The 56,946-nt window shown below is 57.5% G+C and carries 47 protein-coding genes, 1 tRNA gene, 2 rRNA genes and 3 pseudogenes (2 of these 53 running past the window's edge); 29 read left to right on the top strand and 24 right to left on the bottom strand.

Features of this window, described 5'->3' with window-relative positions:
- The 3 genes from GbCGDNIH8_RS09365 to GbCGDNIH8_RS09355 form a co-directional block, all read left to right on the top strand.
- Positions 1–1,891: ribosomal RNA gene (locus GbCGDNIH8_RS09365) — 23S ribosomal RNA — on the top strand (it extends 847 nt beyond the left edge of the window).
- 103 nt (positions 1,892–1,994) lie between these two features.
- Positions 1,995–2,109 (top strand): 5S ribosomal RNA (rrf, locus tag GbCGDNIH8_RS09360).
- 28 nt (positions 2,110–2,137) lie between these two features.
- Positions 2,138–2,214 (top strand) — tRNA-Met (locus GbCGDNIH8_RS09355).
- Here the strand turns inward: GbCGDNIH8_RS09355 and GbCGDNIH8_RS13215 are convergent.
- The 4 genes from GbCGDNIH8_RS13215 to GbCGDNIH8_RS09345 are packed head-to-tail and all read right to left on the bottom strand — an operon-like array spanning position 2,171 to position 3,910.
- Positions 2,171–2,839, bottom strand: a complete 669-nt coding sequence (locus GbCGDNIH8_RS13215) for a zinc ribbon domain-containing protein (protein WP_253736165.1) — start codon at positions 2,837–2,839, stop codon at positions 2,171–2,173. The genes GbCGDNIH8_RS09355 and GbCGDNIH8_RS13215 overlap by 44 nt on opposite strands.
- A complete protein-coding gene (locus GbCGDNIH8_RS13210; protein WP_253736005.1) occupies positions 2,784–3,215 on the bottom strand; it encodes a recombinase family protein in 432 nt (143 codons plus the stop codon). The genes GbCGDNIH8_RS13215 and GbCGDNIH8_RS13210 overlap by 56 nt, the downstream gene beginning before the upstream one ends.
- Positions 3,208–3,699 carry a recombinase family protein gene (locus GbCGDNIH8_RS13205; RefSeq protein WP_253736004.1) on the bottom strand — a complete coding sequence of 164 codons (492 nt, stop codon included), beginning with the start codon at positions 3,697–3,699 and terminating at the stop codon, positions 3,208–3,210. The genes GbCGDNIH8_RS13210 and GbCGDNIH8_RS13205 overlap by 8 nt, the downstream gene beginning before the upstream one ends.
- Positions 3,700–3,718: 19 nt before the next feature.
- Positions 3,719–3,910 carry a hypothetical protein gene (locus tag GbCGDNIH8_RS09345; protein WP_216634447.1) on the bottom strand — a complete coding sequence of 64 codons (192 nt, stop codon included), beginning with the start codon at positions 3,908–3,910 and terminating at the stop codon, positions 3,719–3,721.
- A gap of 292 nt (positions 3,911–4,202) precedes the next feature.
- Here GbCGDNIH8_RS09345 and GbCGDNIH8_RS09340 point away from each other — a divergent pair, with 292 nt between their 5' ends.
- The 8 genes from GbCGDNIH8_RS09340 to GbCGDNIH8_RS09315 all read left to right on the top strand — a co-directional run bounded on the left by GbCGDNIH8_RS09340 (position 4,203) and on the right by GbCGDNIH8_RS09315 (position 8,617).
- Positions 4,203–4,508 carry a hypothetical protein gene (locus tag GbCGDNIH8_RS09340; RefSeq protein WP_072572966.1) on the top strand — a complete coding sequence of 102 codons (306 nt, stop codon included), beginning with the start codon at positions 4,203–4,205 and terminating at the stop codon, positions 4,506–4,508.
- On the top strand, positions 4,505–4,948 hold the full coding sequence (locus GbCGDNIH8_RS09335; protein ID WP_072572965.1) for a PIN domain-containing protein: 444 nt from the start codon (positions 4,505–4,507) through the stop codon (positions 4,946–4,948). The genes GbCGDNIH8_RS09340 and GbCGDNIH8_RS09335 overlap by 4 nt, the downstream gene beginning before the upstream one ends.
- Before the next feature lie 200 nt (positions 4,949–5,148).
- Positions 5,149–5,808 carry a hypothetical protein gene (locus GbCGDNIH8_RS13140; protein WP_216634446.1) on the top strand — a complete coding sequence of 220 codons (660 nt, stop codon included), beginning with the start codon at positions 5,149–5,151 and terminating at the stop codon, positions 5,806–5,808.
- Positions 5,784–6,338, top strand: a complete 555-nt coding sequence (locus GbCGDNIH8_RS13135; protein ID WP_216634445.1) for a hypothetical protein — start codon at positions 5,784–5,786, stop codon at positions 6,336–6,338. Before GbCGDNIH8_RS13140 ends, GbCGDNIH8_RS13135 begins: the two co-directional genes overlap by 25 nt.
- The gene (locus GbCGDNIH8_RS13130; RefSeq protein ID WP_216634444.1) at positions 6,339–6,584 is read left to right on the top strand and encodes a hypothetical protein; all 246 of its coding nucleotides are present in this window, start codon (positions 6,339–6,341) and stop codon (positions 6,582–6,584) included.
- Positions 6,584–7,648, top strand: coding sequence for a helicase HerA domain-containing protein (locus GbCGDNIH8_RS09325; RefSeq protein ID WP_216634443.1), 1,065 nt, complete (start codon positions 6,584–6,586; stop codon positions 7,646–7,648). The genes GbCGDNIH8_RS13130 and GbCGDNIH8_RS09325 overlap by 1 nt, the downstream gene beginning before the upstream one ends.
- A gap of 144 nt (positions 7,649–7,792) precedes the next feature.
- Positions 7,793–8,035: a hypothetical protein gene (locus GbCGDNIH8_RS09320; RefSeq protein WP_253736003.1), complete on the top strand. Its 243-nt coding sequence runs from the start codon at positions 7,793–7,795 to the stop codon at positions 8,033–8,035.
- Positions 8,036–8,275: 240 nt separating this feature from the next.
- Positions 8,276–8,617, top strand: coding sequence for a hypothetical protein (locus GbCGDNIH8_RS09315; protein WP_081370206.1), 342 nt, complete (start codon positions 8,276–8,278; stop codon positions 8,615–8,617).
- Positions 8,618–9,107: 490 nt separating this feature from the next.
- On the opposite strand, the gene GbCGDNIH8_RS09310 is transcribed toward GbCGDNIH8_RS09315, so the two are convergent.
- On the bottom strand, positions 9,108–9,425 hold the full coding sequence (locus tag GbCGDNIH8_RS09310; protein ID WP_072572964.1) for an antibiotic biosynthesis monooxygenase family protein: 318 nt from the start codon (positions 9,423–9,425) through the stop codon (positions 9,108–9,110).
- Positions 9,426–9,432: 7 nt separating this feature from the next.
- Here GbCGDNIH8_RS09310 and GbCGDNIH8_RS13200 point away from each other — a divergent pair.
- Positions 9,433–9,948, top strand: a pseudogene (locus GbCGDNIH8_RS13200) (IS21 family transposase); the annotation flags it as partial.
- 434 nt (positions 9,949–10,382) lie between these two features.
- Here GbCGDNIH8_RS13200 and GbCGDNIH8_RS09295 read toward each other — a convergent pair.
- The gene (locus tag GbCGDNIH8_RS09295; protein ID WP_072572963.1) at positions 10,383–10,820 is read right to left on the bottom strand and encodes a MarR family winged helix-turn-helix transcriptional regulator; all 438 of its coding nucleotides are present in this window, start codon (positions 10,818–10,820) and stop codon (positions 10,383–10,385) included.
- Positions 10,817–11,590 (bottom strand): SDR family oxidoreductase, encoded by a 774-nt coding sequence (locus GbCGDNIH8_RS09290; RefSeq protein WP_072572962.1) that lies wholly within the window; start codon positions 11,588–11,590, stop codon positions 10,817–10,819. The genes GbCGDNIH8_RS09295 and GbCGDNIH8_RS09290 overlap by 4 nt, the downstream gene beginning before the upstream one ends.
- A gap of 517 nt (positions 11,591–12,107) precedes the next feature.
- Between GbCGDNIH8_RS09290 and GbCGDNIH8_RS09285 the strand changes: the two genes are divergently transcribed.
- Positions 12,108–13,172: a HAMP domain-containing protein gene (locus GbCGDNIH8_RS09285; RefSeq protein WP_072572961.1), complete on the top strand. Its 1,065-nt coding sequence runs from the start codon at positions 12,108–12,110 to the stop codon at positions 13,170–13,172.
- A 34-nt stretch (positions 13,173–13,206) separates the two neighbouring features.
- Positions 13,207–14,217, top strand: a complete 1,011-nt coding sequence (locus GbCGDNIH8_RS09280) for a methyl-accepting chemotaxis protein (protein ID WP_081368939.1) — start codon at positions 13,207–13,209, stop codon at positions 14,215–14,217.
- A gap of 293 nt (positions 14,218–14,510) precedes the next feature.
- Here the strand turns inward: GbCGDNIH8_RS09280 and GbCGDNIH8_RS09275 are convergent, their stop codons facing one another.
- The gene (locus GbCGDNIH8_RS09275) at positions 14,511–15,389 is read right to left on the bottom strand and encodes a LysR family transcriptional regulator (protein ID WP_072572960.1); all 879 of its coding nucleotides are present in this window, start codon (positions 15,387–15,389) and stop codon (positions 14,511–14,513) included.
- Between the two features lie 94 nt (positions 15,390–15,483).
- On the opposite strand from GbCGDNIH8_RS09275, the gene ripC reads away from it, so the two are divergent.
- The 5 genes from ripC (at position 15,484) to GbCGDNIH8_RS09250 (ending at position 19,993) form a co-directional block, all read left to right on the top strand.
- Positions 15,484–16,338 carry an itaconate degradation C-C-lyase RipC gene (gene ripC, locus GbCGDNIH8_RS09270; RefSeq protein WP_072572959.1) on the top strand — a complete coding sequence of 285 codons (855 nt, stop codon included), beginning with the start codon at positions 15,484–15,486 and terminating at the stop codon, positions 16,336–16,338.
- Positions 16,331–16,858 carry a (R)-specific enoyl-CoA hydratase RipB/Ich gene (gene ripB, locus GbCGDNIH8_RS09265; protein WP_072572958.1) on the top strand — a complete coding sequence of 176 codons (528 nt, stop codon included), beginning with the start codon at positions 16,331–16,333 and terminating at the stop codon, positions 16,856–16,858. The genes ripC and ripB overlap by 8 nt, the downstream gene beginning before the upstream one ends.
- 14 nt (positions 16,859–16,872) lie before the next feature.
- On the top strand, positions 16,873–18,195 hold the full coding sequence (locus GbCGDNIH8_RS09260) for an acetyl-CoA hydrolase/transferase family protein (protein ID WP_072573776.1): 1,323 nt from the start codon (positions 16,873–16,875) through the stop codon (positions 18,193–18,195).
- Positions 18,196–18,258: 63 nt separating this feature from the next.
- Positions 18,259–18,663: a VOC family protein gene (locus GbCGDNIH8_RS09255; protein WP_072572957.1), complete on the top strand. Its 405-nt coding sequence runs from the start codon at positions 18,259–18,261 to the stop codon at positions 18,661–18,663.
- Positions 18,664–18,907: 244 nt separating this feature from the next.
- Positions 18,908–19,993, top strand: a complete 1,086-nt coding sequence (locus tag GbCGDNIH8_RS09250; RefSeq protein ID WP_172822997.1) for a CoA transferase — start codon at positions 18,908–18,910, stop codon at positions 19,991–19,993.
- 52 nt (positions 19,994–20,045) lie between these two features.
- Here GbCGDNIH8_RS09250 and GbCGDNIH8_RS09245 read toward each other — a convergent pair whose 3' ends face one another.
- A complete protein-coding gene (locus GbCGDNIH8_RS09245) occupies positions 20,046–20,369 on the bottom strand; it encodes a LysR family transcription regulator (protein ID WP_253805626.1) in 324 nt (107 codons plus the stop codon).
- 512 nt (positions 20,370–20,881) lie between these two features.
- Here GbCGDNIH8_RS09245 and GbCGDNIH8_RS09240 point away from each other — a divergent pair.
- Positions 20,882–21,094: pseudogene (locus tag GbCGDNIH8_RS09240) on the top strand (DUF932 domain-containing protein); the annotation flags it as partial.
- A gap of 40 nt (positions 21,095–21,134) precedes the next feature.
- Here the strand turns inward: GbCGDNIH8_RS09240 and GbCGDNIH8_RS09235 are convergent.
- Positions 21,135–21,635: a hypothetical protein gene (locus GbCGDNIH8_RS09235; protein WP_216634442.1), complete on the bottom strand. Its 501-nt coding sequence runs from the start codon at positions 21,633–21,635 to the stop codon at positions 21,135–21,137.
- A 172-nt stretch (positions 21,636–21,807) separates the two neighbouring features.
- Between GbCGDNIH8_RS09235 and GbCGDNIH8_RS12950 the strand changes: the two are divergent.
- A pseudogene (locus GbCGDNIH8_RS12950) lies at positions 21,808–21,951 on the top strand (DUF3363 domain-containing protein); the annotation flags it as partial.
- A gap of 349 nt (positions 21,952–22,300) precedes the next feature.
- Here the strand turns inward: GbCGDNIH8_RS12950 and GbCGDNIH8_RS09230 are convergent.
- Positions 22,301–23,329 (bottom strand): transporter substrate-binding domain-containing protein, encoded by a 1,029-nt coding sequence (locus GbCGDNIH8_RS09230; RefSeq protein WP_072572954.1) that lies wholly within the window; start codon positions 23,327–23,329, stop codon positions 22,301–22,303.
- 122 nt (positions 23,330–23,451) lie between these two features.
- Positions 23,452–23,856 (bottom strand): lytic transglycosylase domain-containing protein, encoded by a 405-nt coding sequence (locus GbCGDNIH8_RS09225; protein ID WP_081368938.1) that lies wholly within the window; start codon positions 23,854–23,856, stop codon positions 23,452–23,454.
- A 53-nt stretch (positions 23,857–23,909) separates the two neighbouring features.
- On the opposite strand from GbCGDNIH8_RS09225, the gene gspG reads away from it, so the two are divergent.
- Positions 23,910–24,422, top strand: coding sequence for a type II secretion system major pseudopilin GspG (gene gspG, locus GbCGDNIH8_RS09220; RefSeq protein WP_172822940.1), 513 nt, complete (start codon positions 23,910–23,912; stop codon positions 24,420–24,422).
- Between the two features lie 30 nt (positions 24,423–24,452).
- Here gspG and GbCGDNIH8_RS09215 read toward each other — a convergent pair whose 3' ends face one another.
- From GbCGDNIH8_RS09215 to GbCGDNIH8_RS09160, 12 genes are all read right to left on the bottom strand, one after another.
- Entirely contained in the window at positions 24,453–25,316 is an 864-nt protein-coding gene (locus GbCGDNIH8_RS09215; protein WP_072572952.1) for a type II secretion system protein GspK, read from the bottom strand.
- A gap of 32 nt (positions 25,317–25,348) precedes the next feature.
- The gene (gene gspD, locus GbCGDNIH8_RS09210) at positions 25,349–27,619 is read right to left on the bottom strand and encodes a type II secretion system secretin GspD (RefSeq protein ID WP_172822939.1); all 2,271 of its coding nucleotides are present in this window, start codon (positions 27,617–27,619) and stop codon (positions 25,349–25,351) included.
- Positions 27,620–28,226: 607 nt separating this feature from the next.
- On the bottom strand, positions 28,227–29,891 hold the full coding sequence (locus GbCGDNIH8_RS09205; protein WP_157692613.1) for a phosphatidylinositol-specific phospholipase C domain-containing protein: 1,665 nt from the start codon (positions 29,889–29,891) through the stop codon (positions 28,227–28,229).
- Between the two features lie 172 nt (positions 29,892–30,063).
- A complete protein-coding gene (locus GbCGDNIH8_RS12945) occupies positions 30,064–30,411 on the bottom strand; it encodes a hypothetical protein (RefSeq protein WP_157692612.1) in 348 nt (115 codons plus the stop codon).
- Positions 30,412–30,659: 248 nt separating this feature from the next.
- On the bottom strand, positions 30,660–31,298 hold the full coding sequence (gene gspM, locus GbCGDNIH8_RS09195; RefSeq protein WP_072572948.1) for a type II secretion system protein GspM: 639 nt from the start codon (positions 31,296–31,298) through the stop codon (positions 30,660–30,662).
- Complete coding sequence (locus tag GbCGDNIH8_RS09190; protein WP_072572947.1) at positions 31,295–32,455, bottom strand: PilN domain-containing protein; 1,161 nt, start codon at positions 32,453–32,455, stop codon at positions 31,295–31,297. Before GbCGDNIH8_RS09190 ends, gspM begins: the two co-directional genes overlap by 4 nt.
- Positions 32,452–33,069: a prepilin-type N-terminal cleavage/methylation domain-containing protein gene (locus tag GbCGDNIH8_RS09185; protein ID WP_072572946.1), complete on the bottom strand. Its 618-nt coding sequence runs from the start codon at positions 33,067–33,069 to the stop codon at positions 32,452–32,454. The genes GbCGDNIH8_RS09190 and GbCGDNIH8_RS09185 overlap by 4 nt, the downstream gene beginning before the upstream one ends.
- Positions 33,066–33,503 carry a type IV pilus modification PilV family protein gene (locus GbCGDNIH8_RS09180; protein ID WP_072572945.1) on the bottom strand — a complete coding sequence of 146 codons (438 nt, stop codon included), beginning with the start codon at positions 33,501–33,503 and terminating at the stop codon, positions 33,066–33,068. Before GbCGDNIH8_RS09180 ends, GbCGDNIH8_RS09185 begins: the two co-directional genes overlap by 4 nt.
- Positions 33,490–33,957 (bottom strand): pilus assembly FimT family protein, encoded by a 468-nt coding sequence (locus tag GbCGDNIH8_RS09175; protein ID WP_072572944.1) that lies wholly within the window; start codon positions 33,955–33,957, stop codon positions 33,490–33,492. The genes GbCGDNIH8_RS09180 and GbCGDNIH8_RS09175 overlap by 14 nt, the downstream gene beginning before the upstream one ends.
- Positions 33,954–35,207, bottom strand: a complete 1,254-nt coding sequence (locus GbCGDNIH8_RS09170) for a type II secretion system F family protein (RefSeq protein WP_072572943.1) — start codon at positions 35,205–35,207, stop codon at positions 33,954–33,956. Before GbCGDNIH8_RS09170 ends, GbCGDNIH8_RS09175 begins: the two co-directional genes overlap by 4 nt.
- Complete coding sequence (locus GbCGDNIH8_RS09165; protein ID WP_081368936.1) at positions 35,204–36,976, bottom strand: GspE/PulE family protein; 1,773 nt, start codon at positions 36,974–36,976, stop codon at positions 35,204–35,206. Before GbCGDNIH8_RS09165 ends, GbCGDNIH8_RS09170 begins: the two co-directional genes overlap by 4 nt.
- 110 nt (positions 36,977–37,086) lie before the next feature.
- A complete protein-coding gene (locus GbCGDNIH8_RS09160; RefSeq protein ID WP_072572942.1) occupies positions 37,087–38,787 on the bottom strand; it encodes an ArnT family glycosyltransferase in 1,701 nt (566 codons plus the stop codon).
- A 124-nt stretch (positions 38,788–38,911) separates the two neighbouring features.
- On the opposite strand from GbCGDNIH8_RS09160, the gene GbCGDNIH8_RS09155 reads away from it, so the two are divergent.
- From GbCGDNIH8_RS09155 to GbCGDNIH8_RS09125, 7 genes are all read left to right on the top strand, one after another.
- Positions 38,912–40,231 carry an RsmB/NOP family class I SAM-dependent RNA methyltransferase gene (locus GbCGDNIH8_RS09155; protein WP_072573772.1) on the top strand — a complete coding sequence of 440 codons (1,320 nt, stop codon included), beginning with the start codon at positions 38,912–38,914 and terminating at the stop codon, positions 40,229–40,231.
- A gap of 135 nt (positions 40,232–40,366) precedes the next feature.
- Positions 40,367–42,091, top strand: coding sequence for a heparinase II/III family protein (locus GbCGDNIH8_RS09150; protein WP_072572941.1), 1,725 nt, complete (start codon positions 40,367–40,369; stop codon positions 42,089–42,091).
- Positions 42,092–42,101: 10 nt separating this feature from the next.
- On the top strand, positions 42,102–43,217 hold the full coding sequence (locus tag GbCGDNIH8_RS09145; RefSeq protein WP_072572940.1) for a glycosyltransferase family 4 protein: 1,116 nt from the start codon (positions 42,102–42,104) through the stop codon (positions 43,215–43,217).
- 281 nt (positions 43,218–43,498) lie between these two features.
- Positions 43,499–45,859: an ATP-dependent Clp protease ATP-binding subunit ClpA gene (gene clpA, locus GbCGDNIH8_RS09140; RefSeq protein WP_072573771.1), complete on the top strand. Its 2,361-nt coding sequence runs from the start codon at positions 43,499–43,501 to the stop codon at positions 45,857–45,859.
- Between the two features lie 239 nt (positions 45,860–46,098).
- A complete protein-coding gene (locus tag GbCGDNIH8_RS09135; protein WP_081368934.1) occupies positions 46,099–46,782 on the top strand; it encodes an invasion associated locus B family protein in 684 nt (227 codons plus the stop codon).
- A gap of 47 nt (positions 46,783–46,829) precedes the next feature.
- Positions 46,830–48,566, top strand: coding sequence for a ShlB/FhaC/HecB family hemolysin secretion/activation protein (locus GbCGDNIH8_RS09130; RefSeq protein ID WP_072572938.1), 1,737 nt, complete (start codon positions 46,830–46,832; stop codon positions 48,564–48,566).
- A gap of 143 nt (positions 48,567–48,709) precedes the next feature.
- A protein-coding gene (locus tag GbCGDNIH8_RS09125; protein ID WP_172822937.1) for a two-partner secretion domain-containing protein crosses the window boundary here: on the top strand, positions 48,710–56,946 show its 5' portion. Its footprint extends 4,867 nt past the window's final position; 8,237 of the gene's 13,104 nt are visible here — the first part of the coding sequence; it begins with the start codon at positions 48,710–48,712; the stop codon falls past the right edge of the window.

The raw sequence follows: 56,946 nt of genomic DNA, 5'->3' as shown, positions 1-56,946 counted from the left end.
TGGATGGGCTAGGGGGCTCCAAAGGCTTACCAAACCTAACCAAACTCCGAATACCGGGAAGTATAGCGCGGCAGACAGTCCATGGGTGCTAAGGTCCGTGGACGAGAGGGAAACAGCCCAGACCGCCAGCTAAGGTCCCCAAGTTGTGGCTAAGTGGGAAAGGATGTGGGAATTCCAAAACAACCAGGAGGTTGGCTTAGAAGCAGCCATCCTTTAAAGAAAGCGTAATAGCTCACTGGTCTAATAGAAATCCTGCGCCGAAAATGTAACGGGGCTCAAGCCACACACCGAAGCTGCGGGTGTAGAGTGATCTACGCGGTAGCGGAGCGTTCCGTAGGCCTGTGAAGGGAGATGGGGTGACCCCTCCTGGAGGTATCGGAAGTGCGAATGCTGACATGAGTAGCGACAAACAGTGCGAGAAACACTGTCGCCGAAAGTCCAAGGGTTCCTGCGCAAGGTTAATCCACGCAGGGTGAGCCGGCCCCTAAGGCGAGGGCGAAAGCCGTAGTCGATGGGAATCAGGTGAATATTCCTGAGCCTGCTGGAAGTGACGAATGTGAAGCGTTGTGGGGACTTACTGGATTGCCCCTGCAGCCGGATCGTTCCAGGAAATAGCTCCAGCGAATAGACCGTACCCGAAACCGACACAGGTGGACTGGTAGAGCATACCAAGGCGCTTGAGAGAACGATGTCGAAGGAACTAGGCAAATTGCTTGCGTAACTTCGGGATAAGCAAGACCCATGTCCGGGCAACCGGGTGTGGGTGGCACAGACCAGGGGGTAGCGACTGTTTAGTAAAAACACAGGGCTCTGCGAAGTCGAGAGACGACGTATAGGGTCTGACGCCTGCCCGGTGCCGGAAGGTTAAGAGGAGGTGTGCAAGCACCGAATTGAAGCCCCGGTAAACGGCGGCCGTAACTATAACGGTCCTAAGGTAGCGAAATTCCTTGTCGGGTAAGTTCCGACCTGCACGAATGGCGTAACGACTTCCCCACTGTCTCCGGCATCGGCTCAGCGAAATTGAATTCCCCGTGAAGATGCGGGGTACCCGCGGTCAGACGGAAAGACCCTATGAACCTTTACTGCAGCTTTGCAGTGGCACCAGGAAAATGCTGTGTAGGATAGGTGGGAGGCTTTGAAGCATGGGCGCTAGCTTGTGTGGAGCCAACCTTGAAATACCACCCTGCGTTTTTCTGGTGTCTAACCGAGACCGGTAAGCCCGGTCCGGGACCCTGCATGGCGGGCAGTTTGACTGGGGCGGTCGCCTCCCAAATGGTAACGGAGGCGCGCGATGGTGGGCTCAAGCCGGTCGGACATCGGCTGTTGAGTGCAATGGCATAAGCCCGCCTGACTGCGAGAGCGACAGTTCGAGCAGAGACGAAAGTCGGCCATAGTGATCCGGTGGTCCCGCGTGGAAGGGCCATCGCTCAACGGATAAAAGGTACTCTAGGGATAACAGGCTGATCTCCCCCAAGAGTCCACATCGACGGGGAGGTTTGGCACCTCGATGTCGGCTCATCACATCCTGGGGCTGGAGCAGGTCCCAAGGGTTCGGCTGTTCGCCGATTAAAGTGGTACGTGAGCTGGGTTTAGAACGTCGTGAGACAGTTCGGTCCCTATCTGCCGTGGGTGTTGGAGACTTGAGAGGATCTGTCCCTAGTACGAGAGGACCGGGATGGACGCACCTCTGGTGCACCGGTTGTCGCGCCAGCGGCACAGCCGGGTAGCTATGTGCGGACGGGATAACCGCTGAAAGCATCTAAGCGGGAAACCCACCTCAAAACCAGGTCTCCCTGAGGGCCGTGAAAGACCATCACGTCGATAGGCCAGGTGTATACGTGCGGTAACGCACTCAGCTAACTGGTCCTAATAGCCCGATAGGCTCAAGAACTTCCATCATGCACAGAAGTCATCCACACATGACACACAGCACATCATAAAAAAAAACACCAGAACATCCCATCACAACACACCCCAAAAGGTGGGTTGGACGACCTGGTGGCTATGGCGGGGAAACTACACCCGATCCCATCCCGAACTCGGACGTGAAATGCCCCAGCGCCCATGGTACTGCATCTCAAGATGCGGGAGAGTAGGTCGCCGCCAGGTCTTCCAACCCACCTTTTGCTATTACCACCGCGGGGTGGAGCAGCCCGGTAGCTCGTCAGGCTCATAACCTGAAGGCCGCAGGTTCAAATCCTGCCCCCGCAACCATCTTTACTTGCGACCCCGTAGCCTTAAAGGCTGCGGGGTTTTGCGTTTGTGCGGCAATCGTCAGAATGCCAGCCAGATCGCCTTGGACATCAATTTCCATCTTGCCCTCCGTCGGCGTCAGAATGATCTGGTCCACCAGCGAGCGCAGGATGTCTGCTGCCTCGACCCGCTTCTCTTCCTCTTCGTCCTGCAAGGCTTCATAGAGTTGCTGCACCCGCTTGCGGTATTGCAGCGCCATTGAGGGGGGCAGAAGGGGAGGCGATTCCTCAGCTTCGGCCAGGAACAAGGCCAGTTTCTTCTTGCGCTGTTCCAAAAGGACCATCTTGGCGTTGATCGCGTCGGCCGCGCCACCCTTGAGGATCAGGTTGAGCAGCGTGTCGAGTTCGCGGTCGATCTTCGCAATCTCGGCCTCGGCCGAAGCGATGCCCGCGTGGCCTTCCATGCGCAGCAGGTTCATCTCCTGCGTGAACACCTCGCAGAAGCGGGCGAACATCTCCGGATCGACGAGCTTGGTGCGCAAGGCGTTCAGCACACGCGATTCCAGTTCCTCGCGACGGATATTGGTCCGGTTATCGCAGGTGCCTTTGTTCCCTGCCGTCGAGCAGCCGATCAGGGTCGCCGAGATCGCCGAATAGCCGCCGCAGCAGCAGGCGCATTTGGTCAGCCCGGAGAACAGGTACTTCGGGCGGCGGCGGTGGTTCATCTTGCGGACGTCGGCGATGCCGCTCTCGTCCCGCTCTCGTCCCGCTCTCGGTCCGCATCTCGCTCGGCCGCGCCTTCACGGCGTTCCAGAGGTCGTCGTCGAGGATGCGCAACTCGGGTGCGTCCTGAATGACCCATTCCGTTTCCGGGTTGGGCCGGGCTTGCCGCTTGCAGGTATCCGGATCTTTGACGAAGCGCTGACGGTTCCAGACGATCTTGCCGACATACATCTCGTTGTTGAGGATGCCGTTCCCACGCTTCGGGTTGCCGTTGATCGTGCTGAAACCCCAGTCACCCACCGGACGGGGCGGGGATGTCGTCCCGGTTCAGAGCGAAGGCGATGGTCTTAGCCGACTTGCCCGCCTCGACCCGGCCGCGTTGTCCACGACGGGTCTTGTCGGCCAGGTCCTTCAGAAACAGCGCGTTCATCGTGCCCTTGAGCCCGACATGGAGGTGCGAGACTTCACCCTCGGAGAGGGTGAACATCTTCACGTCCGAATAGGACATACGCTTGAAGAGGCCCGCTATGTCCTTCTGATCGCGCGAAAGCCGATCCATGGCTTCCGCAAGGATCAGGTCGAAACGACCGCGCGTGGCGTCGGAAATCAGGGCTTGGATGCCGGGGCGCAGCAGAGACGAACCAGAGATCGCGTGATCGGAATACTCCTCGACGATCTGCCAGCCCTGCTTCTCCGCATGAAGGCGGCACATGTGGAACTGGTCGGCGATCGAGGCGTCGCGTTGACTATCGAACGAGTAGCGGGCGTAGATCGCGACCTTCAATGCACCCCTCCTTTCGGCATCAGGAGGTGCGCTTCCCCCGTCGCTTCGTCATCTTGACTTCTTCCGCGTAACATTCCCGTGCCGCCTGCCGCGCAAGAAAGTCGACCAGACGCAAAAGCCGCGGGTCGGGATCGCCTCTTGGAGTAAAGGTCAGTTCCGGCTCGTCGATGAGCAGGGATTCGAGCAGCGCTTCGCGCTCGTTCCTTGTCATCTTCGCCGACGCTTGGATTGATCGTGATGTCATACATCCAAGCATTCACCCAAATATCAGTGTAAGAAATTGATATAACACGCGTATATTGGGCGGCAGAAAGCCTGTTCTTGGCGGCTTCGGTGAAGTCTGGCGTATTCCCTCGTGCCGCAGCATATGGAAAATACTGGCGCAAATGCGCAGTATTCTTCTGCATTACCTCACTGCGGTGGGCGGCCCAAGGCATCGCTGACATCCCTTGTTTGCAAGGTCAATATCGGCTATATGTCAGGATATAGCACGGAGGCCCGTCATGAGCAATGCGGCACAGAAGAGAGCGATCGAAAATTACCGGGCACGCTTGACGCAGCGTGGCTTCAAGCGTTTCGAGGTCTTAGCACTGGAATCCGACCGCGAGCTAATCCGGTCGCTTGCTCGCCAACTGTCGGAGGAGGGGCCGGAAGCGGAAAAGGCGCGGGCTGCGGTCAAGGCGGCCCTTGTTGCAGGTGAGCCGCCAAAACCCGGTGGCATCCTGTCTGCCCTTCGCCGTTCTCCCCTTGTTGGCGCGGATCTCGATCTGTCGCGTCCACGCGATGAAGGGCGCCGGGTCGATCTGTGACGCGTTATCTTCTCGACACCAACATCATTAGCAACATCGTCAAACCGCAGCCATCCGAAACCCTTCTGGATTGGATGACCGCGCAGCAGGACGAGGATCTTTTCGTCACTACGTTGACCATCGCTGAGATCCGACGTGGCATTCTGGAAAAGCCGCGTGGGAAAAAGCGCGATGCGCTCGATGCCTGGTTTTCGGGACCGGAAGGGCCACAGGAGCTGTTTGCCGGTCGCATTCTTTCGTTCGATGAAAAAGCTGCCCTCATCTGGGCGCGATTGATGGCGGAAGGGAAGGCGGCAGGTCGTCCACGAAGCGGACTCGATATGATTATCGCCGCAATCGCGGGAGCACACGACTGCGTAGTCGTCACAGATAACGAAAAGGATTTCAGGGGGCTTCAAATCGTCAACCCCTTGCGTCGCGAAGCAGAGGGGGGAGATTGATGACAGCAGGAACGCTTTTGCCAACAGAATATCAGCTTATTGGTCTTACAGAGGGCGGCGGCGTTGGTGATCTGTTGGCTGGTCTCGACAAAAAGCAGGGATGAATTCGGCTTCAGGCCCTGATCTCGGAATGGCTGCGTATAGAAAACGTCGTGGTGCTAACCGGGGCGGGAACCTCAGTCTCCGCCGGCGGGAAGACCATGGCGAACCTTGAGGTCGCTGTATTTGATACCATCGAGGCCTTTGCTGAGCTGCCCGCGTCGATTACCCCTATTATCAAGGCGCGACGGAAAGCAGTTGCACAGGCGAAGATCGACAAGACGGAGCCTCTGGGCTTCGAGGGGGGGCTGTCGTTTATCGCCAATGCCCTCGTCTTAGGGCAATCCAAGGACGCTCCGTTTTCCGGTGTCATCTGGCCGGGTATGTCAGCACCAAGCCTCAAAGACCTTCAATGGTTCGTCGATCGGTTGCGCATGGCGATCTTCGCTGAATGCGCGTTGTCCTTGCCGGACACCGGGCTTGCGACATCGGCGACCGCGGTCGCCCCTCAGTTGGCTTTCCTTTCAAAGTTGGTCGCGCGCGACAGCAATCTCGGGCGAACTCATCTCTTCACCCTGAATTACGACACGCTCTTCGAGCAGGCGCTGAATTGCTTGGAGTACAATATTTCGATGGATTCACGGGTCGCGCGGCTGCGCGCTTCGATCCGTCCGTCTATGGGCTCGACATCTATTATCCGGGCGAGGTCGCTGAAGGTTGTGTCCGCCGATTCGACAAGTTCCTGCATTTCTACAAGTTGCATGGCGCGATCCACTGGTTCGAGCACGGCGATGAAATGCGCGCCCGTCATCCCGACCTGACGCCTTTCCAGTCCTATGCAGCGAAGAGTCCGGCGGACAAGGCGGCATTCGTGCCACTGGCTGACAAAACGCCTTCGGTAGGCATCCTGCCCACCGCCAACAAGTTCGCGCAGACGCTGACCATGCCCTACGCGCATCTGTTCCGGTCGTTCCAGGTCCGACTCGGCATTCCCCAAACCTTCTTGCTCGTCCTCGGTTATGGGTTCGGGGATGAGCATGTCAGCCGGATCATCGAGAATTCCTTGATGAACCCTTCGCTGGTGATGCTGGTAATCGAACCCAATCCAGAAAGTCCGGTCATTGAACGCATCCGACGCTACAAGGATCTCGGCAAACGCGCCTTCGTTCTCTGCCCCACGACAGATGCTTTCGCTGCCGCACCTTTCACACTTGCGACGTTCGACGACTTTGCGACCTCGGTGATGCCCGACGTGCAATGGCTCGACGACTTCCTGCGGCTACGGCGTTTCGAGAAACAGATTGCCTCCTCTGAAACGCCAACCGATCCAAACGCCGGCGTGGGGGCTTAGATGGATAATCCCCGGTTTGTCGGCCATATCGTCTCGGTCCAGGGTTTTCGGGTCAAGGTGGAGTTGCTCCCCGAAACCCGTTCGGCGTTACGTGCCACTCTGGATGGCGTTCAGGTCGCGATCGCGATCAATGCTTACCTGACCTTCTCGCTCGGGGCGGGGGAGACCGTCATCGGATCATCACCGATCTGGAGGCCCGCGAGACCTTCGATCCGAACAGCGTCGATGATCTCAGTCTCGAACTGATGAAGCCGCGCCGCGTCGCCAGCGTACAATTGCTGGGCACCATCGAGCATGCGGATGATGAACCCTCCTTCAGCCCAGGCATTTCCGTTCTGCCGACGCTCGATACGCCGGCCGAGATCGGCTTACCCGACATATTACGGGCGGTCTTCGAGATTACTCCCCGCCGCAATAAGCCGGAAGACTACGACGATAAGGACTTCGACTGTGATCTGAGAATAGGCTTTCCGACTGGTCAGGCCCGCAACGTCGTGCGCGCTTCCTACAATGACCTGTTTTCGCGGCCTTTAGCTATCGTAGGCAACACTGGGTCCGGCAAGTCATTCTCCGTATCGAGCCTGATACAGAAAGCCATGAAGGCCCTCGGTGGCGCGGCCGAGGAGCCCCATGTCTTCATCCTCGATATCAACGGGGAGTACGGCAAAGCCTTTCCGACAGTTGCAACAGCCGCGCGTTTGCCGGACCGAATCTATCTGAACGGCAGGGAGTTCGGTCTCCCTCTCTGGTTCATGAATGCCGAAGAGATCTGTGCCTGGCTCAGTGCGGCGGAGCAGACACAAGAGCCTGTGCTGAAGGATTGGTGGGCGATCGCCAAGGGCGGCGATGCCGCCGCAGCTGTCAGTATGAACGCGCTCCAAAACGCCATGAGTGCACTCGATCAATTTCTCAGCGAACTGACCAAGATCAAGAAAAAGGCAGCAGGTTCGCATTGTGATGCCGTGACAGGCCATCTAGCAGATACCGACATCGATATTGCAGCCTTCAAGGCGTCGTTCGAGAACCATCGGCTCGTCAACGACTTCAACACCGAGGTCATGAACAACCAAGCTGCAATTGCGGCAGAGGCGGAAAAGCTCAAGGACGCCATCAGAGGTAAGATTGTGGGTGGAAACGAGTTTGACGATGCAAGTCACCTGATAATGGGGACTGGGCCGGGAATGACCTGCTTTCCGATACCTGGCACGTCTATAACCCTAGATTTCGGTGGTTCGGTGGAAGGGAACACACGAGCCCGTGCGGAAGCATGGGAAAGCGTAAAGCGTTTTCTTGCCGATCTGTCGCAGTGATCTGAACTCAAGGACGCTCCGTAAAACCGGAGGGAACTTGGGGCTCAGGTCAACGTCTATTTCGACCCTGATCTTCTGAAGAAGGTCGAGGCGTTCTCGCTCCGCCGCAATGTCTCCAAATCCGCCGTCATCGAAGCTGCAGTGGTGTCCTTCCTGTCAGCCGATGCCTCGGAGCGGCTGGAGGCGGTGTTCGCCCGTCGCATGGACAAGATCGGCAGCCAGATCGAAGGGATGGACGAAGACCTCGCCATCGTGCCGAACGCTCTCGCTGTTCGTCGAGTACTGGCTGACGATCACGCTGCCGCTCCCGGAAAATACGCACGCCTCGGCCCGGTACGGTTCAAGCCCATATCGAACCGAAGATCCAAGTTGAAACAGTCTCGGTAAAATTCGGCCCGCGTTTTCGCGTTAGATGCTCTGAGATTGGCGACGATTCTCGTGACGGCGCAAGTTTGAAACCTTTCATCAGCATAGATCCCATGACCTATGATTTACATTTGACGGAGGCCATAGCATTTTTATCCCTCAGCCCAATCCCCTGCGAAAACATCCCTGTCCGTTCCAGCCTTCGCTATGAGCCCTCTTGCGTATAATCATTAGCTACGCAATGCATACAGGATGAAAAAATTGGACGATACAAAATACAACCACGGAATCGAGATCCTGATCGCTGCCTTCTATGAAGCGTTTGATAACCGTGGTGGGCGGACCGTCCAAGTCGATAAGCTACGCGACATGTTTTTGCCGGAAGCTATCGTGACTCGTTCCACTGGAATTGAAGTCGACACAATGACCGTGGACAGTTTCATTACGCCTCGGATGCGAATGTTGTCAGATGGAACCCTTACCGATTTCCATGAATGGGAGTCAGGCGCGCGGACATTTTTACTGCGAGACATCGCCTGCTGCTTTTCGACATATGAAAAGTGTGGCTTCCACAAAGTTACTCCCTATGATGGCAGAAACTGATCCAATTGGTCCGAACTCACCGAGGCTGGCGGATCGCGTCCATCGCCTGGGAGGACGACCAGTGACCAGGGCATCGCCAAAAAGCCAAACCCGCCGATTGCAACCGTTTCTTCTCTATGGTCGCACGGCGTTCCATAGTTGTTGAATCGCCCAAATTTCCGGCTCTCTTAATCGTCCCCGTCTGGGGTCCGTCTGATGTCTCCCCGGCGGACACGGGGATAAAAGGGCGGTTTCGCATCACAGTTCGGAAGGCTTGGCGCGCGGTCCTGCCATCATCCGGTTCCTGGAAAACGCCGCCGTCGTCGAGGTAACGCTAAACCCGGACGGCCGCAAACTCGCAACGGGGAACCGGTTCGTGAAAGAGATTTCGTGAAGGCGGAGAATGAATTAGGCATCGGGCCTCGGTCATGGCGACCACGCAGTCGCCAATCGATCGTCAATTTCATGCGAACGCGCCGCTCGCCCTCCAAAATGGACGAGCGGCATAGTCTTATCGCTCCAAAGTGAAGGCGACTTCGTAGAGGCCTGGATGAGCCTCGCCATATCGCTTGTTTCCTTCGATCAACCCTCTGCCTTGCAGATGCTTGAAGACACGGCGTGCAGCCGCGGCATCAGCGCTCTGGGCATAGTTGACAACGCGCGTGCCATCGAGACTCCGATGGAGGCTTGCGGACAGCCATCCATCGACTTCTCGCGCGACTTGAGCGGCGCTAGCTAGATAGTCGATCAACTGCTGTTGTTCACCATGCGGAACCGTGAACACATTGATCTGCGTAACGATGTTCGTATTCGAATGGATAATCGGCATAAACTTGCTCCTTCAGAGGTTACAGGTCGCCGACCGCTGGCATCTGATGGAAAACGCCAGCCACGCCTTTCTTGACGCCGTTCGCAAGTCAATGCGGCAGGTCCGCATTGCAATCGGCACGGCAACTGTAAATCCAAAGCTTCTGACAGCCGCCGAGCGACTGCAATATAAGGGATATCTGCGGCGTGAAGAGGCAAACGCCGTCATCCGTGGTCTCGTCAGCGAAGGCGTATCCATCAAGGAGATCGTGCGCAGAACCGGGCACAGCCGAAAGCTGGTTCGCAGTGTCGTCCGTGGTCAGCGGACCGACATCTTTCGGATCCGGCAAACTTCCCTGGAACCGCATCTCCCTTGGCTTGAAGCGCAATGGGAAGCCGGATTGCGGAACGGCGCCGAACTTTGGCGGCAGCTTCGGTTGGCTGGCTTCGGCGGCGGTCTCCGTGTTGTCACCGAATGGGCAACGCGGCGAAGGCGTGCCGAAAAGGCCGAGAACGGACTCGGACATGCGCCGGCCGCGCAAAGCTGGATCTGCTCGAAGCACGTATTGTCGGAGCGCCCTGATATCATCGAGATTGCGTCAGACCCCCGTTTGGATGCCGATAACCCTTTCTACGGGGCCCTTATTCCATGCGTAATCACACTGGGCAGAGGCGGAAAGCAGCCAACTCGTCCACGACACAGGCGGCAAGACCAAGGTGAAGCGGACATTGGCGTACTGGCTCTATCAAGTGCTCTACGATTGCCGAAACGATTTCCTTCACGGCAATTCCGTCAAGCGCGGCAGTCTTTTTCTCCCCGCGCCCCAGCGGTCGATCTTTGAATATGCCGCCCCTCTCTACCGTATCGCATTGACGGCGTTTCTTCCGCTCACACACGGGGTCCCGATGCCGTCATTGATCCAGACTGTCATAGTCGATGGACCACTTCGTAGGGGGCAGCTGAGCGAATGGTGACGACTTATACGTCCTCCAATCGCCCCACGATCGTCACGAGCATCCCTGCTTCATCGTCGCTAATATGTTGGAGAATATATTTGCGAACAGCCTCCGCATGGATCGGTCGTGCCATGTTCACCCGCTGCTTCCCCTCCGGCAACAATTGCACCGTAACGCTGCGATCGTCAGCGCGTGTTCGCTTAACAAGCTGCCGAGCTTCCATCCGGGTTAGCTGATGAGAAAGGCGGCTCTTTTCCCATTCCAACGAGGCCAACAGTGCTGCTTGAGAAAGGCTACCACTGCCTAGATCATCGAGGCGGGTCAGGATGCCGAAGTCTGCCCCTGATAGTCCCGTCGCCGTCTCAATGTCCCGCCCAACAGCCGCGAGCGCGTGCCCGCTTAAGCGCTTTACCGCCAGCCAAGTAGCGTGTTCGTCACTATTTAGCGGGCCACTGCTCATCGTGATGCGTAGGCAGCGGTCGGAAACCGATTTGAGAATGACGCAAACATTTCTTTGTAAGGTTTCTTCGCCGCTTCAAACTGGTCGCTGGCAGTAATGCCATATCCCACCTCAACCAAGTCCTGACGGAGGAGCTGCGGAAAAACCGTGTTGCAAAAATCATCGACTGTCGCGCCATGGTTGTTGCCCGGTCCAGCCAGACCAGTAGCCACAGCTGGCGGGATCAATTCGATGACATGGATAGGGGTGTTGCGCAGGGAATGGCGCAGCGTGACGGTGTAGCTGTGAAGGGCAGCCTTGCAGGCCGAATACACGGGCGCGAATGGCTGCGGAATATATGCACCACCGGACGTGACATTGACGATCGCCCCCGCTTGCCCGCTATCGAGCAGCGCAGGAATCAGCAGGGCGTTCAGATGCACCGGCCCGGCAAGAAGCATATTGATCTCGGCCTGCCGCTCCGACCACGGGGCAGTATCCTCGGAAAGCGCGATACGGCGCTGGATGCCCGCATTGTTGATGACGATGTTCAAGCCGGGCAATACGTTGAGCGCATGGTTCGCCAGAGCCTCACGGTCTTCGGGACGACCGATGTCACTTTCGAACGTCAGCAGGCCTGGATGCCTCTTAGCCATCGCGGCGAGCTTTCCCTGATTCCGTCCGGTCACAAGCACATTCGCGCCGACTTCGAGGAAACGGGCCGCTAGCCCTGCCCCAATGCCGCTTGTGCCACCGGTGATCAGCACATTGGCATAAGATCCATCTATCATGACAACCCCTTAGTTGATGTATCAACTATATAGGGAGCTTTTCCTAAGACGCAAGACTGCCCTCAGTGACAAAAGTAGCCTTTCCCAATTGGGAAAGGAGCGCGAGGCGGCCGGGACGTTCCCATTTTAATGGTATTTCGGGGTACGGACCCGTCAGTCGGCAAATGTTCGTACCAGATGATCCATGATGGCCCTGACGATCGCCTTCGCGGTTGCGAGCTTGCAAAAGGCGCGCTCCATTCGGTCGTTGGCCGCAACTGGCCGCTCGTTCGGTTGTCCCCCAGGGGTCAGGACGGCGATGATCTGAACGGACGGCATTTGGCATAGCAACGGGCTGGGGTTTGGTGATGAAGCCGCCCCGGTGTCGGTCGGGCACCTCGGTGAGATCTGTTCACTTGCTCTGGATCAGGTGTATAAAATATTCACGGGTTCCATGCCAGCGCCGCTGACGCTGAGAGAGATTAACGGCTGAGTGCCAAGGGGAACCATGCGAGCTACGATATAATTGAAGTTAGGCATGACATTCGCGGTCATGCTGGCCTTGCTGATGGCCATTGCCATTCTGGGCGTATCCAAGCTGAATGAGCTCAACAGCGCGATCACCCAGGTCATATCTGGACCCGTCGCCCGGCTTGATCGGGCAGAATCCCTCAATGAGCGGATCAGCTTTGCTCTCCGGATGGAAAAAAACTTGGCGCTCACCAACGATATGGAGCTGATGCAGAAGTTCGATGGGGAACTGATGCAGGCCCGGTCGGACATGAAATCACTTATTGCCGCTGTCTTGGCGAACGCGACAGATTCCACGCGCCCAATTTGGGTCGACATTGATAACAGCTATACGGCGTGGCTGCCCGTCAACGATATGATCCGTCGGCTCGGGCTGGCGAATAACAATGCTGAGGCTGGCGTGCTGTCGATGACGAAGTCACGCGAACTGGCTGGAAAGATCAGCAGGGCAACGACCCAACTCGTGGGCAGTTCGAAGGCGGACATGGATGAGGCCAATAAGGCCACTGATACCATGTATGACAGCGCACGGACCATGATGATCGTCATGGCCGGTCTGGCGTTGGTGGTCGCGCTGGCGGGGGCGATATGGATCGGGTGGATCGTAGCGCAGGGGCTGAAGAAGGCGTCGGTCGTGATCGCGGCGGTTGCGATCGGTGACATTGAGCAGGAGGTCACGGTAGCGACCAACGACGAGATCAAGGATCTGGTCGACACGGTGAACCGAATGACCACCAATCTGCGCCAGACCGCACGGCTGGCCGATACAATCGCCACTGGCGATCTCAGCGTCGATCATCAGCCGCTCTCCGACAAGGACGTATTGGGGCATGCCCTTGTTCGCATGACCGCGAACCTGCGTACGTCAGCGCAGCTTGCCGACACGATTGCGGACGGGGATCTTCGTGTCGATCACACGCCGCTGTCCGACAAGGATATACTGGGTCTGGCGCTGATCCGCATGACGAGCAATCTGCGTGCGTCTGCGCAGCTTGCCGACGCAATTGCGTCGGGCGTCTTAGCGTCGATCACAAGGCGTTGTCCGACCGGGATATGCTCGGTCTGGCGTTGATCCGCATGACGACCAGCCTTCGCACCTCGCCGATATGATCGCATCGTGCGACCTTACGGTCAGCCACCAGCCGCTTTCGGATAAGGACGTACTGGGGCAGGCGTTGGTCTCGATGCTGGATCGACTTCGCGGTGTAGTCGGCGATGCCACGCTGGCAGCCCAGAATGTTGCGGCGGGTAGTCAGCAACTGTCCTCCTCCTCGGAACAGATGTCGCAAGGGGTTACCGAGCAAGCGGCTGCCGCTGAGGAAGCCTCAGCATCGATGGAACAGATGGCGGCGAACATTCGGCAGAACGCCGACAATGCCAGCCAGACCGAGAAGATTGCGCGCCAGTCGTCTGCGGATGCCGAAATGAGCGGAGGGGCTGTCGAAAATGCAGTCGTTGCGATGCGCACGATCGCTGAAAAGATCAGCATTGTGCAGGAGATCGCCCGCCAGACCGACCTTCTCGCGTTGAATGCCGCCGTTGAGGCCGCTCGTGCAGGTGAACATGGTCGCGGTTTCGCGGTCGTCGCCTCCGAGGTGCGCAAACTTGCCGAACGCAGCCAGATGGCAGCGGGTGAGATTAGTGGCATGTCCACCGACACCGTGGCGGCGGCACAGCAGGCTGGCGAGATGCTTGCCAAGCTGGTGCCGGACATCCGGCGTACCGCCGAACTGGTTGCAGAGATCAGCGCGGCGTGCCGGAAGCAGGACATCGGTGCAAGTCAGATCAACACGGCGATCCAGCAGCTCGATCGGGTGACGCAGCAAAATGCGGCTGCATCGGAGCAGATTTCCTCCACCTCCGAAGAACTTGCCAGCCAGGCCGACGAGCTTGAGGAAAACATCGCTTTCTTTCGTATCGAGAATGGCGGGCGAAACGCCCGGTCGAACCGCCGGCCCGTCCCGGCACGTATGCCGACGAGAGCCGCGAAGACGACCAAGTCCGCTGCCAGACCGAACGGGCTTGCCGATCAGCAGGCCCGAACGAGGGGTTGTGCGTTGGACCTCTCCAATGGCGGCCCGGACAGCGAGGATGCGGATTTCGGGCGCGCCGCCTAGAAGCGTGCACCCAGGCGTTCGCTAAGTGAAGCTGCGGAGTAGGGCGTCCATCAAGATTGAGTGCCGCGAGCGCATTCGGTACTTATAGCTGCAATCTGGTCAGCGCGGGCCGTTGATCGCAATTACGCTTGGCGGCTTGGCACTCCCATTCTTCGATGCCGCAGGGCGAAGCCACCATGGCCATCGAGCCATGGTGGCCGCCTCTGAACCCCCACCGTATAGATCGTGTTTGCTTGCCAAGGCCGCGACGAAAAAGTCGGCTAACTCCCTTCAACTCGCGTGAGAGCAGCGCTTCAAACCAGCGCCCGCGCCATAAAGTTGCGGACGATCGGGCTCGTTTCGCCGCGTCGGGTCGCAAGCGCGAGCCGGGCTACCAGCGTGGTATCAGCGACGGGGCGAAAGACGACACCTGCGATTGCGACCTGCGCCATGCTGGCCGGCACAAGAGTCACCCCCATCCCAGTGGCGACAAAATTGACGATCGACGTAATCTGCGGCGCTGTCTGGCCCAAGCGAGGCTCGATTCCCGCAGCGCTGAAGGCGCCAATGATCGTGTCGTAAAGGGTAGGGCCCACCGGACGCGGGAAAAGGAGTAACGGGTCATCCGCCAACTGCGTCAAGGCGACCTCGGAGTCTCCGGCGGCGGGATGCGAGGACGGAAGAGCCGCGAGCATGGGCTCCTCCGACACCGACCGGAGCTGGAAATCGTTCAGTCCAGGCATGCCCGGACGCAAGAAGACGACGTCGAGCGAGCCTTCCCGAAGTCCGATAGCCAAGCGGGCCGTGTTGGCTTCCTCCAAACGCACCTCGACCGTCGGATAGGCTGTGCGGAAGGTGCGGATGGCCGCGGGCACGATGGCGTTGAACGCGGAGGAGGCCGTAAAACCGATGCTCAACGCTCCCTCTTCGCCGCGCGCCGCGCGCCGTGCTGCACGGCTGGCGTGCTCAGCGAGCGTCGGCATTGCTTCTACACCTTTCAGAAACGCTTCTCCGGCCGCCGTTAGTTCCGCGCCGTGTGGGACGCGGTGGAACAGTTGGGCACCCACTTCGCGTTCGAGGTCACGGATCTGTGCGCTGAATGGCGACTGGGCAATTCCAACTTTCCCAGCGGCGCGGGTGAAGTTCTTCTCGGCGACAAGGGCAAGAAAATAGCGGATGTGACGTAGCTCCATCGTAAGATTTTTAATGTCTTAAGAAGATTTGGTCAATATGTTGGATGTTTGGGATCGGGGGGTCTAATCTAGATTATCCAAAGGAGATGCCCCTATGCCTCCAACCAGATCCTGGCTATTCACGCCCGCCACGCGACCCGAACGCTTTACTAAGGCCATCGAGGCCGGTGCCGACGTTCTCATTCTCGATCTTGAGGATGCGGTCGCGCCGAAAGACAAGACCTCGGCACGACGGGCGGCGTTCGATGCGCTTGAGCGCGCAAGAGGCGGATGCGCCCGAGCGCTACGCGTTAACGGGCTCGACACAGCCGATGGACTGACCGATGTGCTGGCACTGCTGGAAAGCGAGGTCGCACCCGACTTCCTGATCCTGCCTAAGACGGAAAGCGCCGACCATCTTCTCATCCTTGACCGACTGCTGGCGCGTACCGGTCGCGACATCCGTCTTGTCGGTCTCATCGAAAGCGCACGCGGATTGGCTGCCGTCGAAAGAATCGCCAAGGCTACGCCTCGCCTGCATGGCCTGATGTTGGGCGTCGCTGACATGGCTGCTGACCTCGGAAGCACGTCGGACTGGTCAGCCCTTGCCCATGTCCGTGGTCGGCTTATTGCCGCCTGCGCGCTCGGTGGGATAGCGGCGATCGACAGTCCCTTTTTCGACATTCGTGACGCGGCCGGAATGGAGCGGGAGGTACGTGCCGCCGTCGCGCTCGGCTTCGCCGCCAAGGCCGCGATCCACCCCAACCAAATCTCATTGATCAACACGAGTCTGACGCCATCAGAGGCGGATGTGGCCGAAGCCCGCGACATCCTCGCTGCAAACGAGAAGGGGGTCGGGGTGGTGAATGGCCGCATGATCGACGAGGCAATGGCCCGCAAGGCCCGCCGCGTCCTCGCCGCCGTCAGCAGTAGAGACCTTTCACTGTCTAAGGAGAACCACAATGGATAGCATCCTGCCCGCCTACAAGGCCGTCGGCGAACGGCGTTACCGCGAGACCTCCGGTCTCTATTGGGAAGATTTTGAGCCCGGCGACGTCTTTGAGCATCGCCCTGGCCGTACGGTGCTGGACGTTGACAACACGTATTTTACGCTGCTGACGTTGAACGTCCAACAGGTCCACTTCGACGCAGCTTATGCGGAGAAGACGGAGTGGAAGAAGATGCTGGTCGACTCGACCTTCACGCTTGCCTTGCTGACCGGCATGAGCGTGCGCACGGTTTCAGCGAAGGTCGTCGCCAACCTCGGTTGGGACAAGGTCAAGGCGACCCATCCCGTCTTTGCCGGCGACACGCTCTATGCAGAAAGCACCGTGCTCCATAAGCGTGAATCCAAAAGCCGCCCGACGCAGGGCATCGTTACGGTCTCGACGCGGGGTCTCAACCAGGACGGCCAGGAGGTGATGCGCTTCGAGCGGACCATGCTCGTTCATCGCCGCGGCCATTCCCCGGAAGAAGCAGCGGGCTATTGAGGGGAGACGGTACGGTGAACGTTCATAACCTCTATCGATCCAAGCTGACCGATCCCAGCACGGCGGTGGCCGCCATTCCTAACGGCAGCCGCGTCGCCATGGGTATGGCGATGGCCGAGCCGCCAGCCCTCCTGAAGGCGCTGGCGGATCGGGCACGCGTAGATGTCGCACTCGACCTTCGGCTCTATTACTTCGAGGCGACGTCGATCGCTGGCGATACCGTGCTCGACTATGCGTTACGCGATCGCATCAAGCCATTCTGCATGTTCATGACGGGCGTTGATCGCGCGAACGTCAGGAAGGGGCTGGCGGAAGACGGTGCGAAGTTTCTCAGCTATGTGCCGAACAACTTCCACCAGTCGCCCCGGCTGCTGATCGAGGAAGCGAAGGTCGACACCTTTATGTGCACAGTGTCGCCAATGGATCGCCATGGCTACATGAGTTTTGGGACTGGCAACGATTATTCGAGTGCCGTGGCCCGCGCCGCCACGCACCTCATCGTCGAGGTCAACCCGCAGATGCCGCGCGTCTTCGGCTCGAATTCGGCACTGCACGTTTCGGAGGTAACGGCCATCGTCGAGCACGACACGCCGTTGCTGGAACTGCCCGTCCGATCGGGTACTGAGGCCGATCACGCAATCGCGCGAGCCGTCGCCGCCATGGTGCCTGACGGGGCGTGCCTGCAGATGGGCGTCGGCGCTCTGCCCAACATGGTTTGCGCCGAGCTTCGAGGGCACAACGATCTCGGCATTCATAGCGAGGTTATGTGCCCCGGCATGATCGACCTGATCCAGGCCGGCAACGTTACCAATCGCACCAAGGCCATCAACCGCGGCAAGAGCGTCTTTACCTTCGCCATGGGACAGAAGGCCATGTACGATTTTATCGACGACAATCCGGCGGTTGAGAGCTGGCCGGTCGACTACGTCAACGATCCCGCCGTGATTGCGCGGAATGATCACGTGGTCTCGGTCAACAGCACGATCGAGATCGATCTGACGGGCGCGTGCAATTCCGAGCATATGCTGGGCCATCAATATTCTGCGTCAGGCGGTCAGCTCGACTTCGTGCGCGGCGCCTATGCCTCACGCGGCGGCCGGTCGATCATCGCGGCAACCTCCACGACGGCCCACGGCAAGGTCTCGCGGATCGTGCCGCGTCTGTCGGGTCCAGTGACGACGCCGCGGATCGACACGCACTGGATTGTCACCGAGTTCGGTGCGGCGAACATGAAGGGCTGCTCCTCCACGGAACGGGCGCATGCGCTCATCGGCCTTGCCGACCCCGCTTTCCGAGATGAACTCACAGAGGCCGCCAAAGCGCAACATCTGATCTGAACGACGTCTTCAAGAACATCGTCGGCGAAAGCCTAAACCTCTCGCAATGATTGGAGATACTCAATGCTGACCGTGACCGCCTTCGACCATATCGTCCTCAACGTCCGTGACGTGGAGACTTCGGCCGCCTGGTACGAGGAGGTGCTTGGCATGGAGCGGAAGGTCTCGCGACATTCCTCGGTCGGGGAATCGCGTACAAGCATGGTCTTCGGCCGCAACAAGATTAATCTTCGCCCAACGGCTGCTTCGCAGGAAAGCTGGTTCACGGCTGATACGCCGGCCGCCGGCAGCGCCGACCTATGCTTCCTGACAGAGGCTGATCCCAATGCCGTTATGAAGCATTTCTACCGCTGTAACGTTCCGATCGTCACCGGACCGGTGACAAAGCAAGGCGCGCTGGGACCGATCTGCTCGGTCTATGTCCGCGATCCCGACGGCAACCTGATCGAGGTGTCGTCCTATGGATAGCGCGAAGGGGCAGGCCAGACAGCGGACCACAAATCGCACATAAGAAACATATCGATTAATCGGCTTTCAACGTTTGAAGGAGGTCGCCAGAAGGACCGTACAAGAGGTCTACGCCGATCTGAGAGAGTCCATCGGAATTGACGCCAACACCACAGTTGTCCTGACGGGCCATGACCCGGTGACGCCATCGGTCCATCGAATTGGGGACGGCGCTGCCGCAGCCCTCGGCTTGTTAGGCGCCGGCATGAGCAGTCTTGGCGAGTTGAGAGGCGGGGTACGGCAGACCGTCACCGTCACCGTCACCGTCGATGTCGAGGACGCGATCGCGCAACTGATGGCGGTGTTCCTCACGAGCGTGAACGGCGTGCCTGCCAAACGACTTTTCGAGGACCCGTTCCCTGTTCGCGGACAGCGACTTCTATCGTGCGGGCGACGGCCGATACGTCTATCTGCTGCTGACCTATCCGCATCTGCGGATGCTGGCTTGCCAAGTCCTCGGCTGTCCCCCGTCACGTCGACATTATGCCGACGCGATCGCCCGTTGGGACGCCTTCGCATTGGAGGGCGCGATCAGCGGGGCGGGGGCACATGCGTTGCCGTCCGGACCCGGGCGGAATGGTGCAGCCATCCCCAAGGGCTCTACCTGGCCGATCGACCCCTGATCGAGATCACCAGGATTGGCGACACGCCACCTTTGCCCCTGCCCGAAGGAAAGGCGGCGCTACCAATGGATGGGTTGCGTGTCCTCGACAACACCCATGTCATAGCGGGGCCGATCGCCGCGCGATTGATGGCTGAACATGGAGCGGAGGTCCTTCATCTCTCGACACCGCGTTATCCCGACCCGCAGGCGATGCAGATCGAGACCAATATCGGAAAGCGAAGCGCCTGGTGCGATCTCGACGAGCCAGCCGGACGTGCCGCATTTGAACGGGTGATGAGCGATGCCGACATCTATGTTAGCAGCTACCTTTCCCTTGATCGCAAGGGTTACGGGCCACTCGCGCTTGCTGAGCGCCGGCCGGGAATTGTCGTGCTCGACTTCCATGGCTGGGGCAAGGCGGGACCTTGGTCTCAACGCGGTGGGTTCGATCAACTCGCCTGCGCCGCCACCGGTTTTTCGGCGGAGGAGGGCGCATTCGACGGCCCTCGCTTGCCGCCGCCCGATCTCGCCCGGCTGAAGGATCGATGTGTATCGGTGCTAGGACCGTTCGGCGAAACGACGTACCTACCGACCCGGATCAACTACTCTGACATTCGCCCGTCTCTTGCCCGTGGCGCAGAGCCTCTGGGCGCGTCTGCGTGCGCATGGGCAAGCAATTCGGGCTAAGCACGGTTACGCTGAGCGTAATTATCTTCCTGACGGACCAAGCGTTCGATCGTCAGGATCCCGTCAGCGCATCGTGTAACGCCTGCCGGATGATCGCCGCCAACTGGGTGGCGACCTCGGTCTCGGGTCTGGAGGGCCAGAGAAGGCACAGGCCGGGCGACGGCATATCTGGCAATCCATGTCGCGCCGCATCCAGCACGTGAACGCCGGCGGGCCGCCCGAACTTGGTGCGAAGCGCGATGCCAAGCCCGGCTACTGTAGCTGCCCACAGACCGCCAAGGCTCGGGCTGACGAAAGCGATCCGCCATGGAATGCCCGCCCTGTCAAGGTGGCTGCAGGCGAGCGTGCGGAGCACGCAGGGCGCTTCCAGCGCCACGAGGGGCAGCGGCTCGTTGCCCGCATTTTGCCAGTGGTTGGTGGCCTGGTTGTAGCCTAGGCAGCAATTCACGCCCATTACGATGCCCGTACCCCGGAAGATTCGGTTGAACCTGCAGTTGCAGGAGAGGATTTTTGCGAGGCAACCGAATGATCGGCGATGGTCGTCAACGCTGCCGCTGGTGTGCCTCCGACCTATTAGATTATGCAACTCTGGGAACTACTGCTTCGATCAGCCGCAAGAATCGTCGGTTGCGCGCCCCCGCAACCATAACCATACCTACATCATAATAAAGCCGCCTCAATCAGGCGGCTTTATTGCGTTGAAAATAGATGAAGGGGGGGGATGCAGCCCATAAGGCTGCCCCAAAATAAAAGGCAAAACCCGCCTTACTGCTGCTGAAAACCGGCCGCCAGAACGTCGATTTGAAGCATGCCATCCTCCGGCGTTAGGATAATCTCGTGCACCAGCAACCGCAGCACTTCAGCTGCGACCATTCTGAATCCTCCTGGACGGATGAGGACCGCACCGATTTTCTGTGTCGGCACGGCTTCTCCAAGGCCGAGACGGGCAGGATCATTGATACGGTGCTGGCCGAGGAAGGCCGCATAAAGATCTTCGATTTTGTCCAGGATATCACCGTCGTCGCCCGCGATAAGCCCCATCAGGATGGCCGCCTCGACATGGAGGCGAAGGCCAAGAAGCTGCTCGATCGCGCCGCCTGATAGTCGTGGAGCCGGAGATTGGGATGTCCGCGTTTTCGGCTCACTGCCTGTCAGGGGCGTTCTCGTGCAGAGCTGCATTGCGATAGAGAGAGCCTTCGCCGGTCTTTGCGCGCCTCCAGATTTCGTCATCGTCAAGATTGGTCTGGATCAGTTCCACCGGCACACCACCGTCATCAATGATAGCGACGAAATAGCCGTCAATCGGCTCGTAGGGACCAAGCAGTATGTGCTCGCCTTCAATCGCTGCCTCCAGATCGCTTACTTTGAAAGCTGGATGAGGCACTGTACGGATCAGGGGATGCAGTGGTGAAGTCGGCAGAAAGCGATGCCACTGGATACGAAATTTTCCCTGATTATCTGACGTAAACATACCGGCCGCCGCGCTGAATACTTCCCCCTCGAATGATTGGTCGGTCGGTATGCCCATATGATGGAAACGATATTCAATATGGGGCTTCAAACTTTTCTCCCCCCGATCAACATTCCAAGAGATGCCCAATCTGCCACCTTGATGAACCGGGCAGAGCGTGATGTTAGACATATATTTTCCTCATTATCGTAACAATATCTGACTCCGTGTGCGGCCTCTGCAAAGTAAATCGAAATGTTTAAGCGGTGGCGCTGCCCTCCAGCAGTGAGAGGGCGGCGCTTCGTTTCGTGACGGGTGGAGGTCGAGAGAGAGGCTCCCGACCGCCCGTCGCGGAGTAACGAACATGGCGACCGCCGTTCAGAAGATCACCCTGGCGTCGTCGCGCGACATCTCCTTCAACAAGCTGGTGCTGAGCCAGTCGAACATCCGCCGTATCAAGGCCGGTGTGTTGATCGAGGATCGGGTCCAGTCTATTGCCCGGCGAGGTCGCGGTAGCGGAGGAGGGCGCGCCTGATGCGGTCGGCCCAGCATCGGGCTTCAACATCATCGCTGCCTTCAACCTCGGCATTTCCGGCGCGCCCTTCATTGGCGGCCTGCTCGTCGCCGGACTGAGTATCCTCACAACACCTTAGGCGGCTGTGGGCTCTGCCGCCATCGCACTGGTCATCGCGGCGCTTCAACCAAAGGCGTGAAGGGGCCGGCCTACATCGGGCACTCCTTTCTGAGGATGATGATTTTGATAATGTCCTCAGATAGGGCAGATAAGCCCTCGCCTCCTTTACTGCCAAGACAGGGTATCTCGGCAAGGTAAAGCTGTTCTGGTTAATAAGTCCCCTTTATGGATGTGAAAAATATGCAGATTCCATTTGAGACAGGATTTTGTCTTCCTGCAATTTGAGAATGGCCCTGTCGATCTGATCACGCATAGGAAAGCCGGGCCGCATGACAAAGCCAAGGTTTTCGGGACGTAATGTAGCGCCTGTTACGATCAGCGGCTGGGCAGGATTTTGTTGGATATAATAATCGAGCTGGGATGAGTCTCCCAGAATAGCAGCTGTTTTGCCCTGGATAAGCTTCTGTACGGCATCGGCCAGCAGCGTATATCCTTGGACGTGCAGGCCGGTATCAAGGGCAAAAGTCATGGCGATGCTGCCTTTCATCGCGCTGACCGGGCGACTGCCCAGCTCAGTGATATTGTCCACGCGCTGGTTGATTTCTGAAGCCGTCATCACGCTGGTAATACTGGATGTGACATAGGCCACAATGCCAACGCCGCAGAGCAGCCAGATGGCGGCAATGATCCGTGCGCCAGCTCGTTCCGGCACTGTGCTGGACGTTTGATTACCAGTCAGCATGGCCATCATATCATAGAAGGCGCCTGACAGAGAGGAACTCCAGTGGGGGGATGAATCCTTCAAGACATGTCGGTGCATGATGGCTGTGATCAGGGTTGCGATCAGGATGGCCAGAAAAATAAACAGATAATTACGCAGATGACCGGAGGCAGCCAGTTCGCTCAGAAGCCTGGAAAGACCTGTGCTGTTATGTTTAACAATCATCATCCGCAGCCCGGTCTGAAACCAGGGCTGGCTGAAGATCACTTTCTCCATACGCTGACTGCTGACTGTCAGGCCGACCGTACCGACATCGATCTCACCGCGCTCAAGAGCGGAGAGAAGATCGGATATTGTTTCATAGCGGTGATAATGGGTGACCCAGCCCTGCATCTGGGATGTCTTGTCCCATAGATCAATGGCCAGCCCGGCTGGATGATCATTCTTCCGATGTGGCAGCACGAAAGGGGGATCAATGAAATAACCTGCATTGATCACAACATGGTCTGCTGCATTTTTATCCGCAGCCATAACAGTGGCAGGAAGGAGGGCTACTCCCATAACACCTGCCTGAGCCATTATGGAGGACAGAAGCAAACAGGGCACCAACAGAGAACGGAAAGAGCGTTGCAAAGCGTTGGGAAAAAAACGTGTCATGGGCCTATGAATAACCGGGATGCCGCATTCTGTACTTTACGGCGATATGAAAAATGATGCACCGGTGTGCGGGAATGATAATTGCCGATGGCCATCATCATATTTCCGCCTGATGCATTCAGATGATTGCGCAGAATGGCTCCTGCCGCTGCGATATTGAAACAGGGGTCCATCAGCAGCCTGACCCGTGTGGCCTGAACGGAAAGACCGGTAAAATGGGCAATCGGGTCTATCCAGGTGGTATTGATCTGCATCAGACCAAGGTCTTCTGTTCCGTTCGCGTTGCGATGCACAACCCCGACCGCCCCTTTTTCCACCGCCTGAATTGATGGCAGCACACGGGGCGGAAGGTGGTAGTAAGATGCAGTCGATGCCATACAGGCAATATAGGGTATGCTCACGTCAGGTTGATCTTTGGTGGAGTATCCTGTGAAGGTGAAGGAGGAGACATCATATGACAGCTAAACGCAATCGGTTTACATTCGTAATAGCTGGCATACGGTTTCGCCTGTCTCCTCAGAGCCATATCGGTCAATCTCATGCCCGTTCTTCTATGGATGCGGGTTTTACTCTGATCGAGATGCTTGTTGTCATCGCCATTCTGGGAATTCTGGTGGGGCTGGCTGCGCCGGCTGTGCTGCGCCAACTGGGGGGGGCTCGCCAGTCTGTGGCAAGGCAGGCCGTGCAACGGATTGGCTCAGTGCTCGATCTGTACCGGTTGGATATGGGTAATTATCCTTCGACATCTGACGGGCTGGGCGCTCTTGTGAACCGGCCGGCAACGGATGCCGATGCGTGGAATGGCCCCTATCTCAAGGATCGCAGATTGCCACAGGATCCCTGGAATCATCCATTCCTGTATCGGTCACCTTCAGCTCGGGAGGAAATGCCGTATGATCTGTGTTCTCGCGGTGAGAAGAATGTGCCGGGTGATGTGCCTGCGCCGGGCATGATCTGTAACGAATGACACGGCATCAGAGGCGGATCTTCGCCTGTTTCAGCGCCCTTTAACAACCCGTTCGGCAGCACGGGATAGTGGCACCCGGCGCCAGTCCAGCATCGTCACAATACCTTTGTCCGGATTCAGCTGAACTGTTGCCACCCGTGCAGCGGCTTCCTGCCCATCAGCTTTCCGGACAATCAGTACGGCGACAGTCACGGCGATATGGTCACTGCTGCGTATATCGGTGGGGCTGGAGGCTGGGGGAAGCCTGATCCCATCCTCCTTCGTGGCACGGAGCAGCGCATGCATGACCAGCGGATCAGATGCCCCGGTATCCGGTATATCAGGCTGATAGAGAGACAGATGAGGTCGCAATCGGTCCAGCAGGGCAGGACTCATTCCAGGTACTGACAACAGGCTGTCCAGTGACGTGAAATAGTGGCCCGGTACGGCTTCCATCGGGCTGGAGGAAGCAAGACGGGCCAGCTCCGCCTGTTCCTCCGTTGTCATCAGGGCTGGGGGAGTGCGCCAGAGCACAGTATTGCGGGCCACGATCGCTGCCGTGGCTGACCGTATTCCTGTTGCCTCCATCAGATATTGCAGAGCCAGCAGGGAGGCCGTGTTGGGGTTTATTTTATCCTTGTCCGGCTCGACCCGGATAACCGCCTGAGCATCAGGCAGTGCCCAGCGATACAGGGCAGCCTTGATTGGCCACTGACCGGCGGCAAGACGAAAGATGGCGTCCTGCACGGCCCCGTCTGCTTCCGCATCGGCCTGCTCCGCGGCCACCAGAGCCGTAGAGAGTCGCAATTCACTTTGACCGGTGGCAACAATACGGCTGCTGATGATCGTCAGCGGCACAATGCCCCACAACACAATCAGCAATGCAAAGCCGCGATCCCGGCCTGATCTGATCAAGCCCTTTCCTGTCCGATCTTTTCGAAGCTGCTTCAGCGTTCAAGCCCCAGAGAGCGTCTTACATGGCGGTTGGGATCGGCGGAGCCGGTAGGGCGCAGATGATTCAGCTCCTGTGGCACAAGCGCGGCATCACGCAGATTTTGCCTCAGATCTTCGGTCAGGGCGCGCGCATCCCGCTGGTCATGAATGACATGCGGCGTGACCAGAATCAGAAGTTCGGTACGGCTACGATTATTATTCTGCTGCCCGAACACACTGCCGAGTACCGGCACGTCTTTCAGGAATGGCACACCGCCATTGGCGCGGGAGTTATTGTCGCGGATCAACCCTGCCAGCCCGATAGTTTGTCCATCCTGCACCACGACACGAGACTGCACGCTGCGTTGCTGGAAAGCCGGGGAAGAAATGCCGTTGGTGTTGATACTGGTATCAACATCGCTGACTTCCTGTGAAATATCGAGCGTGACCAGACCGCTGTTATTGACGCGTGGCGTTACGTTCAGGATCACGCCGGTCTGTTGATAGCTGACCGCGTTGATGATGGCTGACTGCCCGATCGTCGCCTGCGATTGTGCTGTCAGATAAGGCACCAGCGCCCCCACCTGAAGCCTTGCAGGCTCGTTATCCAGCACCATCAGCTCCGGCGAGGAGAGAACCTGCACTTTGGTAACGGATTGCAGCAGCGTCATGGCCAGTTGGGAGCTGCTGCTGCCGGTCAGCAGGAAGCCATTGGAAAATCCCGGTATCGCTGCGGCAAGGAGACCGCCGGTACTGGCGGTCGCGGCTGTTGCTGCCGCGGTTTGCATGGCGCTGTTGAGGCCACCTTCACGGAAGAAGAACTGTGTGCCGTATCGCAGGGTATCGTTCAGCGCGACTTCGGCAATAATAGCGTCAATCCGCACCTGAAGTGGCAGAATGTCGATTTTACGGAGCATGGTCTCAATCGGGCCATACTCGCTTTCCGTTGCGAAGATCAGGACGGCGTTATTCTGCATATTGGGTACGATACGCAGCGCATTGGGATCGGTGCCCGCATCATCCATACTGCCGGCGGAGCCACCGCCTGCACCGGTCAGGGGGCCAAGCAGGGGATTGCTGCTCTGTGAGGCGTCACCTGTATTGCTGCCAGCCTGCGGCAATCCGCCATTGCCGCTGGAGGTGAGGGAGGAGGTTCCGCCTGTCCCGCCGCCATTGAGTCCTCCTATCCCTCCCTGTGCGGCGGAGGATTGTGACTGGCCCGCGGGACGTGTGGTGTTGCGTGGTGTTGGCTGGGCGGTCACGCGCCCCGGCGTGAAGGCCTGTTGAAGGACATAGGCGACATCGTTGCTGCGGCCATTCTGAAGGTAATAGACGTGCCAGCTTCGGGTTGACTGCCGCCGCCTTTGTCCGACCATCGTGTCGATCCGTCGCAGATCCTCGATCTGTCTTGCGCTGCGGGCGACGGCCAGAACGGCATTGATCCGGTCCATCGGCAATATCCGCACCACTCCTGCCAGTGCGCCTCCCTGCTGACTGGAGGCTGCGGTCTGAAGAGCCTGTGCGTATTCCTTGGCGCCTCCGGCATCGGCCGGGAAAAGGGCAAAGGACTGCCCGGCCAGCATATCCACATCGAAAGCCTGGATCAGTCCGATCATGACCTCCCGCGCCTGCGGGTCGCCGGAAACCACCGCGGCATTCCGCCCGGCATCGGCTGCGATTTTTGTGCCGTTCTGCGCATAAGGCTGCAATGTTTTGGCCAGTTGTTCGGCCGAGGCATAGCGGAGAGGAACGATGGTTGCACCGCCATTCAGAACCGCTTCTCCGTTTTGTCCGGCAGAGGCCGTGATGCCAGCGGCGGCACCAATCGGCAGAACACGATACAGTCCTTCTGTCTGTACGACGGTGGCACCGTTCTGATTCAGCAGAACCTGAAGTGTCGGCAATAGCGCGGTAGCACTCAGTGGCTGCGATGTATGAAAGGTCGCCGTGCCATGGACAGATGGGTCAATGGTGTAGTTGACCTTGAGCAGGCCACCCAGAATCTGGGCACTGACATCACGAATATCTGTATCGGTAAAGTTGAGCGTGATGTTGTTTCCGCCTGCCTCGGCCATATGACTTGCTGAAGCCGAGTCAGACTGAACAGGAACCCTTCCATAGCTGACCTGTCCCTTCGGTGGCAGGCTTGGGGCCAGTGTGGTGTTAACCTGCCGTGCAGCAATGCCCGCATCATGAGAAAGCGGCGCAAGAGACTCAAGCTGAAGTGGTTCATCCTTGCCACAACTGGCAAGAAGCAAAGGCAGGCACAGGCAAAAGGCCTGCATGGATATAGTGGCCGAAAGAGGAAGGGCGCGTGAGTAAAAGCGCTGATCCGTGCGTGTCATAAAGATCCCGGCGGTTACCTCAGGGGCCGGTTCATGAAGACCGTCGGGAAACCGCCACTGATTCAAGGTAATGCGTCAAATTGATTAATCATTCATCGTATATCATAAGACTATTACCAATAGTCGGTTGGGCGGACAAGCAGCTTCTTTCCCCCTCTGTGGCGGATATTTTTTGTGGTCTCTGTCACATGGTATAAGCCAGATATGGCTTATGCCATGTCAGGTGCTCGGAGGACTGCGCTGGCGGGTAACCGCGATAGTGGTAGATGTCATTGCGTTATCGGCAAAGTGATTGAGCAGCACTAGAGAGTCATAGGATTAGTCGCATTCTGCGAGAGTGCAGTTGCATATCAATGCATCCAATGTTTTCTGTGAACTACTCCATGCCCGGAATCATTTTATAATGCTGAAATTCTTTCCGGCCATGGAGCGCTGAGACTAGCTGCTGACACAGTAGAGTCTTGAGGGAGCCATTTTTTATTGCGTCGGTGGCTCCCTCATTAAGAATGGTTTTGATAATGTTTCCAAATGATGGTCGTAATTTTTGTCAGGCGACGGCTGAACTACGCTGACGGGTGACGGTAATAGCGGTGGATGTCATTGCGTTGTCGGCGAAGTCATTCAGCAGCACTAAAGGCTGGCGAGGCTGGAAACGTCCGCCAGCTATGCCTCTGACCCAGCCGAGCGTAGCGGCATCAAAGACCGGCTTTGTCGCCAGTAGCGGAGAAGATGCATCGCCATCCCCCAGAATAGCTGCGGCCGCGCCGGATTTCGTGCCAGTGGCGGTACCCTGAAGCTGAAGCACGGTATAGTCCGCCCCGGACTGTCCGCCTGCATTCATATTATTGAGCGCACCCAGAATAGAACCAGGGCAGGTGGTCGTATAAGCACCATCGCTGTAGGAATCATATCGATTGACGGTTCGGTAGGAGCCGCTTTGATACAATACGATCAGGCGCTTGTTGGCCGAGATCAGGGAAGCATAGGAAGAGCCGAACGCAGTTTTATCACCGCTCTTGATTCCCGCCCCATATTGCGACAATGCGGAAGACATGGCGGCATCCAGTGTTCCCTGTGAAGGGATCATGGCATCGTTATAGATACCCTGTGAATTGATGTGCAGGACTACGATTTCAGAGGGATTGGCTTTCAGCCAGTTCAGAACATCTGCAAGGAAGGTGGTGTAGGAACCGCCCGGGATCATGTTATGCTGATGGAACAGGCCCAGTGCTTGTTCTGACGCGCCTGCCGGAAAAATATAGCCGGGACGGAAATCGAAATAGCGGACCCCCAAATTCAGCATTGTGGCCGTGTCATCTTTTTGTGTGAGGGCCAGGTTGCGGATCACACGTGACAGGGTGCTTTGGGGCAGGGCGCGCAGGAAAGCGGTGCCTCCAAGACTGAGCAATTGACGACCAGCTGCAGAAACATTGTTCAACAGAGAATTCAGCAGAGCATCCAGACGACGGCTATTGGCAAACAGATCACCAAGACGAGGCAACCCATTCATGCCGGCATCATGAGCACCGGGCAGCACAAATACACCGAAAGGCTGTGAAGCAAGGCGTGGTGTGGCGCTTACCAGATCCCCCATCCACGTATTATAACGATCTGTCAGATACATGTAGAACTGATATGCATTCGTCAGATCGTTGCAGGCAGGGGCGGAAATGCCACCGTCGAATGCATTCAGAATCGTGTCGCTGATGGCCGCATTGTAAAAACCGTAGCTGAGGCTGAAATTGCCGCCTGTGATTGACCGCTGGGAGGCCAGCATGGATCCCAGATCGGTGCTGCTCAGGCGGTCCCCGAACGGAGCGATTTCTGTATTGCTGCGCTTGATCTGGTTGCCGGCAATCTGTGCGAACCAGTTGACCGATTTCGTCTGGAAGGCTGCGGTCAGTCCCGTTACGCTGAGCTGAGCGTTACGGATATCGAATACACCGGGATTTTGATTGGTATAATTTTGCGTTCCTGCATTCACGCCGATGGTCCGGAATGCTGAAGACAGGGCGGAATCCAGAAAAGTCGTGATCTGGGCGTTGACGGTATAGGTAGGATAAAAAATGGATCTGAACCAGCTGCTAAAGCTCCATGCATCGGCTTCCTCAGCGATGGCCAGCCCGGCGACAGAAGCTGCTGTTCCCCCCGCGATGCCTTTGAGCAGATTACGCTTTGTTATGGATGTGGGGGTGGAATGATAATTGTTCATGCGATACATCCATTACAAAGTTAATTTATCATTAATATTTTGAATTATTAATGATCGAAATAAAAATGAAAACTATTCTATTCAGGAACGTAAAATTTTTCTTTTGGATTTTCAATAAAATTTTTAGAAGCCCTATTTTAGGGGCGTTTTTTGTTGTGTAAATCCAGGGTTATCACTGGCCGGTCCGCTGTGTTCCAAGTAATTGCCGTCGCATGGCATCGATGATGGCCTGTGAGGGTTGTTCATCCGGCTGTGACATGTGGATCTGGTCTGACGGGGAGGATTGCAGGTCGGTCGTGGTGCTTTGCGAGGGAATGGCGGCCGCGTTATTGGCCGCACGCTGCGGGTGTAATGTTATGATTCCCTCCGGCCCATTCAGCGTGACTGTTCCGGCTTCGATGCCGGTCACTGTATAGCCTTCAATGCTCTCTCCTGCGCCGATGGCGATGGAGTGAGGTTCTCCCGCGAAAATTGCCTTGCGATCACCTGGACCGGTGATAATGCCGGTCAGACGAGGCAAACCTATGTGACCCATTTCCGAGACTGGTGCCGGGCGTCGCCGTGGTGCGAACAGGGGCCGTGCAAGAATGACTTTGACTGCTTCCTCTGACGTAAATGCGGGAAGGGGCGGGGTGGCCGGCGTGGTCGTTTTGGCAACAATGTCCTGTTCCCTTCCAACGGGGAACGTGTCTGGTGCAAAAACCACTCTGAAGATGACCCCTATCAGGAGACAGCACAGGAAAAGAGGCAGCAGCAGGCGGCTGATTGTCATGGAGGGGCCTGATGGGAGGAGGGGACAACAGCCAGTGCGGACACGGTCATGGTCATGTCGATGGGGGGTGAATATCCGACGTCTGCAGGCTTGATCGCACCGGCAACGGAAGCATGCATCTGTATCTCATCGGCAATGATCTGTGGGGAAGCCTCTCCAAGGCCCGCAATCAAGGCGATGATGGCGGGCCAACTCCCCCGTACGGAGAGGCGGAGGCTGATTTTCCGGTACGCGCCGAGAGTGTCGGAGGGCAGTGTTTCCACGCTGAGCAGGGAAACACCAGTTTGTTGGCTGAGCGCCCGCAGGGTTTCCTGAATCTGGGCGGCATTGGCCGCATCGTTGGGGCTTTGCAGAAAAATGGTGTTCGCTGCATCCCCCCGCTGCATGAGCGTGCGGGTTTGTTGCAGGGCGGGTAGGGATGCAACAGCTCCCTGCATATGCGCCAGCAGCGTGGTACGATCCTCGATCTTGTACTGTCGTGCTGCGTACCAGCCCAGCAGCGGCGCAATGATGCCCAACCATGTCCCGCCCACAGCCAGCAGGGCAAGGCCGAGGGCGCAGAGTTGCCCTGTCCGGCCGGTGGGAAGTTGAAGGCTGTCATTTGTTCCGGTCTGGGACAGCAAACGTCTGATCATGGTCTGGCCTCCGGTCGTATATCCAGTCGGATGGCGAACAGGTCGGTTTTCTCATCCGGACTACGCATCACCGGAGCGGTAAAGGCCGCGTTGTTGATGGAAGGATTGTTGCTGAAGGATTCCATCAATCGGGCGGCTGCTCCTGACTGGCCGCTGATGGTGACGGCGCGGCGGGACAGGGTCAGATCGCTGATGAAACTGTCATCCGGCAGGGCATCGGTCAGAACTTTCAGCATGCCCAGTATATCTCCGCTGCGCCCGCCTCCTGCGGCCAGAGCGGCCTGCTTTGCCTGTTCCGCGGTATTAAGACGGCGCAGGGCAGAGGCTTTCTGTGCCTCCGGCTTGACGCGGGCGATGGTCTCATCCAGCCGCCCCAGTGTCATCGATTGATGGATGAAAGGGGTTGCCACCGTGAGGATCAGCAGGGCGCCACATCCTGCCCATGCCCATCGTGCCGCAAGTGCATAACGCCCCCTGTTCCGCTCCGGAATGCCGGCATTCCGGAGCGGAAACAGGATTGTTTCCGCCTCCACCTGACGGGGGAAGAAGCCAAGGCCACTCAGCCACGACAGATGCGGTGGCAGCCAGGAGGAGGGGAGCAGATGCAGACGGATTGTCAGTTTCTGTTGTGTCTGATCGCGTGACAGAATGTCGTAGGTCCACAACACAGTATCGGATGTAAAGGGCGTCAGGCGGTCCATTTCATGAGCCAGTACGCGGTCGAGCCATTCTTCGGCTGTCATCGACAGGGTTACTGTGCGCATCAGGGGAGATATCCCGACACTGTGCAGAACTGGAGTGGCCCGCCGTTGCCACTGGTCGAGCATACTGCGCAGGGCGGAAAGATCGGCGGCCAATGTCGTACGATAAGTGCCCAGATTCTGCACCCGTGTCCCCCTGATGAGGGACAGGGTGACACGGGGAGAAAGGAGGGGATCATCCTCCTCTTCTACAATGGAAAGACGGAGCAAATTTTCCTGTTGGCCGGCCAGCGCCAGCAGACGTGCCCGGACCCCGGTCGGCAGGCAGGCGGCAAGCTGTGTGCCCCACCATGTGAAAAAAGCGCCGATTTTGTCGGATAACGGCTTCAGAGCCGTCCGGACGGGCGCCAGCAGGCGCGTGATGTGGGATGCTCCCGGAGCAAATGAAATCGTCATGGGCGTTCCGTATCAATACGCGGCGCGATGATCAGAACCTGTTCCTTCTGGGGCAGGGGGCGGCGCAGGCTCAGGCGGATCAGGGATGGAATGGCAGGACCGTCCCAGCGGCCGGACCAGTTGCCCTGATCATCCTGATAGGCAATGGCCAGTGTCTGGACCGGTGCCAGCAGCGTGGCCTCCTGCCAGTGTAACGCATGCCGTGGGGGGCCGTTGATATGGCGTGCCCAGCGCAGGGTCAGCGCGTTATCCCGCACCAGCAGAACCATGTCGGCAAGAGTGGAGTCAGGGCTGGACGGATCATCCTCGCTGCCCGGCATCAGGGCGATGAAGAATAATGTTCGATTGTCCCCGTGCGGCCAGGGAAGGGGATTTCTGTCATCGGTCGGCAGTCCGGGACGCATCGTACGCAGCAGGCTGCGCAGGGCACGATCCGCGCCTTCCAGCGCGGGGCCACCTGCCTGCATCGTATCCTGATGCTGCTGTGCCAGAAAACCGAAACGGGTGCCTTCGGTCAGCCCCACGATCAGAAAGCCCAGCACCACGAGTGCCACCAGAACTTCCAGCAGTGTAAATCCCGCGTCCTCTGGCCTTCGATCGCCTGATTGCATCATCGCACCCCAGCCATTTGCCGGGTCACCAATGTAACGAGGGGCGGCACCCCATCTGTGCTGCCGGCTGAGGAGGACCAGACCGAGACGGTGATTTCCGACAGCCACAGTGGCATTTGCAATCTCGGTGCCTGCATCAGCGGTCTCACCATGACACGCCAGTGCATGGCGTTACGGTCATCACCGTTCCATGTATGGGCACGGGCCAGCATTGCTGGCGCGACATGGATCGTCTCATCCAGATGATTGCGCGCCACGACCAGAGCCTGCCTCATTTCCTCCGCCCGCCGGGCTGAGCGCAGGCCGATCAGGCTGCCATCGAAAATTTCACTGAGCGCCAGAGCCAGAATGATGAAAGCAATCAGCGTTTCCAGCAGGGTGAACCCGCTCTCATGCCTTATGTCGCGTCCAGGAGTGGAGACATTACGGGACGACATTGACAGCGCCGGTCAATGGATTGGTCCGTACGTTGATAGAGGTATGCCCGGCACTGACGACAAGGCCGTCACCCTTCGCCCCGCCATGAGGCAGAAACAGCAATGTGACTTGTGTATCATCACCCTGCTGTGCTGCTTCATTGTCCCGCGAGGGGCGATGAAGTGTGACGCCCCGCAACTGGACGGGCATGGCGTTGTCCCGCTGCAGCGTGGCATAGTCCAGGTCGGCGGTGACCCTTACTGTATGACCTGACCAGATCGCCTGACTGCGGGCGAGACGGAATTCGATGGCGATGGCGCGTGCCGCATCCCGGGCTTTCAGCCCATCCGGTGTCCGTGCGCCGTATAGCAGGGCAATCCCCGTTCCCACGCCGAGAATGGCCAGCACCACCAGCATTTCCAGCAGGGTAAATCCGGCCTCCCGATGGGTTAAAGGGGAGCTCTGCTTTTTCATTGCGAGGCCAGATCGTTCAGGCTGAGCATCGCCATCAGCACGGAGCTGACAATTCCGGCGACCATTGCCCCCATGGCAACGGTGATGGAGGGTGTGACCAGCGACACGGCCCGCTGCATCCGGATGCGGAACGTATCTTCATGAATATCGGCAGCGCGCAGACAGAGCGGGCCGAGCCGGGCGCTTTCTTCCCCCAGTCGCAGCAGAGCAATGGTGCGGGCCGGGAACACATTCTGTTCAGCGAGAGCATTGGCGAAGGAGCCACCCTCACTGGCATTCTGCGCCGCCAGTCGCACAGCATCGACGGCAGCGCGGTTGCCAAGGGTTTCACGAGCGATCCCGAGCGCATTGATCAGTGGCACGCCATTGACCAGCAGGCTGCCGAGCGTGCGTGTCAGCCTTGCGGCCAGCAATTCCCGCCAGATAGCCCCGACCAGCGGCAGGCGCAGGCTGAACCGATCCGCAGCCAGACGCGGCCCGTCCCGTCGCAGCAGCCACCACATCCCTGCCAGCACGCCAAGCATGAGCACCAGTACTGTCGGCAGCCAGACGGACAGATTGCGGCTCAGCCCAAGCAGGAAGCGGGTCGAGGCCGGCATCGCTGCCATGTTCTGCTCAAACAGAGGGGCGAATTCCGGCAGTACCTGTGTCAGCAGCAGCAGGACGGCACCGGTTGCGGTGACCAGCAGCAGTGCAGGGTAGATCAGGGCAGAGACCAGTGCGGCATTCATGGTCTGTTGTCGTTCCAGATAGGCTGCCAGCCGGTCCAGCGTGGCGGCCAGACTGCCCCCGGCCTCTCCGGCGCGGACCATACCGGTATAAAGGGGGGAAAACGCGCGCGGATGCTCAGCCATGGCATCAGCCAGTGGGCTGCCATCCCGCACCCGGTTCCGGACGGCCTCGATCAGGCGGACGGACTCCCGCCGCGCGCTGTGTGCTCCAACGAAGCGAAGCGCACGGTCCAGATCCTGTCCTGTTTCCAGCATGATGGAGAGTTCACGGGTGATGCGGGTCAATTCCGCCTGCTTCATTCCGGTAATCGGACGACGCAGGCGTTGCATCAGCGTGTTCAGCCTCAGTGGCGCAACTTCAAGCGGTACAAGGTCTCGCCCATGGAGAGCTGTTTCGGCATCAGGCACGCTGGCGGCATACAGGATTCCCTGTGTGATCTCCCCGGTTGTGGACAGGGCGGTGAAGCGGAAGGCTGTGCCCCCTGTAGGGCTTCCTGAATAATGTGCGGACTCACTCATAACGCGTCCTCACCATGGTGCAGGCAGCGTGTGATTTCCTCCAGCGAGGTTTCTCCGGCCAGCACGGCATCCAGCCCGGCCTCGAACATGGTGTGCATGCCGGCGGCGCGGGCGGCTTCCTCGACCTCGGCCTCGCCGGCGCGGGCATAGATCAGGCGGTCAATTGCAGCATCTGGTTCCAGAAACTCCGCAATGGCCATACGACCGCGATAGCCGGTCTGGCGGCAGGCCGGGCAGCCGACGGGGTGCCATAAATGGGGCGTCTGCCCGGCGGGAACATGCTGGTCCAGTCGGAAACGCTCGATCAGCGCTGATGGGGCCGGGGCTGATGTCTTGCAGGCGGGGCAGAGCACGCGCACCAGACGTTGGGCCAGCACGCCGCGCAGCACGGCGGTCAGCAGGTAATCTTCCAGCCCCATATCACGCAGCCGGGTTATGGTTGCGGCGGCGGAATTGGTGTGCAGGGTGGACAGCACCAGATGCCCGGTCAGTGCGGCCTGCGCCGCGATCTGAGCGGTTTCGAGATCGCGCACCTCGCCGACCATGATGACATCGGGATCTTGCCGCAGGATGGCACGCAGCAAGGCCGCGAAACTCAGGCCGATCTGGGGCTTCACCTGTATCTGGTTGATCCCGCGGAGCTGATATTCCACCGGATCCTCGATGGTGACGATCTTGCGGGTCGGGCTGTTGAGACTGTTCAGCCCGGCATAAAGCGTGGTGGTCTTGCCGCTGCCGGTGGGGCCGGTGACCAGAACGATGCCATTCGGCATGGCCAGACAACGTTCCAGCTTTTCCCGCACCGCAGCGCGCAGCCCCAGACGGTCGAATTCGAAAGCGACGGCACTGCGATCCAGAATACGCATCACCACTGTTTCGCCATACAGGGAAGGCACAGTGGAGACACGGAAATCGACCTCCTGCCCGCGTACGGCCAGTTTCAGCCGCCCGTCCTGTGGCAGTCTGCGCTCGGCGATGTCCAGCCGGGCCATGATCTTGATGCGGGAGGTGATCGCCGCCGCGGAGCCGCCGCGCGCGGAGACGCCTTCCGCCTCATGCAGCACGCCGTCATAGCGATAGCGGATTGCAATCCGGTCTTCGAATGGCTCGATATGGATGTCGCTGGCGCCGGTTTCGACTGCCCGGCTGATGATCTGGTTGACCAGCCTGATCACTGGGGCATCGCTGGACAGATCGCGCAGTCTTTCCGTATCGTCGGCCCGGCCGTCACCGTTTGGTTCCGTCTCGTTACCGCTATCCTGAAGTGTGTCTGTTTCAGGATAAAGACGTTGCAGCGCGGTCTCCACCATGATCGGCACTGCGACACCTATGCGCACCGGCCGGCCCAGCGCCGCTGCCACGGAGTCGCATGCAAACTGATCCAGCGGATCAGCCATGGCGAGGGTCACCGTGCCGTCCGTTGCGATAGAAACCGGTAGAATGCGGGAGCTATGCAGGAAACGCTGCGGCAGCGTTCCGGCAAAAAGCGGAGTATCAGGAAAATCAGCTTCCCGAAGCAGGGGAGCATTCAGCAGGGCCGCATAAGCCTCGGCCAGATCGCGTTCGGTTATCAGACCGAGACGCTGCATCACGATGTCGCGCCGCTCCCCGGTTTCGCGCGCCAGAGAGGTGGCACGGCTGACTGATGCGGAATCGCAATGGCCGAGTGACAGAAGAAGACTGGTCAGGCGATCCTGTATCGCGCCGGTATCGGATAGACCGGCATCGGACTGCCTGAACACCTGAGCCGTATCATGTTGCATGGTCATATCCGGATTCTGCGTCTGTGCAGAAAAACATCAGCGCCGAGCGTAGGGGGGGCTGTCAATTCAGAGTTATGCGCCCCCTGTTCAATAAACGCGATGATTGCTGAAGCTGGTCATTGAGTCGAGGCAGAACCAGTGCCTGATGCATAAAGATCGATCAGAATCCTTTTCCCGCGCGAGTAATTATATCCTGCAATGGAATATCGCAGATCGGGGCTGAGCCCCTGTGCGGTGGCTGCGGCGAGGAAGGCGTTCCCATCCGGGCGGGCGATGGCGGCAATGGCCTGTTTGTGTTGCGCCAGCCAGGCGGCGGCGCTGGCGGCATCGGGAGCAAAAAACGTGTCGGTTCCAGCCAGGAATCGTAAGCTTGGCTCGTTATAGCCTGCGGTCACCAGATCGAGGGGCGTCTGTGCCCCGTAAAGCTCTGCTGTTTCGATCCGGGCGGCCTGAGTGATGGCCGGGCTGAGCCAGAGGGCGCGCAGGGAAGGCAATTCCAGTCCCAGCATGCTCCAGCCGACCAGCGGCGCGCAGATCAGCAGCAGGCGGATAGTGCGATAGGGTGTCGTGTCACGCTGACGGCGCGGCAGCAGGCCAGTGCCCAGCACCAGCAGCATGACCATGGTGAGGAAAGCAGGGATGCCCAGCAGATCCTGCCAGTGCAGTCCCGGCATGATGACGAAGGGCAGGGCGATCGCGGCCCCCCCGAGCAACAGGCAGGAGAGCGCGAACAGGATTTTTGCCAGCCATTGCATCCAGCGCGGCACTGCCAGCGTCTCCGCCATGGCTTTGCCGCCCAGCAGGGCGAGGGCAGGCAGCATGGGCAGGATATAATGCGGCAGTTTGGTCGGTACGGCCTCAAAAACGATCCATGACGGGATGATCCAGGCCAGCAGGAAGCGCATCACCGGTTCTGACCGGTGACGCCATGATGTCGGCAGGGCCTGAAGCACCACCAGTGATCCGGGAAACAGGGTGATGATCAGCAGCAGCAGATGAAGCCCGGGTGGCGCGCCATGGCTGTCATCGCCGCTGCGCACTTTGCTGGCCAGTTCTCCGCCAATCGCCTGCGCAAAGAACTGCCCGTGACTGGCAATACCGATGGCGATGAACCATGGCAGGATCAGTGCGATGGCCAGCGGCAGCCCCCAGCGCCAGCGCAGCGCGGCAAGCCAGCGCGTCTGCCCCGGCATGCGGCGATCGGTGATCAGCAGGGTCAGCACGGTCAGGGCGCTGACCATCGGGGTGATCGGTCCCTTGATCAGAATCCCCGCCGCCATGGCGATCCAGAACAGGGCGGCCTGAACCGGTCCGAATCTGGTATCCTGATCGCCTTGTCTGGCCACCAGATAGGCACGTCCGAGCAGCCCTTGCGCAGCGAGTGTCGCGGCCAGCAGGGCGGCATCGGTTTTCGCCATATGCGTCTCGACCAGCAGAATGACCGAGGCGCCCAGAATCCACGCGCCGAGGAAAGCCGCCTTTCGCCCGACCAGCCTGATGCCGAAGCCGTATGTCATCCATACGGCCAGTAATCCGCCCAGCAGGGAGGGAAGGCGGTAGGGCCAGATCGGATTTTCCTGCGCCAGCCCGGCCTGTTGAGCAGCTTTCGCAAAGGGCACCTGAAGCCAGTAAATGCCGATCGGCTTGCGGTTACGCGGCTCGGTGCCGTTCATGATGGTGACGTAATCACCGGTTTCGATCATCTGCCGGCTGGCCTGTGCAAAGCGGCTTTCGTCGCGGTCGGACGGGGGCAGGGTGAAAAAACCCGGTATCCACGCGATCAGGCAGAACAGGGTCAGGAACAGGATCTGGCGCATAGGCTATGGATTACCACACCTGCCAAGCCGCACCACCCCGAAGGGGCCTGCGATAAAGGGGTGCGATAAGGGGCATGCGTATCGCGTGCTTGCCGGGGAGGGCGGAGCCGCGCAAAAAGCCGGGATGACAATTCGTTCCCATTCCTCCACCCGCCGCCCGTCGGCTCCCCCGGTTGCTATGGACCCGACCAGAGATGCTGCCTGCCGCCTGTTGAATGGGGTGCTGGAGCAGCACCGTTCGCTGGAAGAGGCGCTGAATGCCCTGCCGCCGATGGAGCCGCGCGACCGTGCTGCCGCCCATCGTCTGGCGGCGACGGCGCTGCGCCGCCTTGGCACCATCGATGCCGTGCTGGAGCCGTTTTTAAGACGGGAGCCGCCTGCTCCGGTGCGGGATATCCTGCGTCTGGGCGCAGCCGGGTTGCTGTTTCTGGATACGCCCCCCCATGCGGCGGTCGGTACCGCGGTTGATCTGGCGCGTCAGTTGCGGCTTGCACCTTTCACCGGCCTGATCAATGCGGTGCTGCGCAAGGTGGCAACGGGTGGGCAGGAGATGCTGGACGGGCTGGACTCTCCCCGGCTGGATACGCCCGGATGGCTGTGGATCGCATGGGGCCGCGATGCCCGCGCCATTGCCCTGGCGCATCAGACGGAGGCTCCGCTCGATCTGACATTGCGTCCCGGAACCAGGCCACCTGCCGAGGCGGTTTTGCTCCCGAACGGTACAGCAAGGCTGCCCGCCGGTACCCGCGTCAACGCCCTGCCGGGCTTTGAGGAGGGAGCATTCTGGGTTCAGGATGCGGCTGCTTCCTTGCCAGCGCGCCTGCTGGCGGCGCGTGCAGGAGAGAAGATCGTCGATCTGTGCGCTGCACCGGGTGGCAAGACCGCGCAACTCGCCATGGCTGGGGCGGAGGTGATCGCGGTAGAGCGTGAAGCCGCGCGCGTGCCGCGCCTGCGCGAAAACCTCGCCCGTCTGCGTCTGGATGTGCAGGTGGCTGTGGCCGACGCGGCGGAATGGAGGCCGCCAGCCGGTTTCGTGCCGGATGCTATCCTGCTGGATGCGCCATGCAGCGCCACCGGAACTATCCGCCGCCATCCTGATGTGCCGCATCTGAAGCGTCAGCGGGATGTCACCGCGCTGACGATGCAACAGGACCGACTGCTGGCCGCCGCGCTCTCCATGCTGCGTCCTGGTGGTCGCCTGATCTATGCGGTCTGTTCCATGCAGCCGGAAGAAGGCCGCCAAAGGATCGAGCATGCGCTGAAGACGCTTCCTTCCGTGACTTTGGCGCCCTTCACGGTGGAGGAACTGGCCTTCCTGCCGCAGGCGCGCACGGCGGAAGGATATCTGCGCACCCATCCGGGGCTTGCATTTGCCGGACTGGAAGGCTCACCCCCGATAACAGGGATGGACGGTTTTTTTGCTGCACGCCTGATGGTGCGATAAGGACCCGGATCGGTCAGCGAGGGCACGTGGTGGAAAGATCAAACTTTACGCAGGTCCAAACCGGTCAGTTGTATTGATGGCACTGCCGTCGTTACAAACACATATGCGCGCCAGTCACCGATTCGAATCGATTTCATGAGTCCGCCTCCTCCAGCTTCCCGATGGGTCAGAGGTGCGCGCCGTGCGGCGGCTCGGCTGCCGACATTGCGGCTGAGCCGGGCTCCGGATGCACCGCTTGTCACGGTCCGCGATCTGTGGCCGGGCGATGCCACACGCGGGGCAAGATTGCTGCGGGGCGAATACGAACATTCCGGCATGATCCGCAGCCTTCAGCCTGGCGCATGGGGGGATAGCTCCGGCACGGCCGAACTGCGGGCAGCCATTCACGGATTCTCCTGGCTCCGGGATCTTCGTGCGCTCGGTACCGATGGTGCGCGTCTGAAGGCGCGGAGCATGGTGGCTGACTGGATTGGCGCTTCCTCGCTCGACAGCGTTGCCACGCGCCCTGATGTAACAGGGGCCAGAGTGATGGCCTGGTTGGGGCATTACGATTTTTTTGCGGCTTCTGCTGATGACAATTTCCGTCAGCGCATGATGGCGCGGCTGGTGACGGATGCGCGGGCGCTGGCGTTTGAAATCCCCCCGGAAACTGCCGATGCACGCGCCTTGACCGTGTTAAAGGGGCTGCTTGCCGCTGCAATCGCGCTGCCGGACAAGGAGAGCTATCTGGCACGGGTGCTGAAATGGCTGCCGAAGGAGCTGGACCGTCAGATTCTGCCCGATGGCAGCCATGTCGAGCGTTCTCCATCCGCGCATTACGCCGCGTTGCGTGATCTGGTGGAAATGCGTGGATTGCTGCAAAGCGCACGGGTGCCGGTGCCGAATGTGCTGCTGCTGGCGATCGAGCGTCTGGGACCGGCCTTGCGGGTGCTGCGGCATGGCGATGGCGGGCTGGCGCTGTTCAATGGCAGCCGGGAAGATAATGCCAGTCTGATTGATCTGGTGCTGGCGCAGGCCGGGCGAGGTGCGCGGGCGACCCATGACATGCAGCATGGCGGTTGGCAGAGGCTTCAGGCCGGGCGCTCGGTCGTTATCGTCGATACCGGTCTGCCGGCGCGGCGGGGGCTGGACCGTAATGCGCATGCGGGCACGCTGGCCTTTGAATTTTCGTCCGGGCGTGACCGGATTATCACCAATTGCGGCGCTTTGCCCGCAGGTGGCCCGGAATGGCGGGAGGCAACCCGCGCCACCGCCGCTCATTCGACGCTGGTGATGGCCGATACCAGTTCTTCCGAAGTGACCGCGGATGGTCTGGGCCGTCGCCCCTCCCGCGTAACAGCAGAGCGACTGGAGTCCGATGGCGCAATCTGGCTGGAGGCGACCCATGATGGCTGGCGACAAAGCGCCGGGCTGGTGCATCGCCGCCATTTATACATGGCGGCCAGCGGCGATGATGTGCGCGGCGAGGACAGTCTGGAAGGCGGTGAGCCTCGTCCCTATGCCCTGCGTTTCCATCTCCATCCTGCCGTGCATGCGATCCGCGAGACCCAGCCCGTGGAGAGTGCGGCGCCAGAGGCCCGGACGCGCTCTGCCGAACCGGCTCCGGCTGCGGTTGATGGAATGGTGCCGGGTGAGGAGGCGATCACTGAAAAACCGGGCGCCACGTTGCGGGATTCTATTCTGCTGCGTACCTCTCATACCGCATGGCTGATGCAGGTGGAGGGCGGCACCATCACGGTGGAAGAAAGCGTCTACCTCGGAGGTCAGATGCCGAGACAGGCTGAACAGGTCGTGATCTCCGTGCCGCCGGACGGCCCGCGCTGCGTCAAATGGGCCATTACCCGCAAGGCAAAAGAATGAGCGTCAGCGCTTGAAGATTCTGGAAGTCACCAATGTCGACTTCGCGCTGCGGCATTTCATTCTTCCGGTGATGCGAGGCGCGAGGCAGCGTGGGCATGAGGTGGTGGCAGCCTGTGCCGATGGCCCGTTACTCTCCGCTGTGCGGGCGGAAGGCTTCCGGGTCGAGACGGTGCCGATGGTGCGGCGTATCTCACCGCTGGCACAGTGGCGGGCGTTTCGTGCTCTGGTGCGGCTCATTCGTACCGAGCAGCCTGATATGGTGCATGCCCATATGCCGATCAGCGGCTTTCTGGCGCGTCTGGCAGCAAGGGCCTGCGGTGTGCCCTGCATTGCCTATACATGCCATGGATTTCTGTTCAATCAGCCATCCCCCCTGCCGCGGCGTATCGTGTCCTGGGTCATGGAGGCGGTCGCCGGACGGGTGACGCATGTGTTCCTGACCGTTTCCACTGAAGAATCACGGGATGCACGCCGTTTGTTGATCCATCGCCATGCCACCCCGGTGGGGAATGGGCGTGACCCGACCGTGTTCCGCCCTGATCCGGAGGCCCGTCGCCACATCCGGCAGGCGCTTGGCACACCGGAGGATCGGCCGGTTGTGATCGTCGTTTCCCGTCTGGTCCGTCACAAGGGGCATCAGGAATTGCTGGAGGCGATGCGCTCTGTCCCGGAGGCCGAGTTGTGGGTGGTGGGGGAGCGTCTGGCCTCCGATCACGGGGAGGATCTGGAACCGGCTTTCCAGCAAGCTGCCGCGCCGGAGGCGCTGGGGCCGAGGCTGCGCCGCCTTGGATACCGCGAGGATATTCCGGCCCTGCTGGCCGCTGCCGATATCTTCACCCTGCCGAGCTGGTTCGAGGGGCTGCCAATGTCTATCGTCGAGGCGATGCTCTGTGGTCTCCCGGTGGTGGCAACCTCCGTACGTGGCCCGAGGGAGCAGGTGGTGGATGGTGAAACCGGTTTCCTGGTGCCCCCCCGCGCAGCGGCACCGCTGGCGCAGGCTTTGACCCGGCTTGCAACATCCCCCGCCCTGCGTGCCCGGATGGGGGCGGCAGGACGGCAACGGGCGCTCGATCACTATGTCGAACAGGCTGTGATCGGGCGGAGTCTTGATCTGCTGGGCCTGTAACGGGGCACGCTATACGCCAACCAGGCAGTGGTACGATGGTCTCTATCCTCCGTCCCTGAATGTTTTGTGACCAAAAACGGTAACAGATGCTGGACGGCACGAAGCAGGATGTGAAAAGCTTATATCCGGGCTGGGCTGCTGAGTCGTCCTGCCGGTTGGTTTTCCGGCACTGCAACCCAATATCCAGCTCATCGATGCCGCGCAAAGGAGCCTGCGGGGCGGACCGGATCGGTTTCCGGTCCCTGCCTGCGGAACCCAGGATCAAGGAGCGTTGCCCATCCATGTTGTCCCGCAACCTTGAGCAGACGCTTCACCGTGCCCTGTCATTGGCCAGTGAACGTCACCACGAATATGCAACCCTCGAACATCTTCTGCTGGGATTGGCGGAAGACGCCGACGCTGTCGCGGTCCTGCGTGCCTGCGGTGTCGATATAGACAAACTGCGCACGGATTTGACGGAATTTCTGGACAAGGATTTGTCCGGTCTTGCCAGTGAGCGTGCCAGCGATCCGAAGCCGACTGCCGGTTTCCAGCGTGTGGTACAGCGTGCCGCCATTCACGTTCAGTCCTCGGGCCGTGATGAAGTCACTGGTGCCAACGTGCTGGTCGCGCTGTTCAGTGAGCGCGAGAGCCATGCCGTCTATTTCCTGCAACTTCAGGATATGACCCGTCTGGATGCAGTCAATTTTATCAGCCATGGCATCGCCAAGGCGCCGGGCCGTTCACAGACCCGCCCCGTGCAGGGCTCGGCCAGCGGCAGCAATGGCGGGGGTGAGCCTGCAGGGCCTGAAAGCGAGCGCGAGGAAAAATCGAGCCGCCGTAAGGAAGACGCGCTGTCGACCTATTGCGTTGACCTGAACAAGAAGGCACGGGCTGGCAAGATCGATCCCCTGATCGGACGTGATACGGAGATTGAGCGTACCATCCAGATCCTGTGCCGCCGTACCAAGAACAATCCGCTCTATGTCGGTGATCCCGGCGTGGGCAAGACGGCCATTGCCGAGGGGCTGGCCAAGCGCATCGTTGAAAGCGATGTGCCGGAAGTTCTGCTCAAAAGCACGATTTATGCGCTGGATATGGGGGCTCTGCTGGCCGGCACACGCTATCGTGGTGATTTCGAGGAGCGGCTGAAGGCGGTGGTCACCGAGCTGGAAAACCATCCCGGTGCGGTGCTGTTCATCGACGAAATCCATACCGTGATCGGTGCCGGTGCCACCAGTGGCGGAGCGATGGATGCCTCCAACCTGTTGAAGCCTGCCCTTGCTTCCGGTTCCTTACGCTGCATCGGCAGCACGACCTACAAGGAATTTCGTAACTACTTTGAAAAAGACCGTGCGCTCGTGCGCCGTTTCCAGAAGATCGACGTCAACGAGCCGTCGGTGGAGGATGCGGTCAAGATCCTGCGCGGTCTGAAGACGAATTACGAGACTCACCACAAGGTCACCTACACGGAAGAAGCCATTCGTGGGGCGGTGGAGTTGGCCGCGAAATATATCCATGATCGCAAGCTGCCGGACAAGGCCATCGACGTGATCGACGAGGTGGGTGCCAGCCGCATGCTGTTGCCGGAGAACAAGCGGCGCAAGACGGTGACCTTGCAGGATGTGGAGGACATTGTCGCCCGCATCGCCCGTATCCCACCCAAAAGCGTCAGTGCCGACGATAAAGAAACGCTGCGCACGCTGGAACGCGATCTGAAAGCGATGGTATTCGGGCAGGATAAAGCCATTGAGGCCCTGTCTGCTGCCATCAAGCTCAGCCGTGCCGGTCTGCGCGATGCGGAGAAGCCTATCGGTAACTATCTGTTCTCCGGCCCGACTGGCGTGGGCAAGACCGAGGTGGCGCGTCAGTTGGCGACGACGCTGGGCATCGAACTGATTCGCTTCGACATGAGCGAATATATGGAGCGTCACAGCATCTCCCGTCTGATTGGTGCGCCGCCTGGCTATGTCGGGTTTGATCAGGGTGGCTTGCTGACGGATGCGATCGACCAGCATCCTCATGCGGTTCTGCTGCTGGATGAGGTCGAGAAAGCCCATCCCGATCTCTACAACATTCTGTTGCAGGTGATGGATCATGGGAAACTGACCGATCATAACGGCAAGATCGTCGATTTCCGTAATGTCATCCTGATCATGACCACCAATGCCGGTGCGTCCGATATGGCGAAGGAAGCCATTGGTTTCGGTCGTGAGGCGCGCGTGGGCGAGGATGAAGATGCGGTAAAGCGTCTGTTCACGCCGGAATTCCGTAACCGTCTGGATGCCGTCATTCCGTTCGGCAACCTGACCTCGGAAATCGTCGGTCGTGTGGTGGAGAAATTCGTGATGCAGCTTGAAGCACAGCTGGCGGATCGCAATGTCACGATCGAACTGAACTCCGCCGCGAAGGAATGGCTGGCTGAGCGTGGCTATGACAGGCTGTATGGCGCGCGTCCATTGGCGCGCGTCATTCAGGAATACATCAAGAAGCCGCTGGCCGAGGAATTGCTGTTCGGCAAGCTGGTCAAAGGCGGTTCTGTCAAGGTCACGCTGAAGGATGATGCGCTTGAATTTGATATTGTTGAAGCAGGCGCACCAGCCTTGCCAAAGCCAGATGCAAATGACGGCGATGAAGAGTTGGCTGCTGAAACGGCGGATTGATTGGTAAAAGCGTTGCATGAAATAAAAAGCCCGGGTTCAAAGACCCGGGCTTTTTTGCGTGCAACAGAGGAGAATATAAGATTGTAGGATGCTCAAATCGGCTGGAAACTTTAGCAATCACTGCTAAATAAAATTACAAAATAAAAGAATTAATAAAATTAATCTATGTGCCTAAAATTTTTAGTTGATTATTTTCTTAGGTAATTATATTCAAAATTTTGTATTGATTGAGAAACAAAATGATAGTTTTTACCAAATTTGCAATGGTTCTCCTAGCTGGTGTGATGATTGTTCCGGCTGTGTCTCTTGCCAAGTCTGATCAGGTTAAGTCAGTAAGCGAAGTTGCGCCCGCAATGTCTTCCCCAGCCTCTTCTTCTGCACAAGTATCTGCAAAGCCTGGGGTGGTAAGCCAGGTTTTTGGTGACTGGATCTATCGCTGTCAGGAAGTCGCGGCTCCTGCCGAGAAGTTGCAACATCCTGTTTGCGAAATCGCCCAGCAGATGCTTCTCAAGCAGGAAGATAAACTGGTTCCAATCCTGACGCTTGCCTTTATGGCAGAAGCACCTGGAAAGCCTTACACGGCAACCGTTGTTGCACCGTTAGGTGTACAGTTGAAATCTGCATTGGCATTATCAGCCGATGGCGGCCATACAACCACCCTTGAGTATCAGTTCTGTGATAATCGGGGCTGTTTTGCACGATCGGTTATTTCTTCATCGTTTCTGTCGCAGTTCAGGCATGGCAGGCAGGGGCATGTGCGCATTGTCATGAGCAATGGACGTGGGGTGACACTGAATTTTGCCTTAAATGGTGTGGCTGAGGCGCTGGCAGCATTTGAAAGTGGCAAGGCACCAATAGCGGCTCATCCCGATTCGTCTGTCAATGCCAAGGCGATATCTTCAGCATCTGCCCCCAAGCCGTAAGGCTTCTATTTTTTCTTTGCTAAACTGCGCATGAAAAGGGTCGCTCTATGATGGCGCCTCATTATTGGAGGCTGGCCTTTTGTATGGCTATGAGCTTCCTGTCAGTGTACGCGATCAATGCGCAGGCACAAATCTTTCAGAGTGGTTCAACTCCTGTCATCGGTAATGCACTTGACCAGCAGCAGCGTGGTCGGGCGCAGGATCGCGAGCGGGAGTTGCAGCGTATTGCACCTCCGGAGGGAGATATCGAACTGCATGTTCCCTCAGCTGCGGTTCCATCAGGAGGGCGTTGCATACAAGTCAACCGTATTGAAGTAAAAGGAGCTGACCATCTTGCTCCCTGGCAGCAGCAGGCTCTGGCTTCTTCTTTTATACAAAAATGTCTGTCGCTGGGTGATCTTGATAAGCTGATCAATGCATTCAACAAGGCTTATATTGATGCCGGTTTTGTGACATCCAGAGCTTATCTGCCACAACAGGATTTATCATATGGCACTGTCCGGATTGTAGCGGTAGAGGGCCATGTCGATAGCTTTCTTTTCAAGGGTCAGACATCTGCACAGCATGAAAAGGGGGCTTTTCCTGGTCTCTCTGGAAACATCCTGAACTTGAGAGATCTGGAACAAGGGCTGGAACAGATGAACCGTCTGCCCAGCTGGGATGCCAGAATGCATATAGCGCCGGGAAAAACGACTGGCGCCAGCATTGTGGTAATTGAAACACCACACCATGGATGGCTGCACGGTGCTGCCTGGATAGACAATTATGGGCAACAGTGGACTGGTCGTAACACGGGTCACGTACTTTTACGTGCTGATGATCCCTTAGGCATGCTGGATGTCTGGTCTGCAGAGTATGATCACTCTGTTTTTCCGCTTCAGCACTCACGGAATAGTAGTTACGCGGCGTTCGATGTGGCAATCCCTTATGGATACTGGACAGCTTTTCTGGACTGGCGTTATGCAAGCTATACCTATCCGCTGGTTGCACGCAGCGATACCTTCAAGTTGGCGGGTGATACGCTGACCTGGAAAGCTGGATTGAGCCGTGTGCTGGCACGGGGGCAAATCAGCAAAACAACACTTGAATTCTGCTATGAGCTGAAGCAGGTCCACTCCAGTATCAATGATGTACGGCTGTTGACGGCCAGTGAAGATCTGGCAGCCCTTGCAATCAGACTCAGTTATAGCAGACGAATGCTGGGCGGTCAGTATTTTCTGACAATGGGTCTGCAGGGTGGTCTTCCTGGTTTTGGCACATCTCTGGAAATTGCGAATCCAACGGCGACTGATCCGCATGCTGTTTATATCAGGCCCAGTCTTGATATCGATATTTACCAACCGCTCCCATTGCGTGCGCGGTTACACAATTTTATCCATGCGGACTATGCCAATGTGCATCTCTATTCGCCGCAGTCTTTGCAAATTGGCGGTATCTATACTGTCAGAGGATTCGTCAATGTCGGCCTGATTGGTGATCATGGCGCTTATACGCGCAATGACATCACATGGACTCTACCGCGCACAGGCCTCAAAAATATCGACATCTTAAGCGGTAAAATAGAGACCTATATTGGCCTTGATGCAGGTTGGGCAGAATCTGATGCCTCTCTTCCGGGGACACGACAGGCTCTTGTTCGTGGTCAAATAGCAGGGGCGGCATTGGGATTTCGAAGCCTGAGTGGTCCTGTATTCTGGGATATTTCGGCACAGCATGCACTTGCAGAAGGACCACTTGGTCATGACGGGTGGATTTATGCATTTCAGGCCGGAGTTAAATTCTGATGGTCATGCGACATACCCGGAAAAATAGCATGAACGTGAATAATTCTGCTTTTCTAATGATCTCATCAATTTGGACTGAATTTAATTCACAAATGGCCACTTTGGCTCGGCGTCTGGTTGTATGCTCTGTAAGTGTTGCGCTTGTGCTACAACCGGTTATTGCTGATGCGCAGCGTATTGTGGTGGATGCCGGAGCAGGTGGCCCTCAGCCTACACTGGATACAACTGCAAACGGTGTTGCTCAGCTTAATATCGCCACTCCCAATACGGCAGGCTTATCTCATAATCATTTCACTGAATTTGGCGTAGCTCCTTCGGGTCTGGTTCTGAATAATGCGACGACTGCAACCGCTACGCAGTTGGGTGGCATTGTATATGGTAATGCCAATCTACAAGGTCATTCTGCAAAGATCATTTTGAACGAAGTAACGGGCAGTGCGGCTTCCCAGCTTAATGGATTTACAGAAGTTGCCGGTGCTTCAGCTGCTGTCGTCCTGGCCAATCCTAACGGTATTACCTGTGCAGGCTGTGGGTTTATCAATACGCCACGGGTCACACTCTCTACTGGTACTCCTTCTTTGGGGTCAGATGGGTCTTTGCAGGAGCTGCGTGTACGACAAGGTACAGTTGCTTTTGTTGGTGCAGGGGGAAACTTCACAGAGGTGCCGGTTCTTGACATCGTCAGCCGGCGAGTGACAGTCAATGGCCCTGTCAAAGGACAGGCTGTTTCGCTGACAGCGGGTCAAGTCAATTATAACTATCCTTCTGGAACGGCAACGACCGTTTCGGATGGCTCATCTGCTCCGCAATTCGCAATTGATACGGCCTCCATGGGGGGCATGTATGCCAACCGTATCCTGATGACCGTCACAGAGGCAGGGGCAGGGGTCCGAATTGACGGGCAAATGGCTGCGAATACGGGCGATCTTACATTGACTGCAAATGGTCAGCTGGTTTTGAAAGGATCTCTCTCCGCGGCCGGTAACATCGCACTTTCTACACAGGGTATGGATGCAGCGTCTGCTGCAACCGTTCAGGCAGGTGGAAATATCCAACTTAACCAGAATGGTACATTGAATAATGCAGGCTCTGTCGCTGCGACGGGAGGTGAGTTAGCAATTGCAGCGCGATCTTTCAATAACAGCGGTACAATACAAGCCCATGGAAAAGCAAACCTGCAGGTCACGCAGATAGCCACCAATACTGCTGGAGGAAAAATAATAGCTTCTAACGGTGATCTTGTCCTTTCAGTGAGTGGGTTGAGTAATGCAGGTGCCATTATATCTGGCTCAGGCTCATTGCAAGTGCAATCAACCGGCAATGTTTCCAATTCCAGTGGGGTGCTGGCAGCACAGACAGGATTGACCGGCTGGATCGGTGGAACACTTGATAATACCGGTGGTCAGATTGCCTCCGCATCTGGTGCAGTAATGCTTAATGGAGACTCAACCAGTCTTTCCATGGCGGGACTGGTAAATACAAATGGCCGGATTCAGGCTCAAAATGGCGATGTCAGGCTGCAGACCCAATCGTATGCTGATGCAGGCAGCGGTATTGCAGCTGCGTCAGGATGGATGGCGCTCCTTTCAACAGATTCAACGCTTATCCAGGGGCAGTTAACCGGTAATGCCGGTCTGGTATTGAGTGCAGGCGGTCTGCTGGTTAATGGTGGTATAGTGGGTGCGCAGTCGGGCGCTGTTACCATCCGCTCTGCTGATATGATGAATACCGGCAAGATTACTGCTTCCTCTGGTAATCTGGCTGTTGCGGCCAGTTCACTGGGTAATACCGGGCAAATCAGTGTGGCTGGTACAATTCTGGCTAACGTAAAAGGTGGTCTGAACAATAGTGGTCAGATTGTATCCGGTTCTGATTTTAGCGTCATTGCTAACGCATTTGCAAATACGGGCTCCATAGCCAGCAGCACTGGATTGTTTGCAATTCAGGTTTCTGATGCTTCAATCAATGCTGGAGGCACAATCCAGGGTCAGAAAGGTATTTCACTGCAGGTTGGTAATGCATTCGATAATACCAATGGAACTATTCTCGCCAACACGCGAACATTATCCCTGAATGTAGCCGGGTTACTGGGCAATCCGTCTTCAGGTCAGATTATAGCCCAGAGTGGTCCTTTGTCTGTAATAGCTGGCTCTCTGGGTAATGCCGGTAAGATGATGGCCCAGACCACTTCACTGACGTTGAATGTTGTGGGTGATATCAACAATGCGGGTGGCCTGCTGGGTGGCCAAACCGGTGTTAGCCTGACCGGTGGTGATGCTTTTGATAACACGAATGGGACTGTTCTGGCGGCGACCGGGGATGTATCGCTGGCAGCCCGAAATGGGCTGATCGGTACAGGCGGCAAGGTTCAGGCCCCTGTCGGAGACGTGAAGGTTGAGGTTGGTTCCTATACAGATGCTGGTGCCGGCGCGATCACGGCTTCAGGTCAGGTATCGTTGAACGCAGCGAATACGCTTTCTGTTGGTGTCGAGGGTCAGATCACGGGTGGCACAGGTCTTCAACTGATCGTTGGTGGTGCTCTTAGTAATGGAGGTGTCATTGGTTCTCAGCATGGTCCTGTTACGATTACTGGTGGCGCAACGGTCAATAGCGGTCAGATCGCGGCGGTGGCAGGAGATGTTTCGGTTACGACATCCTCCTTGTTGAATAGCGGCCAGATAGAGGCCTCAGGTGCGCAGACCATGACGGTGTCTGGTTTGCTGAGCAATGCTTTATCCGCTCAGATTATTGCGCAGGGTGGTGCCCTTTCAGTATCGGCCGGCTCTCTTGGCAATGCTGGCTATATGATAGCCAAGACTACTTCACTGACGTTTAATGTTGTGGGTGATATCAACAATGCGGGTGGCCTGCTGGGTGGCCAAACCGGTGTTAGCCTGACCGGTGGTGGTGCTTTTGATAACACGAATGGCACTGTTCTGGCGGCGACCGGGGATGTATCGCTGACAGCCCGAAATAGTCTGATCGGTACAGGCGGCAAGGTTCAGGCCCCTGTTGGAGACGTGAAGGTTGAAGTTGGTTCCTATACAGATGCTGGTGCCGGCGCGATCACGGCTTCAGGTCAGGTATCGTTGAATGCAGCGAATGCGCTTTCTGTTGGTGCCGAGGGTCAGATCACGGGTGGCACAGGTCTTCAACTGATCGTTGGTGGTGCTCTTAGTAATGGAGGTGTCATCGGTTCTCAGCATGGTCCTGTTACGATTACTGGTGGCGCAACGGTCAATAGCGGTCAGATCGCGGCGGTGGCAGGAGATGTTTCGGTTACGACATCCTCCTTGTTGAATAGCGGCCAGATAGAGGCCTCAGGTGCGCAGACCATGACGGTGTCTGGTTTGCTGAGCAATGCTTTATCCGCTCAGATTATTGCGCAGGGTGGTGCTCTTTCAATATCGGCCGGCTCTCTTGGCAATGCTGGCTATATGATAGCCAAGACTGCTGCGCTGATGTTGCATGTTGCCAGTGATATCAGCAATGCGGGTGGCCTGCTGGGTGGCCAAACCGGTGTTAGCCTGACCGGTGGTGGTGCTTTTGATAACACGAATGGCACTGTTCTGGCGGCGACCGGGGATGTATCGCTGGCAGCCCGAAATAGTCTGATCGGTACAGGTGGCAAAGTCCAGGCCCCGGTTGGAGACGTGAAGGTTGAAGTTGGTTCCTATACAGATGCTGGTGCCGGCGCGATCACGGCTTCAGGTCAGGTATCGTTGAACGCAGCGAATACGTTTTCTGTTGGTGCACAGGGCAAGATCACGGGTGGCACAGGACTGCAATTGGCTGCTGGTGGTGCGCTTGAGAACGCTGGTATCATTGGTACTTATTCTGGAAACATCACAGTTGCTGTAAAGGGTACTACGGCCAATACAGGCTCAATCATAGCCAATACAGGATTGTTGAGCCTTAAGGCCGTTGAAGTAACCAATAGCGGCACACTATCTGCCGGTGCCGGGGAAATGTTTGGTATTATTGGTACACTCAATAATACAAATGGTATCATTGTTACTGAAAGTGGTAATATTATTATTGAAGGTGTCCAGTCAGGAAGTGCATCCGGACAGATTATTAATAATGGTGCTGGTATTGTTAATGGCGTCCCGAGAGGAGGTGCCATTGTTGCGCGTCAAGGGACGCTGTCCCTGAATACAGGAACCCTTTCTGGAAACGGCGCATTATTTTCCGCGCAGGAAATGACGGTGACTGTCAGCGGTAATGATACAAACGCTGGACAAATTTCTGCTAAAAGCCTGACGCTTGGTATTGGTGGTATGCTGATCAATAATGGAGCTATTGAGGCTTCTGCTGGCGATCTGCTTTTAACCTCCGCCTCCTTGAACAATACAGGTACCATTGGAGCGCAGTCAGGCAAAATTGCCATGACATCAGGAACAATTGCCAATACAGGCAGTATGCTGGCTGTATCGAGCGATTTATCACTGAACGCTGGATCATTGAATAATAGCGGCAGAATTGCTGCAAGTAAAAATGTTGCACTTAGTATAACGAATCAAATGGAGAATAGTGGTTCCGGCGAGATCGCAGCGCTGGGAGGCAGCCTGCAATTCTCTGCGGGGACATTTTTTAATACGGCGACTGGAGCCAGCACAGGTCTTCTGAGTGCAGGCGCCATCAGTGGTAAAGTTACCGGGAATGTCAGTAATTCCGGAATGATTTACGGAGAAGCCGGAGTAGCCATCGCCGTCGATGGCACTCTGACTCTCAGTGGAGGCTCTATCACCGCCCCGGATGGCGATGTGGTGCTGGATGGACTGACAGGTCCGACAACAGGGGCCATGATCAATAACGGAGGTCAGATACAGGCTTCTGCCGGTGATGTCCGAATTGAGGTAGCCTCGTATGATGATACTGCCAGCAGTATCATCAGTGCCAAAGAGGTGTTGAATTTATCAGCTTCCAATGCAGTGTCGGTGCAGGGCAATATCAGTGGCGGTCAATTTGTCCTTTCTGCCGGAGACATGACCAATAACGGTATGATGGGTGCGCTGCAGGGCGGTGTTACGATTTCTGCCGTGAAAATGATTAATGCCGGACTGGTGCAGGCTGTAGCCGGTGATATTAGCTTGCAGGCCGTATCATTGACGAATAATGGACAAATAGTGGCAAGCGGTCAGCAGATACTGACTGTGGCTAACATACTCAATAATACTGACTACGGATTGATTTCTGCCAAAGGTGGCAATCTTACAATATCTGCAGGTTCCTTTAGCAATACAGCCGTTCCATCGCAGGGAACCCCAACCGGTCTGGCGGCTCAGGGCATGTTGTCTGCTTCAGTGGCAGGTGATGCGACCAATACAGGCCTTTTTTATGGGCAGAGTGGTGTATTGCTTGGTGCCAGAGGAGCGCTTCATAATGATGGAGGCATAATCGCCGCTGGTACAGGCGACATCACACTGCGTGGACTATCAGGCGGTGCAGCCCTTGCTGCTATGACTAATAACGGAGGGAGTATACAGGCAGCAAAGGGAGCCGTGTCCGTTGTAACGGATAGTTATTCTTCGGATGCTGCTGGTAAAATCAGCGCGGCAACAGCATTAATTATGGTGGCTGATGGTTCCGTCAATACAGCGGGCGTCTTGGCGGGTGGTTCAAATGGCCTGACAATCAATACATCAGGTCAAATGGCTATAATGGCTGGCGCTACTGTTGGGGCCGCATCCGGGCTGGTGAGTTTGATGGCCAGTGATCTCGACAATCAAGGCAGTCTCGTCGCACAGAATGGTAACATAGCCCTGATAGTGTCAGGTAATTTAACCAATAGTAGCTCAATAACAGCGAGCAGCGCTGTTGCTCTAAACGTTGGTAGTTTCTTTGTTAATGACGCCACGGGAACAGTTGGCTCAGTCAATGATATAGTAACCGTGCAGGCAGGGAGTTTTAGTAACTCTGGAGCCATATCATCTTTTGCCGGGCTGTTCATCACTGATTCAGGCGGTGCGACCAATACGGGCACACTCCTGGGTAAAACCGGATTGGTTATGAATGTTGCCGGGATTCTGGAGAACAAAGGAATAATCGGCGCTACAACCGGTGATATTTTTTTGGCAGGCATCGGAAATAATGCAATGTCTGCCCTTGTCAACTCCAAGGGCAATATCCAGGCCAATGCCGGTAATGTCAGTATTAATGCTGGCTTATATTATGATAATGCGCTTGGTCAGGTAAGGGGAAGCCAGTCGGTCACTCTGGTTTCTGCAAAATCTGTCACTGTCGGTACAGAGGGTGCACTAGTCGGTGGTCAAAATCTGGTGATTACCGCGGGTGGCACCGTGGTGAATGGCGGCTCGCTCGGGGCACAGGATGGTAGTGTCAGCGTAATCACGACCGGGGATGTCCTTAATAAAGGAGAGATTCAAAGCAAGGGAACATCACAAATGATGCTGAAAGCAGCATCATTCGACAATGATGGCTCTATTATTTCAGCCTCATCTGGTTCCCTGCAGGTGGCTGGAGAGCTGAATAATAACAAAAATGCCCGTCTGGTTACGGTCGAGGGTAATTTCACGATCAGCGCAGGATCGCTTACCAATAATGGTTCCATAGGGGCTGGTGGGGCGCTCAATACAGCAGTATCCGGCGATCTGTCCAACCAAGGGATGATGGTTGGTAAAACAGGTGCTACACTTCATATTGATGGCACACTCAGTAATACAGGCGGGAGTATTATTGCTCTTGCAGGTTCTCTTTTGATCAGAGGTCTGCTGAATAATTCCATTGCATTGCTGAATAATGCTAATGGCACAATCCAGACCGGTGAAGGTGACCTGACAATACAGGCTTCTGCACAATCAGACATTGGAAAGATAAGTGCAGCGAATAATCTGTCCTTGCAGGTAAGCGGTGATTTTACGGCGGCAGATTTCGCAGGCGTGGCATCTGGCAAGGATATGTCCCTTGATATAGATGGCACGTTAAGCATTGCTTCTGGCCAAAGCATTGGCGCCAATGGTGAACTGAATATCTCCGCGAATTCATTGAACAATGCCGGTGGTCTGTTCAGCACGACCGCCATGCAGCTGCTGGTGAGTGGGGATATTACCAATACAGGGTTGATATATGGATCCACCGATCTGAGTATCGGCCTTAATGGTGTCCTGACTAATAATCAGGGTGCTCTTATCGCTGAAAATGGTAATCTGACTATTGGGGGCAGGCAGGCAGGCAACTCTGCCAGTGCCTTGTTCAATCATTCCGGCCTTATCCAGGCGGCATCATCAAGTGGCAATATCAATATTGATGCCCACAACATCACCAATGATGTCGTCGGTGGTGTGAATCAGATATCTGGCGTTGTGTTCCAGAAACTTTATGCAACCAACGAAAATCCGCCAGCAGTAGATCTCAGTAATTTCAAATCTTCCTCGGATATTAATCAATATTGGACATCCACAAAGCACGTTTATGTCCCAAATCCGGTTGGGCCTGGTGGTGTCTGGTTTGCTCTTTATGACCAGAGTGCACAGTCCGGTATTCTGGTTGAAGGGACTGGTGCCAGCTATGTGCGTAATGCTGCAGCGGCTTTGATCAGTGCTGGTGGCAACCTCACAATAAATTCGAGTAACGGCATTCAAAATGATGCAAGCCATCTTTCCGCGGGTGGAAATATTAACCTGACCGGAGGAAGCCTCAACAACGTTGGCTATCAGGGAAATGTCCTGTATACAACGACCTGTACGGGCAATAACAGTTGCCGTTCAGCCCTGCCGCTTGTTGATCCATTACCGTCTAATATACCGATGCCTGGATGGGTTATCGGTGCGGGCCATCCGGTTGTGCCTGAGGCCTGGTTTAATGCAGCGGCCTCAAGTGTCACCGGTACCATCATTGCTGGTGGCAATATCACCGGCAATTTCACAGGGACGATTACTAACGAGACAAAGATTGCCCAAGCCACTCCATCCCAGATGATGGGCTTTGGTGGTACGGTTCCATTACCCTCGACAGCAGCAGCGCCAGCGGGTTCCAATGGTGCCGGCAGCTTCATTGTCAATGGCAATGGAGGATTGGGCTCAATGGCAACCTTGCCGGGTGGTTTGGCCTCCACTACGGGTGGCCTGCCAAACGGCGCAGCTTCCTATGCCGTGCCGGGCGCATCGAGCTCCTTGACACAATCACAAGGTGGTGGGGGTGTCGCTATTGGTAATCTGTCTATGCAGGGCGTGGGATCTGTCGGTGGTTCAGGCTCTCAACTCCCTGGAGGAAGTCAGGGCACAACAGGTTGGGGCGGTAATGGCAATGCGATCGCCATCAATCAGGGCAATGCGGCTAAAATGCCGGGAGCAGGCGGGGTTAGTATAGGGGCAACGTCTGCAGCTGTTCTGCCTCAATTTCAGAGTGGTGTTGCTAC

Origin of the sequence: Granulibacter bethesdensis, from assembly GCF_001889545.1 — a bacterium.
GTDB lineage: Bacteria > Pseudomonadota > Alphaproteobacteria > Acetobacterales > Acetobacteraceae > Granulibacter > Granulibacter bethesdensis_B.
This window is presented reverse-complemented; position numbering and strand designations above follow the sequence as displayed.

What these genes read in the sequence shown, in the direction of transcription:
- gspM (WP_072572948.1), bottom strand. Translation starts at nt 31,298, where the DNA reads ATGATCAGACGTTTGCTGTCCCAGACCGGAACAAATGACAGCCTTCAA.
- GbCGDNIH8_RS13130 (WP_216634444.1), top strand. Translation starts at nt 6,339, where the DNA reads ATGGATAATCCCCGGTTTGTCGGCCATATCGTCTCGGTCCAGGGTTTT.
- gspG (WP_172822940.1), top strand. Translation starts at nt 23,910, where the DNA reads ATGACAGCTAAACGCAATCGGTTTACATTCGTAATAGCTGGCATACGG.
- GbCGDNIH8_RS09280 (WP_081368939.1), top strand. Translation starts at nt 13,207, where the DNA reads ATGATCGCATCGTGCGACCTTACGGTCAGCCACCAGCCGCTTTCGGAT.
- GbCGDNIH8_RS09250 (WP_172822997.1), top strand. Translation starts at nt 18,908, where the DNA reads ATGAGCAGTCTTGGCGAGTTGAGAGGCGGGGTACGGCAGACCGTCACC.
- gspD (WP_172822939.1), bottom strand. Translation starts at nt 27,619, where the DNA reads ATGCAGGCCTTTTGCCTGTGCCTGCCTTTGCTTCTTGCCAGTTGTGGC.
- GbCGDNIH8_RS09345 (WP_216634447.1), bottom strand. Translation starts at nt 3,910, where the DNA reads ATGACAAGGAACGAGCGCGAAGCGCTGCTCGAATCCCTGCTCATCGAC.
- GbCGDNIH8_RS09255 (WP_072572957.1), top strand. Translation starts at nt 18,259, where the DNA reads ATGCTGACCGTGACCGCCTTCGACCATATCGTCCTCAACGTCCGTGAC.
- GbCGDNIH8_RS09290 (WP_072572962.1), bottom strand. Translation starts at nt 11,590, where the DNA reads ATGATAGATGGATCTTATGCCAATGTGCTGATCACCGGTGGCACAAGC.
- GbCGDNIH8_RS09295 (WP_072572963.1), bottom strand. Translation starts at nt 10,820, where the DNA reads ATGAGCAGTGGCCCGCTAAATAGTGACGAACACGCTACTTGGCTGGCG.
- GbCGDNIH8_RS09150 (WP_072572941.1), top strand. Translation starts at nt 40,367, where the DNA reads ATGAGTCCGCCTCCTCCAGCTTCCCGATGGGTCAGAGGTGCGCGCCGT.
- GbCGDNIH8_RS09190 (WP_072572947.1), bottom strand. Translation starts at nt 32,455, where the DNA reads ATGACGATTTCATTTGCTCCGGGAGCATCCCACATCACGCGCCTGCTG.
- GbCGDNIH8_RS09205 (WP_157692613.1), bottom strand. Translation starts at nt 29,891, where the DNA reads ATGAACAATTATCATTCCACCCCCACATCCATAACAAAGCGTAATCTG.
- ripC (WP_072572959.1), top strand. Translation starts at nt 15,484, where the DNA reads ATGCCTCCAACCAGATCCTGGCTATTCACGCCCGCCACGCGACCCGAA.
- GbCGDNIH8_RS09135 (WP_081368934.1), top strand. Translation starts at nt 46,099, where the DNA reads ATGATAGTTTTTACCAAATTTGCAATGGTTCTCCTAGCTGGTGTGATG.
- GbCGDNIH8_RS09185 (WP_072572946.1), bottom strand. Translation starts at nt 33,069, where the DNA reads ATGATGCAATCAGGCGATCGAAGGCCAGAGGACGCGGGATTTACACTG.
- GbCGDNIH8_RS13135 (WP_216634445.1), top strand. Translation starts at nt 5,784, where the DNA reads ATGCGCGCCCGTCATCCCGACCTGACGCCTTTCCAGTCCTATGCAGCG.
- ripB (WP_072572958.1), top strand. Translation starts at nt 16,331, where the DNA reads ATGGATAGCATCCTGCCCGCCTACAAGGCCGTCGGCGAACGGCGTTAC.
- GbCGDNIH8_RS09170 (WP_072572943.1), bottom strand. Translation starts at nt 35,207, where the DNA reads ATGAGTGAGTCCGCACATTATTCAGGAAGCCCTACAGGGGGCACAGCC.
- GbCGDNIH8_RS09275 (WP_072572960.1), bottom strand. Translation starts at nt 15,389, where the DNA reads ATGGAGCTACGTCACATCCGCTATTTTCTTGCCCTTGTCGCCGAGAAG.
- GbCGDNIH8_RS09310 (WP_072572964.1), bottom strand. Translation starts at nt 9,425, where the DNA reads ATGCCGATTATCCATTCGAATACGAACATCGTTACGCAGATCAATGTG.
- GbCGDNIH8_RS09175 (WP_072572944.1), bottom strand. Translation starts at nt 33,957, where the DNA reads ATGAAAAAGCAGAGCTCCCCTTTAACCCATCGGGAGGCCGGATTTACC.
- GbCGDNIH8_RS09130 (WP_072572938.1), top strand. Translation starts at nt 46,830, where the DNA reads ATGATGGCGCCTCATTATTGGAGGCTGGCCTTTTGTATGGCTATGAGC.
- GbCGDNIH8_RS09235 (WP_216634442.1), bottom strand. Translation starts at nt 21,635, where the DNA reads ATGTCTAACATCACGCTCTGCCCGGTTCATCAAGGTGGCAGATTGGGC.
- GbCGDNIH8_RS09285 (WP_072572961.1), top strand. Translation starts at nt 12,108, where the DNA reads ATGACATTCGCGGTCATGCTGGCCTTGCTGATGGCCATTGCCATTCTG.
- GbCGDNIH8_RS09155 (WP_072573772.1), top strand. Translation starts at nt 38,912, where the DNA reads ATGACAATTCGTTCCCATTCCTCCACCCGCCGCCCGTCGGCTCCCCCG.
- clpA (WP_072573771.1), top strand. Translation starts at nt 43,499, where the DNA reads ATGTTGTCCCGCAACCTTGAGCAGACGCTTCACCGTGCCCTGTCATTG.
- GbCGDNIH8_RS13140 (WP_216634446.1), top strand. Translation starts at nt 5,149, where the DNA reads ATGGCGAACCTTGAGGTCGCTGTATTTGATACCATCGAGGCCTTTGCT.
- GbCGDNIH8_RS09230 (WP_072572954.1), bottom strand. Translation starts at nt 23,329, where the DNA reads ATGGCTGCGGATAAAAATGCAGCAGACCATGTTGTGATCAATGCAGGT.
- GbCGDNIH8_RS09180 (WP_072572945.1), bottom strand. Translation starts at nt 33,503, where the DNA reads ATGTCGTCCCGTAATGTCTCCACTCCTGGACGCGACATAAGGCATGAG.
- GbCGDNIH8_RS09165 (WP_081368936.1), bottom strand. Translation starts at nt 36,976, where the DNA reads ATGACCATGCAACATGATACGGCTCAGGTGTTCAGGCAGTCCGATGCC.
- GbCGDNIH8_RS09160 (WP_072572942.1), bottom strand. Translation starts at nt 38,787, where the DNA reads ATGCGCCAGATCCTGTTCCTGACCCTGTTCTGCCTGATCGCGTGGATA.
- GbCGDNIH8_RS09325 (WP_216634443.1), top strand. Translation starts at nt 6,584, where the DNA reads ATGAAGCCGCGCCGCGTCGCCAGCGTACAATTGCTGGGCACCATCGAG.
- GbCGDNIH8_RS09340 (WP_072572966.1), top strand. Translation starts at nt 4,203, where the DNA reads ATGAGCAATGCGGCACAGAAGAGAGCGATCGAAAATTACCGGGCACGC.